50 protein-coding genes, 3 tRNA genes and 1 other RNA gene are annotated in these 55,942 nt (G+C 67.5%); 17 read left to right on the plus strand and 37 right to left on the minus strand.

Going from position 1 to position 55,942, the window contains the following annotated elements; all coding sequences use genetic code 11:
- The 24 genes from LAO51_05520 to LAO51_05635 all read right to left on the minus strand — a co-directional run.
- On the minus strand, positions 1 to 305 hold a 305-nt coding region (locus LAO51_05520; GenBank protein ID MBZ5638205.1), incomplete at its 3' end, for a hypothetical protein.
- 130 nt (positions 306 to 435) lie between these two features.
- Positions 436 to 3,075: a fused MFS/spermidine synthase gene (locus LAO51_05525; protein ID MBZ5638206.1), complete on the minus strand. Its 2,640-nt coding sequence runs from the start codon at positions 3,073 to 3,075 to the stop codon at positions 436 to 438.
- A gap of 118 nt (positions 3,076 to 3,193) precedes the next feature.
- Positions 3,194 to 3,631 (minus strand): hypothetical protein, encoded by a 438-nt coding sequence (locus LAO51_05530; protein MBZ5638207.1) that lies wholly within the window; start codon positions 3,629 to 3,631, stop codon positions 3,194 to 3,196.
- 224 nt (positions 3,632 to 3,855) lie between these two features.
- Positions 3,856 to 4,299, minus strand: coding sequence for a hypothetical protein (locus LAO51_05535; GenBank protein ID MBZ5638208.1), 444 nt, complete (start codon positions 4,297 to 4,299; stop codon positions 3,856 to 3,858).
- A gap of 274 nt (positions 4,300 to 4,573) precedes the next feature.
- Positions 4,574 to 5,536 carry a peptidylprolyl isomerase gene (locus LAO51_05540; GenBank protein MBZ5638209.1) on the minus strand — a complete coding sequence of 321 codons (963 nt, stop codon included), beginning with the start codon at positions 5,534 to 5,536 and terminating at the stop codon, positions 4,574 to 4,576.
- Positions 5,537 to 5,601: 65 nt separating this feature from the next.
- The gene (locus LAO51_05545; GenBank protein ID MBZ5638210.1) at positions 5,602 to 6,432 is read right to left on the minus strand and encodes a double zinc ribbon domain-containing protein; all 831 of its coding nucleotides are present in this window, start codon (positions 6,430 to 6,432) and stop codon (positions 5,602 to 5,604) included.
- A gap of 55 nt (positions 6,433 to 6,487) precedes the next feature.
- Entirely contained in the window at positions 6,488 to 7,858 is a 1,371-nt protein-coding gene (locus LAO51_05550; protein MBZ5638211.1) for a tetratricopeptide repeat protein, read from the minus strand.
- Between the two features lie 136 nt (positions 7,859 to 7,994).
- A complete protein-coding gene (locus tag LAO51_05555) occupies positions 7,995 to 8,459 on the minus strand; it encodes a 23S rRNA (pseudouridine(1915)-N(3))-methyltransferase RlmH (protein ID MBZ5638212.1) in 465 nt (154 codons plus the stop codon).
- Positions 8,456 to 9,436: a sigma-54 dependent transcriptional regulator gene (locus LAO51_05560; GenBank protein ID MBZ5638213.1), complete on the minus strand. Its 981-nt coding sequence runs from the start codon at positions 9,434 to 9,436 to the stop codon at positions 8,456 to 8,458. Before LAO51_05560 ends, LAO51_05555 begins: the two co-directional genes overlap by 4 nt.
- A 21-nt stretch (positions 9,437 to 9,457) precedes the next feature.
- Complete coding sequence (locus LAO51_05565; GenBank protein MBZ5638214.1) at positions 9,458 to 9,667, minus strand: RsfS/YbeB/iojap family protein; 210 nt, start codon at positions 9,665 to 9,667, stop codon at positions 9,458 to 9,460.
- 197 nt (positions 9,668 to 9,864) lie between these two features.
- Positions 9,865 to 10,578 carry a nicotinate-nucleotide adenylyltransferase gene (gene nadD, locus LAO51_05570; GenBank protein MBZ5638215.1) on the minus strand — a complete coding sequence of 238 codons (714 nt, stop codon included), beginning with the start codon at positions 10,576 to 10,578 and terminating at the stop codon, positions 9,865 to 9,867.
- Positions 10,575 to 11,642, minus strand: a complete 1,068-nt coding sequence (obgE, locus tag LAO51_05575; protein MBZ5638216.1) for a GTPase ObgE — start codon at positions 11,640 to 11,642, stop codon at positions 10,575 to 10,577. The genes nadD and obgE overlap by 4 nt, the downstream gene beginning before the upstream one ends.
- 113 nt (positions 11,643 to 11,755) lie before the next feature.
- On the minus strand, positions 11,756 to 12,013 hold the full coding sequence (gene rpmA, locus LAO51_05580) for a 50S ribosomal protein L27 (protein ID MBZ5638217.1): 258 nt from the start codon (positions 12,011 to 12,013) through the stop codon (positions 11,756 to 11,758).
- 15 nt (positions 12,014 to 12,028) lie between these two features.
- Positions 12,029 to 12,343 carry a 50S ribosomal protein L21 gene (gene rplU / locus LAO51_05585; GenBank protein MBZ5638218.1) on the minus strand — a complete coding sequence of 105 codons (315 nt, stop codon included), beginning with the start codon at positions 12,341 to 12,343 and terminating at the stop codon, positions 12,029 to 12,031.
- Positions 12,344 to 12,428: 85 nt separating this feature from the next.
- Positions 12,429 to 13,013, minus strand: coding sequence for a gliding-motility protein MglA (locus tag LAO51_05590; protein MBZ5638219.1), 585 nt, complete (start codon positions 13,011 to 13,013; stop codon positions 12,429 to 12,431).
- Positions 13,014 to 13,044: 31 nt separating this feature from the next.
- Positions 13,045 to 13,539 (minus strand): roadblock/LC7 domain-containing protein, encoded by a 495-nt coding sequence (locus tag LAO51_05595; protein ID MBZ5638220.1) that lies wholly within the window; start codon positions 13,537 to 13,539, stop codon positions 13,045 to 13,047.
- A 121-nt stretch (positions 13,540 to 13,660) separates the two neighbouring features.
- A complete protein-coding gene (gene recR, locus LAO51_05600) occupies positions 13,661 to 14,260 on the minus strand; it encodes a recombination mediator RecR (protein MBZ5638221.1) in 600 nt (199 codons plus the stop codon).
- Between the two features lie 7 nt (positions 14,261 to 14,267).
- Positions 14,268 to 14,567, minus strand: coding sequence for a YbaB/EbfC family nucleoid-associated protein (locus LAO51_05605; GenBank protein ID MBZ5638222.1), 300 nt, complete (start codon positions 14,565 to 14,567; stop codon positions 14,268 to 14,270).
- Complete coding sequence (gene dnaX / locus LAO51_05610; protein ID MBZ5638223.1) at positions 14,564 to 16,396, minus strand: DNA polymerase III subunit gamma/tau; 1,833 nt, start codon at positions 16,394 to 16,396, stop codon at positions 14,564 to 14,566. The genes LAO51_05605 and dnaX overlap by 4 nt, the downstream gene beginning before the upstream one ends.
- 131 nt (positions 16,397 to 16,527) lie before the next feature.
- An RNA gene (ffs, locus tag LAO51_05615) (signal recognition particle sRNA small type) lies at positions 16,528 to 16,627 on the minus strand.
- A gap of 54 nt (positions 16,628 to 16,681) precedes the next feature.
- Positions 16,682 to 16,771 (minus strand) — tRNA-Ser (locus tag LAO51_05620).
- A gap of 80 nt (positions 16,772 to 16,851) precedes the next feature.
- Positions 16,852 to 16,944: transfer RNA gene (locus LAO51_05625), tRNA-Ser, on the minus strand.
- Positions 16,921 to 17,433 (minus strand): tRNA adenosine(34) deaminase TadA, encoded by a 513-nt coding sequence (tadA, locus tag LAO51_05630; protein MBZ5638224.1) that lies wholly within the window; start codon positions 17,431 to 17,433, stop codon positions 16,921 to 16,923. Before tadA ends, LAO51_05625 begins: the two co-directional genes overlap by 24 nt.
- Before the next feature lie 53 nt (positions 17,434 to 17,486).
- A tRNA-Arg gene (locus LAO51_05635) sits at positions 17,487 to 17,563 on the minus strand.
- A 206-nt stretch (positions 17,564 to 17,769) separates the two neighbouring features.
- Between LAO51_05635 and LAO51_05640 the strand changes: the two genes are divergently transcribed.
- Positions 17,770 to 18,393, plus strand: a complete 624-nt coding sequence (locus LAO51_05640) for a response regulator (protein MBZ5638225.1) — start codon at positions 17,770 to 17,772, stop codon at positions 18,391 to 18,393.
- Here the strand turns inward: LAO51_05640 and LAO51_05645 are convergent.
- The 3 genes from LAO51_05645 to LAO51_05655 all read right to left on the minus strand — a co-directional run bounded on the left by LAO51_05645 (position 18,390) and on the right by LAO51_05655 (position 21,277).
- Positions 18,390 to 18,662 (minus strand): PqqD family protein, encoded by a 273-nt coding sequence (locus LAO51_05645; protein MBZ5638226.1) that lies wholly within the window; start codon positions 18,660 to 18,662, stop codon positions 18,390 to 18,392. The genes LAO51_05640 and LAO51_05645 overlap by 4 nt on opposite strands.
- 23 nt (positions 18,663 to 18,685) lie before the next feature.
- On the minus strand, positions 18,686 to 19,780 hold the full coding sequence (locus LAO51_05650; protein ID MBZ5638227.1) for a hypothetical protein: 1,095 nt from the start codon (positions 19,778 to 19,780) through the stop codon (positions 18,686 to 18,688).
- Positions 19,781 to 19,888: 108 nt separating this feature from the next.
- Positions 19,889 to 21,277, minus strand: coding sequence for a TIGR03013 family PEP-CTERM/XrtA system glycosyltransferase (locus LAO51_05655; protein ID MBZ5638228.1), 1,389 nt, complete (start codon positions 21,275 to 21,277; stop codon positions 19,889 to 19,891).
- Between the two features lie 464 nt (positions 21,278 to 21,741).
- Here LAO51_05655 and LAO51_05660 point away from each other — a divergent pair, with 464 nt between their 5' ends.
- The 14 genes from LAO51_05660 to LAO51_05725 all read left to right on the plus strand — a co-directional run bounded on the left by LAO51_05660 (position 21,742) and on the right by LAO51_05725 (position 37,600).
- On the plus strand, positions 21,742 to 22,314 hold the full coding sequence (locus LAO51_05660) for a polysaccharide biosynthesis/export family protein (protein MBZ5638229.1): 573 nt from the start codon (positions 21,742 to 21,744) through the stop codon (positions 22,312 to 22,314).
- A 46-nt stretch (positions 22,315 to 22,360) separates the two neighbouring features.
- Positions 22,361 to 23,593, plus strand: a complete 1,233-nt coding sequence (locus LAO51_05665; GenBank protein MBZ5638230.1) for a hypothetical protein — start codon at positions 22,361 to 22,363, stop codon at positions 23,591 to 23,593.
- Positions 23,593 to 25,131, plus strand: coding sequence for a hypothetical protein (locus LAO51_05670; protein MBZ5638231.1), 1,539 nt, complete (start codon positions 23,593 to 23,595; stop codon positions 25,129 to 25,131). The genes LAO51_05665 and LAO51_05670 overlap by 1 nt, the downstream gene beginning before the upstream one ends.
- An 84-nt stretch (positions 25,132 to 25,215) precedes the next feature.
- Entirely contained in the window at positions 25,216 to 25,971 is a 756-nt protein-coding gene (locus tag LAO51_05675) for a CpsD/CapB family tyrosine-protein kinase (protein ID MBZ5638232.1), read from the plus strand.
- Complete coding sequence (gene yvcK, locus LAO51_05680; GenBank protein MBZ5638233.1) at positions 25,968 to 27,044, plus strand: uridine diphosphate-N-acetylglucosamine-binding protein YvcK; 1,077 nt, start codon at positions 25,968 to 25,970, stop codon at positions 27,042 to 27,044. Before LAO51_05675 ends, yvcK begins: the two co-directional genes overlap by 4 nt.
- Before the next feature lie 30 nt (positions 27,045 to 27,074).
- Entirely contained in the window at positions 27,075 to 27,320 is a 246-nt protein-coding gene (locus LAO51_05685) for a helix-turn-helix domain-containing protein (GenBank protein MBZ5638234.1), read from the plus strand.
- A gap of 15 nt (positions 27,321 to 27,335) precedes the next feature.
- On the plus strand, positions 27,336 to 28,499 hold the full coding sequence (locus tag LAO51_05690; GenBank protein ID MBZ5638235.1) for a glycosyltransferase: 1,164 nt from the start codon (positions 27,336 to 27,338) through the stop codon (positions 28,497 to 28,499).
- Positions 28,500 to 28,568: 69 nt separating this feature from the next.
- Complete coding sequence (locus LAO51_05695) at positions 28,569 to 29,459, plus strand: DUF3473 domain-containing protein (GenBank protein ID MBZ5638236.1); 891 nt, start codon at positions 28,569 to 28,571, stop codon at positions 29,457 to 29,459.
- Positions 29,460 to 29,521: 62 nt separating this feature from the next.
- A complete protein-coding gene (locus LAO51_05700) occupies positions 29,522 to 30,286 on the plus strand; it encodes a hypothetical protein (GenBank protein MBZ5638237.1) in 765 nt (254 codons plus the stop codon).
- Positions 30,287 to 30,331: 45 nt separating this feature from the next.
- Entirely contained in the window at positions 30,332 to 32,098 is a 1,767-nt protein-coding gene (locus tag LAO51_05705) for an alpha/beta fold hydrolase (GenBank protein ID MBZ5638238.1), read from the plus strand.
- A 21-nt stretch (positions 32,099 to 32,119) separates the two neighbouring features.
- Positions 32,120 to 33,313 (plus strand): glycosyltransferase, encoded by a 1,194-nt coding sequence (locus tag LAO51_05710; GenBank protein ID MBZ5638239.1) that lies wholly within the window; start codon positions 32,120 to 32,122, stop codon positions 33,311 to 33,313.
- Positions 33,314 to 33,328: 15 nt separating this feature from the next.
- On the plus strand, positions 33,329 to 34,807 hold the full coding sequence (locus tag LAO51_05715) for an oligosaccharide flippase family protein (GenBank protein ID MBZ5638240.1): 1,479 nt from the start codon (positions 33,329 to 33,331) through the stop codon (positions 34,805 to 34,807).
- Positions 34,804 to 36,156 carry an O-antigen ligase family protein gene (locus LAO51_05720; protein ID MBZ5638241.1) on the plus strand — a complete coding sequence of 451 codons (1,353 nt, stop codon included), beginning with the start codon at positions 34,804 to 34,806 and terminating at the stop codon, positions 36,154 to 36,156. The genes LAO51_05715 and LAO51_05720 overlap by 4 nt, the downstream gene beginning before the upstream one ends.
- Positions 36,157 to 36,415: 259 nt before the next feature.
- Entirely contained in the window at positions 36,416 to 37,600 is a 1,185-nt protein-coding gene (locus LAO51_05725; protein ID MBZ5638242.1) for a hypothetical protein, read from the plus strand.
- A 65-nt stretch (positions 37,601 to 37,665) separates the two neighbouring features.
- Here the strand turns inward: LAO51_05725 and rffA are convergent, their stop codons facing one another.
- From rffA to LAO51_05755, 6 genes are all read right to left on the minus strand, one after another.
- Positions 37,666 to 38,811, minus strand: coding sequence for a dTDP-4-amino-4,6-dideoxygalactose transaminase (gene rffA / locus LAO51_05730; GenBank protein ID MBZ5638243.1), 1,146 nt, complete (start codon positions 38,809 to 38,811; stop codon positions 37,666 to 37,668).
- Positions 38,804 to 39,562, minus strand: coding sequence for a GNAT family N-acetyltransferase (locus tag LAO51_05735; protein ID MBZ5638244.1), 759 nt, complete (start codon positions 39,560 to 39,562; stop codon positions 38,804 to 38,806). The genes rffA and LAO51_05735 overlap by 8 nt, the downstream gene beginning before the upstream one ends.
- A 5-nt stretch (positions 39,563 to 39,567) precedes the next feature.
- On the minus strand, positions 39,568 to 40,560 hold the full coding sequence (locus LAO51_05740; GenBank protein MBZ5638245.1) for a glycosyltransferase family 2 protein: 993 nt from the start codon (positions 40,558 to 40,560) through the stop codon (positions 39,568 to 39,570).
- Between the two features lie 297 nt (positions 40,561 to 40,857).
- The gene (locus tag LAO51_05745) at positions 40,858 to 42,438 is read right to left on the minus strand and encodes a hypothetical protein (GenBank protein ID MBZ5638246.1); all 1,581 of its coding nucleotides are present in this window, start codon (positions 42,436 to 42,438) and stop codon (positions 40,858 to 40,860) included.
- A gap of 57 nt (positions 42,439 to 42,495) precedes the next feature.
- The gene (locus tag LAO51_05750) at positions 42,496 to 43,755 is read right to left on the minus strand and encodes a glycosyltransferase family 4 protein (GenBank protein ID MBZ5638247.1); all 1,260 of its coding nucleotides are present in this window, start codon (positions 43,753 to 43,755) and stop codon (positions 42,496 to 42,498) included.
- Positions 43,756 to 44,089: 334 nt separating this feature from the next.
- Positions 44,090 to 46,774 carry a right-handed parallel beta-helix repeat-containing protein gene (locus tag LAO51_05755; protein ID MBZ5638248.1) on the minus strand — a complete coding sequence of 895 codons (2,685 nt, stop codon included), beginning with the start codon at positions 46,772 to 46,774 and terminating at the stop codon, positions 44,090 to 44,092.
- Positions 46,775 to 47,615: 841 nt separating this feature from the next.
- Here LAO51_05755 and wecB point away from each other — a divergent pair.
- On the plus strand, positions 47,616 to 48,731 hold the full coding sequence (gene wecB, locus LAO51_05760) for a UDP-N-acetylglucosamine 2-epimerase (non-hydrolyzing) (GenBank protein ID MBZ5638249.1): 1,116 nt from the start codon (positions 47,616 to 47,618) through the stop codon (positions 48,729 to 48,731).
- Positions 48,732 to 48,780: 49 nt separating this feature from the next.
- On the opposite strand, the gene LAO51_05765 is transcribed toward wecB, so the two are convergent.
- The 4 genes from LAO51_05765 to LAO51_05780 all read right to left on the minus strand — a co-directional run bounded on the left by LAO51_05765 (position 48,781) and on the right by LAO51_05780 (position 53,628).
- Positions 48,781 to 49,998: a glycosyltransferase family 4 protein gene (locus LAO51_05765; protein MBZ5638250.1), complete on the minus strand. Its 1,218-nt coding sequence runs from the start codon at positions 49,996 to 49,998 to the stop codon at positions 48,781 to 48,783.
- Positions 49,999 to 50,088: 90 nt separating this feature from the next.
- Complete coding sequence (locus LAO51_05770) at positions 50,089 to 51,297, minus strand: glycosyltransferase family 4 protein (GenBank protein MBZ5638251.1); 1,209 nt, start codon at positions 51,295 to 51,297, stop codon at positions 50,089 to 50,091.
- A gap of 97 nt (positions 51,298 to 51,394) precedes the next feature.
- Positions 51,395 to 52,558 carry a DegT/DnrJ/EryC1/StrS family aminotransferase gene (locus tag LAO51_05775; protein MBZ5638252.1) on the minus strand — a complete coding sequence of 388 codons (1,164 nt, stop codon included), beginning with the start codon at positions 52,556 to 52,558 and terminating at the stop codon, positions 51,395 to 51,397.
- On the minus strand, positions 52,558 to 53,628 hold the full coding sequence (locus tag LAO51_05780; GenBank protein ID MBZ5638253.1) for a GNAT family N-acetyltransferase: 1,071 nt from the start codon (positions 53,626 to 53,628) through the stop codon (positions 52,558 to 52,560). The genes LAO51_05775 and LAO51_05780 overlap by 1 nt, the downstream gene beginning before the upstream one ends.
- A gap of 341 nt (positions 53,629 to 53,969) precedes the next feature.
- Between LAO51_05780 and LAO51_05785 the strand changes: the two genes are divergently transcribed.
- A partial coding sequence (locus LAO51_05785) for a hypothetical protein (protein MBZ5638254.1) occupies positions 53,970 to 55,942 on the plus strand: 1,973 nt, incomplete at its 3' end.

Here is a 55,942-nt window from a genome sequence, read left to right on the forward strand (position 1 = left end):
CCCGTGGCGTTGATCGTCGTGACCGACGGGCCGTCGGTCGAGACCACGCTGATCCCCTGGAAGATCCGGATGGCTTCGGCATAGGTCCCCGGCAGAACCAGAACCGTGCCGCCCGCGGGGACGTTGTTCTTCAGGTAGCAGATCGCGTCCTGGATCTTGCAGTAAGGGTTGCCCGACGTGCCGTTCCCGGGACCGGGGCAGTTCGCGGCGCTTACGTAGAGGGTCTGCTGCGCCCACGCGGTCGAGAACGACGCGAGGCCCAAGAAGAGCGCGGCCGTCCCGCGGCGAATGGAAGTCAACCCCATCCCCCCACCACCTGGCCGCAGCCAACCCCCCGAGTCGACGAAGAACCAAGGCGCCGTCCTTATACGGTGATGGGCGAGCGGCGGCAAGCCATCGCTCGAATCGCCCAGCCGGAGCCTGTCCCGCGGCCGGTCAAGGACTCGCCGGGACTCCACCCGGGGCTTCGTCTCGGGCGGCCATGGGTCGCGAAAGATCGGGATCCAGCGACCGGCGCGGCGACCCGGTCAAGAGTCGTTGCGCCTCCGCCCGGAAGGGGTCGGTGGAGATCTCGGCGGCGAGTTTTCGCGCCCTCCCGGCCTCCCCCCTGGCGAGCCACGCCTTGACCAGCTGGACCCGCAGGCGGTCCCGCTCCTCGGGGGTCCCCGGCGATGGGACGACCTGGTCCAGGGGGGATGCCGCGAATCGTTCGATGTAGGCCAGCGTCGAATCCGAGGTGTCCTCGTACATGGCTTTCGGGGCGGAGAACTCCACGCGGGCGTTGTCGTCGGTGTTGCGATTCGCGCCGGCGACGAGGAGGTCCACCTGGGGGGTGCCGAGCCGGAACAGCGGAAGGATGTCGGCGGGCCTGCGGACGCCGACGCGTCCGAGGTCGGTGAAGACACGAAGCTCGGACATCCGCCGTGCCATCCGGTCGAGGTCGAGTGCGATCGGCGCCTCGGAGCCGAGCAGGAGCAGATCCGTACCGTCGAAGGTCTCGAACAGCAGCGTACTCGGGAAGGCTGCGTGGAACGCGGCGACGATGGAGCGCAGGTCCTCGGTGGCGAGCCCGTAAGTCTGCACCCATTGGCAAAAGATTCCCGAGGGGTACAAGCGCTGGCGCGCGAGCCGGAAGAACTCCTCGGTGAACAGGTTCGACGCCACCGTCATCCACGGGTTCGAAGGCTCCGAGACGACGACGTCGTATCGCCGCGGGGAGAAGGTGAGCTCGTTCCGCGCGTCGTTGATCGCGAGGACGAGCCTCGGATCGTCGAGGACGTCGCCGTTGACGGACGCGAATTGCCGCGCCGCGGGGACCATCGCCGCCTCGATCTCCACGACCCGGATGCTCCGGACCGGATGCGTCGCGACCGCGCCCGCGGTGATCCCGCTCGCGAGGCCGATGACCAGCACGTCCTTCGGAGACGGGTGAAGCAGCAGCGGGAGGTGAGCGCACATCAGCTGCGTCTCCATGTCGCCGCGCGTCGAGGCCTCGACCTTGCCGTTCACCGACAGGAACCGGTTCTTCTGCGCCGGCTGGTCCGCGACCATCACCGACGCCGTCAGCCCCTCCTCGAAGAACAACAATCGATTGGGGGCTATGACGCGGCGCAGGAAATCGCTCCAGTTCGCGTCCTCCGGCAGGTCCACGACGTTCATGTACACCCCGCTGTTCATCAGGAGGGTGTCCCAGCCGGGCCGCACGGCCGGGATCGTCACCGCCGCGGCGGCGAGCAGGAGTGCCAGGGCCCACCGCGTGCGGCCGGTGGTCGGGCGGAGGCCCAACGCGGCGACGAGGCCGAGCGCGACCTCGAGGAAGGCCACCGCGAGGAGCGCGGACCGGACACCGAGGAGCGGGACGACCACGAAGCCGGCGGCTGCGGAGCCGGCGATCGTGCCGAACGTGTTCGCGGCGTACACCGACCCCACCGAAGCGCCGACGCTGTCGAGCCCCCGGGTGCGGAGCTGGAGCACCGCCGGGAAGATCCCGCCCAAAGCGAAAGTGGCCGGGAACATCACCGCGAATCCGATCAGGAACTGGACCGCGAGCCACTCGTTCGGGCCGAGGCCACCGCGGAAGTAGACCTCGGCGAAGAACCTGGGCATCCACTGGAACAGGAACGTGGTGCCGTACGCGAGAATCCCGGCGCCGCCGAGCAGACCGGCCAGGAGCGCGCCCGGGTCGAGCCGCGGGTGCCATTTGAGCCAGGCCGAGAACGCGGCGCTCCCGGCTGCGAGCCCGGTCAGGAACGCGAGAAGCATCAGCGAGAATGCATAGACGGAGCTGCCGACGATCAGCGCGAGGCCGCGGGTCCACGCCACCTCGAGGACCATCGCCGCGAATCCCGACGCGGCGAACAGCCACAGGGCCAGACGCGCCCCGCGAGAACTCGAACCGGCCTCCCGCGCCTGAGCGGCCATCGCGGCGGGCGGCATTCCGACTCGTCGCGCGAGGAGGAGGGCTCCGATCCCGACGAGGAAGTTCACGACCGCCGTGGACCACAGCGTATGGCGGACGCCGAACGCCGGGATCGCGATCACACCCGCGAGGAACGTGCCCACCATGGCCCCGAACGTATTGACGGCATAGAGGGAGCCCACCTCGCCGCCGATCCGGTCGGGATCATCGGCCACCTGGCGGGCGAGCACCGGGAGGCTCGCGCCCATCAGGAACGTGGGGGGAAGCAGGACCGCGAGGACGCCCACGGTCTTGGCGAGGCTGAAGAGCACGTAGGAGCTGTCTCCCCCCGCATTCCACAGCGCGGAGTAGATCGGGGTGAGGGCGCGGAAGAGGACCGGAACGAGGAGCGCGTACGCGCCGATGCCGACCTCGAGAAGTCCGTAGTACCGCAGGGGCGGAGCGGAGCTGCGATCGACGAGGCGGCCGGCAGCGAACGAACCCAGCGCGAGACCTCCCATGAACGCCGTAAGGACCGCGCTGGTCGCGAAGAGAGTCGAGCCGAGGACGAGAATCAACTGACGGAGCCAGATGACCTCGTAAACGAGGCCCGTCGCTCCCGAGACGAAAAACAGTACGTAGATCCCGACGCCGCGGTGCCGAACGGGCGGGATCAATCAAAGGTCTCCGAGAAAAGAAAACCGCCAACGCAATACGCGATGGCGGTTCTCCGAGGTTTCCGCCGGAACGGGCCCGCTGAAACGGCGGGGATCCGCGAACCGGCGCAGCGGCGCCTTACATCGGCTCGGTCTGAGACTTCGTGTGCCCCTTGTGCTTGCCCTTCGACTGGGGCGGCGGCGTCCACAGCGGGTTCTGCGTCGCACCCGGCAGCGGACGGCCGAGCTCGGACGCGAACGTCGAGACGAACGCGTCCACCTGGGTCTGGCTGAACGGGGCCTGCGGATTGCTCGTGCTGACGTTCAGCCCGAGTGCGCCGGCGATCTGCGCCACGGCCCCCTCGTTCAGGGCGGCCTTCACGTCGAGCGCCGGGAGATTGACCCCGGCAGCTCTCAGCGAAGCCGCTGCCGTGGCGCCGTCGGTGGCCGACAGGCTCTTGACCTGCGCGATCTGGGTCAGTAAGTCGCCCACGGTCACCTTGCCCGCGGCGTGCGCCGGAATCATCACAGCAAGCGCGACCAGAGCCATCAACGCGATCCGAATCACTCTCTTCATAAACATGACCTCCCCGCTCCGGGAACCTCCAGTTTTAGAAACCTCATGAAAGCAAAGAGACCTACATATACGGCCAATCGCTCCATCGTCAAGCCGTTTTTCGAGGGGCCTGGCCTCCAATCCGCAGACCCCGGGTCACGTCCGATAACGCATTTGACCCAACGCTGCTTCCGCTTCGAGGAGTCCGCCGATCCGAAAACCCCTCGGATCGGCTTCGCGCTCGTTTACATGGGCTCGGTCTGGGACTTGGTGTGTCCCTTGTGCTTTCCCTTGGATTGCGGTGGGGGCGTCCACATCGGATTTTGCGTCGCGCTCGGCAGGGGCCGGCCAAGCTCGGACGCAAACGCCGTAACGAACGTGTCCACTTGGGCTTGGCTGAACGGGGCCTGTGGATTGCTCGTGCTCACCTTGAGCCCGAGGGCGGCGGCGATCTGAGCCACAGCCCCCTCGTTCAGGGCGGCCTTCACGTCGAGCGCCGGGAGATCGACGCCGGCAGCTTTCAGGGACGCGGCTGCAGCGGCACCGTCGGTGGCCGGCAGGTTCTTTACCTGGGCGATCTGGGTCAAGAAGTCACCGACCGTCACCTTGCCGGCGGCCTGTGCCGGAGCGATCAACGCCAGCCCCATCAGAGCCATCGTAGCGATCCGAATCACCCTCTTCATCGACATGACCTCCCCCTCCGGGAACCACCAGTTCTGGAAACCGCACTGAGTACGAACTAAGCCGGATATACGGCCATCCGCCACGTCGTCAAGCCGATTCTGCTCAGCGCGCGCGAGAACAGTGGCCCACGTCATCCTGCTTTCGCCGTTTTTTCGTGCGTGCCGTGCCCCACCGCTTCTCGAACGCGCGTGTTGTATACGGTCAACTCTGCCAATGGTCAAGGAAAGCCGCGCGATGCCGCCATCGAAAGCCATCTCCCCGGCCCCCCCGCAGGAGAGGTCAATGGGGTGCGGGCTTCTCGCCCACCGTCATCTTCCGTATCCGAACCTCCTTCAGAGGTTTGAAGAACGGCCGCGCCGTTTGCTGAGTGCTCGGGAGCCTCGATATCCTCTGGAGCACGTCGATTCCGTCGACCACCTGGCCGAGGACCGTGGCCTGTCCGGTCCACGTCGGCTCGGGCCTAAGCATGACGATGAACTGCGAGCCGTTGGTTGGCGGCGAGGGGCTGAGAGGCTTCATCAGGATCGTGCCCGTCACCACGGGAACGTTCGAGGGGTCGGCCGGGTAACGGAGCGGGGGGTTGCCCATGCCGTCACCCTGCGGGTCGCCTCCAACCACGAACTGATCCGAGTGGATCTCGTGGAACGTCAGCCCATCGTAGAAGCCCGCGTTGGCCATGTCGATGAACGCCTTCGTGGCGAGCGGCGCGGACTTCGGGAAGAACTCGATCGAGAACGATCCCTCGTCCGTCTCGACGCGGACTCGGTACTCCTTCGCCGGGTCGTACTTCGGGATCAGGCGGACCGAGAGCGTCGGCGACGTGACCCCGTCGGCGGTCCACCTGATCTCGTACTGGCCCGGCTTCCCCAACTCGGGAAACACCTTGACCAGGTCGATCACCGCGCTGTAGGCGTACTTCGGCGCGAGCCGCCCGGGCCGGGAGGGCTCGCTCGCATCCGGCTTGGCCGCGCGCGCCAAGAGCGCGCCGCCCGCCACCCGCGCCTCGAGACCGGCAGGGAGCGGAGTCTTCACCGGGTTCTGAACCTCGGCGTCCCCCTCGTTCCCGACGCTGACCCGCAGCTCGAGGGGGTCGCCGGCGTAGTAGAGCTGGTGAGCGAGCTCGAGCACCGCCCTGACCGGGCCCTCCTTAGGGGAGGCCTTCGCCGCGCCGGCGTCCCCCGGCGCGGCGGCGGCGTGGACACCGAGGAACGCCGCACACAGGAACAGCGCTACACGACGCATGAGCACCTCTCGCCCCGGGCCGGCGCTCGGTGCCGTCCGGTGCCTCGACAGGGATGAACCGAGGATTATAGGTTGTCTGCGGCGGACGGTCCAAACCCGTCCCTGCCTCGAAGCGTGCGGGCCCATGACGCGACCCGCACCTCCACGGCGCCGGCGGCCTTGAGCGCGGTCGCGCAAGCCTCCGCCGTTGCCCCGGTGGTCATCACGTCGTCCACGAGCAGCACCCTGAGCCCGCGGGCGCGCCGCGAGGCGCGAAACGCGGCCGCTGCCGCCGCGCGCCTTCGTCGCGCACCGAGTCGTTTGGCGGCGGCGGGGCGGGTGAGCCTTCGACGGAGGAGACCCGCAGCCACGGGAATTCCCAGCGCGGCCCCCACGGGTAGCGCGATCTCGAGGGCGGGATTGCATCCCCTCCTGAGCTTCGCCCACGCGTGGGCCGGAACGGGGGCAACCCGCTGACAGCCACGAGCGAACTCGGAGGTCGCGAGCACCTGCGCCAGCTGGACGCCGAGGGCGCGGAGGACCTCCCGCCGGCCGCCGAACTTGGCGGCGAGGAGAAATTGGCGAGCGACCCCGTGGTAGGCCACGGCGGGCCGCGCTCCGTCGAACGCCGGGGGAAAGAGCACGCAGGCGGCGCAGCGTCCGCCCCCGGGCCCGAGGAGGTCGGACGAGACCGGCACCGGGAGCCCGCATGAAGGGCAGAGAGGCGGACGCAGCGAGCGGAGGCCCGCCCAGCAATCCGGGCAGGCGCCGAGACGGTGCCGCGGACCGAGCGGCACGCCGCACGCGAAACACCCGCCCGGCAGCAGGGTCGAGAGGAGCGGATGGCCGACAGCGCGGTGGAGCCGACGCGCCGCGCGCAGCCATGCGGGGACGGATCTCGCGCCTTCCTGGCTCAAGTGTGCTTCTCCGGAGGAGGCGATGGGGGGACCGGCGATCCGGCGGGACGGGAGGCTACTTCCGAGCGGTATAGACCGGGGCCGGCGGCAGGCCCAGTTCCTCGAGGGACATCTCCTCGCGGAAGTTGAGCTCGATGCTGTTCCATTCCCCGCAGTCCGGGCAGCGGTCCACCCACTCCATCGAGGTCTCGCCGCAGGCACGGCAGCGGTACTCGAGCTGGACCAGCTCGGTGTCCTTGATCACCTTGCGGTACTCCGCGGCGGCATCCCGGTGGTTCTTCCGGCGCTCGTGGATCCGGCCCAGCAGGTAGTGAAGCGTCGGCGCGTACGAAGCGCGGCTCTCGAGCGACGACAGCACCGCGAGGGCGTCGTCGAGCATCTCGAGGCGGAAGTAGAGCTTTCCCAGGAAGAAGCGCGCCAACGTATCCCGACCGGCCCGCGCCGCGCAACGCTTGAGCGACTCGATGGCGGCCAGCGGCTGCTCCCTCTCTAGGAAGTGGTCCTCGATCATCGTCAGGAAAACCGGGTCGTTCGTGGACTCGAAGGCGTGCTCCCACGCCTCGATCGCTTCCCGGTCCTTGCCCTCGTGCCGCACCGCCTCGCCGAGCAGCACGTGCGCCGGAATGAAACGGGGATCGTCCTTCAGGATCTTCCGCAGCGCGACCATGGCCTCGCGGGCACGACCGGCGCGCAGCTGCTCGGCCGCCATCTCGTAGCGGATGCCGAGCCCGACGCGGGCATCGGCGTTGTCCCTGGGGTCGCTGGCTTCCGAGTACTTCTCGACGCGCTCGTGCGCTTCGAGCGCCTTGGCGAACCCGCGCTCCTTGATGTGCAGCGACCGGAGCTTGCGCCAAGCGAGCACCGAGTGCTTCTTGAGGGCGATGATCTTCCCCAGCACCGCGCGGGCACGGTCCAGGTCGCCCTTGGCCTCGTGATCCTCCACGAGGTCGTAGAGGGGGCGAGGGTCGTCCTCTTTGAGGTGGTGTGCCTTCCGATGGAACTCGATGGCCTCCGCGTACTTCTCCTCGTGCCGGAGGACCTCCCCGATCTTGAGCAGGGTGTTGAAATGGCGGCTGTCACGCTCCAGGACGGCGCGGAAGTGGCGCAGGGCCTCCTCCTCGCGCCCCTCGAGCACCGCGGCGAGCCCGCGGGTGTACTCCTCCTCGATCTCCTCCGCCCGCTTGGTGGCCTTCCGCCGACGTGAGCGGTCCACCAGCATGCCCGCCTCGCGGGTGAGGCCGGCCAGCACCGTGATCCCCACGCCGACGACGAAGAAGATCAGGAGCGCGAGGCCGACCGGGAGGTTCACGTCGCCCCAGAAGTGGAACGGGCGCTCGAGCACCTCGCGGTTCGACACGAACAGCGAGGAGGCGGCGTAGACCACCAACATCGCGAGCAGGATGAACAGAAACGTCCGTACTCTCATGAGTTCGGTTCCCGGGCCGGTGTCGCGGCCCCGGTCGAAGCTCCGCTCGAAGCCGCGGCCAGATTAGTGTACCGTCCGGGGCGCGTCAAGAACGCCGCGGCGATTCTCCATTGCGGAAAGAGCGGGGCGGTCCGCATTACTTGTGGTAGGGAACGCGGCGCAAGATCGTGACGGCGCGGTAGAGCTGCTCGGCCACGAGAGCGCGCGCGATCTCGTGGGGAAACGTGAGAGGAGAGAGCGACCAGACTCGGTCCGCGGCGTCGATCGCCGACCGATGGAGGCCGAGCGGCCCTCCGATCACGAAGGTCGCGGAAGGGCTGCACCACCGCTCGAACGCCCGGGCGAGCTCGTCGCTGTCGAAGAGCCTTCCGCTCCGGTCCAGGGCCACCACCGTCCCGGCGGAAGGCCATGCATTCCGGAGCGCCTCCCCCTCGCGCTCGCGCACGTGATCGTCGGAGTAGCGGCCGGACGCGCGCACCTCCGGCACGAAGCGCGCGTCGTACCCGATTCCGAACCCCCGGACGCGGTCGGCGTACAGGTCGTGCAGCGCCGCGGCGGCCCGGTCCCGCGGCTTGCCGACCGAGAGCAGGAGGAGCCTCACTCCCGCGCCCCGCCCGGCGGGCTCTCGTCGCCGTCGACCGGCGGAGCCGGGCGCCGCCGGACGCGGAGCTTCTCGTGCAACGTCTTGCGGTGGATTCCGAGCACCCGCGCCGCGGCCGACTTGTTCCCGCGCGTGCGCCGCAGGACTTCGTCGATATAGGCGCTCTCCAGCTCCTCGAGGGACATCGAGACCTTCGCGGCGGAACGCAGCCCGAGCGGACTCGCCAGCGACAGGCCCGGCGGGAGATCCGCCTCGGCGATCGTCTCGCCTTCGGCGAGCACCGCGGCGGACTCCATCGCGTGGCCCAGCTCGCGGACGTTTCCCGGCCAAGCGTGCCGGATCAGCGCGTCGACCGCGCCGGACGCCAGCCGCCGGGGGGGGAGACGATGGCGGGACACCGCCTCGTCGAGGAGGGCCTGAGCGAGCAGCGGGATGTCCGTCGGCCGATCCCGGAGCGGCGGAAGCGCGAGCCGCACCACGTTGAGCCGGTAGTAGAGGTCCTCCCGGAGCTTCCCCTCCGCCACGAGGCGTCCGGGGTCCTCGCGGGTCGACGCGAGTATCCGGACGTCCACGTCGACGGTCCGGATCCCGCCGAGGCGCTCGAATCGCTTCTCGTCGATCGCCCGGAGTACCTTTGCCTGAAGCCCCGGCTCGAGCTCGTGAATCTCGTCGAGAAAGAGGGTTCCGCCGGCGGCTCGCTCGAACCTTCCGGCCCTCGCCTCGTGGGCGTCCGTGAAGGCGCCCTTCTCGTGCCCGAACAGATCGCTCTCGAGTAGCTCCGCCGGCACGTTCGCGCACGGGACGTCCACGAAGGGACCTGCAGCGCGCGCGCTCCTCTCGTGGAGGTAGGCCGCGAGCCGGTTCTTCCCCGTGCCGGACTCGCCGGTCAGAAGAACGTTCGCTTGGGACCGCGCGGCGCGCTCGGCCATCTGCAGCAGGTGCCGGAAAGCCGGATCGCGCGTATCGAAGCCCGGCACCGATCTTCTCCGAGGCGCCGGTCAGCCGGACTTCCGGGTGCGGCGCCGGGGCGCGGTCGGGGGTGGAAGCGCCGCCGCCCGGCGGGCATCCTCCCCGGGGAGCGTGAGGCGGGGGGCGTCTCCCCAAAGCCGCTCGAGACCGTAGTACGCTCGCTTTTCCTCGGTGAACACGTGCACGACGAAATCGATGTAGTCCAGGAGGATCCACTCGGCGACGCGGCGTCCCTCCACGTGGCCGGGCTCGCGCTCGAGGCTCTTCCTGAGCCGCTCCTCGACCGCGTCCGCGATGGTCAGGGCATGGCGGCCGGACGTGCCGTGGCAGATGACGAAGTAATCGGTGAAGACCTTGAGTTGCCTGAGATCGAGGACCAGGAGACCTTCGGCCTTCTTGTCCTCGGCGGCCTCGATGCAGAGGGCGAGTTCCGGTGTCAGCGACGTGCCTCCTTTCGATACAGTCCTTGATCCTGAATATAACGGGCCACCGCGGCGGGTACAAGCCCGGCCAAGTTCTCGCCCGCCGCAGCCAGCGTGCGGACCCGGCTGGACGACACCGGGAGAGGCGGGATCGCGACACGGTAGATGCGTCCGCCCGTCGCCGCTCGGCCCCCGTCGGCCGCGGCCCCGGCTCCGGCCTCGCAAGGGACCGCCACGGCGTGCGCCATAAGCTCGGGCGGGAGCTCCCCGGCAGCGCGCTCTTCCGCGGCGGCCCGGCCGGGAGGACGATCCACGGCGATCAGGTCGAACTCCCGAAGAAGGTCGCCGTGACGATACCAGGTCCCGAGCTCGCGCAGTGCGTCCATCCCGAGAATCAGGATCGGGCGCACGGGCGCGGGGCCCGAGGCGAGGGATCGAAGGGTGTCCAGGGTGAACGAGACGCCGCCCCGCACGATCTCGATGGTGCTGACCTCCAGTCCCTCGCGTCCCTCGACGGCGCGGCGCAACATGGCGAGGCGGTGTTCCGCTGGGGTGACGTCGGGACGGCTCTTGTGAGGGGGCGTCGCGCACGGTATCAGAAGTACGCGCGGCAGGGCGAAGACCCTAAGAGCCTCCTCGGCGGCGTGCAGGTGCCCCGCGTGGACCGGATCGAACGTCCCGCCGAGCACGCCGACGCTCGGGAGTCGCCCCTCGGCCGGCGAAGTCACCGGCCGTCCCGCTGCGGCCGGCGACGAACGCGGGCCGACGGCCGAGGAGCGGCGGCGATCTCCCCCGCGTCGAGGCGGTCGAGGGCCGCGCCGGTCTCCGCGACGAGCTGGTCGAGGCCCGTGCCGGCCACCGCGGAGACGACGACCAAACGCTGCCGTCGCCGCGCCGCGTATGCCGAAAGACGGCGCAGCGGCGCCGGATCCTGCGCGGCGTCCGCTTTCGTGACGACCAGGATCTGCTCCTTCTCGCCCAGCTCGGTCCTGTAACGGCGCAGCTCGCCGTTGACGGTCCTGACGTCGGCCACCGGGTCCCTTCCAGGCACGGTGGGATCGACCAGGTGGAGGAGCAGTCGGCATCGCTCGACGTGGCGCAGGAATCGGTCCCCCAGTCCCGCGCCCCGGTGGGCTCCCTCGATGAGCCCTGGGATGTCGGCGACGACGAACGAGCGGAAATCGCCGCGGTCCACCACGCCGAGGTTGGGGGACAGCGTCGTGAACGGGTAATCGGCGATCTTCGGCCGAGCCGCGGAGATCCTGGAGATGAGCGTGGACTTCCCCGCGTTCGGCAGTCCGACGAGGGCCACGTCCGCGAGCAGCTTCAGCTCGAGGCGCAGGACCCGCTCCTCGCCGGGAATCCCGGGCTCGTGCCGGCGGGGAGCACGGTTCGTCGAGGTGGCGAACCGCGTGTTCCCGCGGCCGCCCCTCCCGCCGGCCGCCGCGACGAATCGCTCCCCGGGATGCGAGAGGTCGGCGAGGAGAGACGTGTGATGCTCGTCGGCCACCACGGTTCCCACCGGGACGGTCACAATGAGGTCCGCCCCAGAGCGGCCCGACCTCGAGGCCCCCTCCCCGTGGCGTCCACGCTCCGCCCGGAAGATCGTGCGGTAGCGAAAGGCGAGGAGCGTGGTCACATCGGGGTCCGCCACGAGCATCACGGAGCCGCCGTTCCCGCCGTCGCCGCCGTCGGGGCCACCTTTCGGGACGAACTTCTCCCTGCGGAACGAAAGGCAGCCGTTGCCCCCGTCGCCGCCGGCCACGGTGATCCGGGCTTCGTCCACGAACACGGGGCGGGGCCTCCGGGCCCAGTCTAGCCTGCTCCACCGAGATTCAGCGTCGAAGCGGAAATACGAAGGCCGGCTCGGGCGAACCGGGCCGGCCTCTGACCTCTTGCGAGGCGCTACTCGGCGGAGACGACGCTGACGAAGCGCCCCAGGCGGCCACGGTCCTCGAACTTCACGAGACCGGCCGTCAGCGCGAACAGGGTGTCGTCCTTGCCCCGGCCCACGTTCTTGCCCGCCTGGATCGGGGTCCCTCGCTGTCTCACCAGGATCATGCCGCCCAGGACCCGCTCGCCGCCGAATCGCTTCACCCCGAGCCTTTGAGCGTTCGAATCGCGGCCGTTCCGAGAACTTCCGCCCGCCTTCTTGTGCGCCACGACGACCTCCGGGGATCAGGCCTCGATCGCGTCGATCTTGACGGCCGTGAAATTCTGACGGTGGCCCCATCGCTTCCGGTTGGAATTCTTACGGTGCTTGAACAGGTAGCCGATCACCTTCGCGCCGCGCCCCTGCATCACCACCGTCCCGGTGACCCGCGCCCCTTCCACCGTCGGCGTTCCGATCCGGGCGTCGCCGCCTTCGCCGACCATCAGGACGCGATCGAACGCGACGGTGGCGCCCGCCTCCGCGGGGAGCGACTCGACGCGCACGACATCTCCCACCCGGACACGGTGCTGCTTGCCGCCCGTTTCGATGACCGCCATCATGGATGGGACCTCCACGAATCCGCAAAACGGACACTATAGATAGCCGTTTGGGAGGTGTCAAGGCGCCGGGGAGCAGGCCCGGCGCCTACCGGCTGCGGAGGTGGATCAGCACCGCCTTGACGATCGCCTTGAGGGTGTCGAAGACGCCCAATCCGCGTGTCGCCACGGCCTCGAAGACCGGCTCGTTCTTGAACCTCAGCGCGGCGACGAGCTGTGGCACGGCTACGGCGGTCGGCAGGTCGCGCTTGTTGAGCTGGAGCACGTACGGGACCTTCATCAGGTCGTAGCCGTGCTCCTTCAGGTTGTCGTGGAGGTTGCGGATCGACTCGACGTTGGCGTCCATCCGGATCTCCTGCGAGTCCGCGACGAACACGACGCCGTCGACCCCTTTCAGGATCAGCTTCCGCGACGCGTCGTAGAACACCTGCCCCGGAACCGTGTACAGGTGGAATCGCGTCCTGAACCCCCGGATCGCACCGAACTCGATCGGGAGGAAGTCGAAGAACAGGGTGCGGTCGGTTTCGGTGGCCAGCGAGATCAGCTTCCCCTTGGTGGCGTTTCCGGTCCGCTCGTAGACGAACTGGATGTTGGTCGTCTTCCCGCCCAGTCCCGGGCCGTAGTACACGATCTTGCAGTTGATCTCGCGGGCCGCGTAGTTGATGAACGTCATCGGGAACGGATCATACTATGACCGCCCGCGGTCAGCTGAACAGGGCGTCGATGTCCTCGTCGGTGATCTCGGCAAAGGGAGATCGCGCGCCGAACGCCCCCGTTGGGTGCGCGTCGGAGCGCGCCGCGACCTCCTCGAGGATCGCGCCGAGGTCGGCGGTCGCCTTCTTCACCCGGAGCCTCACGAGACCGAGCGACGACCTGAGATCGAAGAGCACCAGGAGGATCGCCGTCCCCGCCACCACGTTGATGTGCAGGTTGTCGTGTTCCCCTTCGTGGAACAGGATGGAGAACTCGCGCTCGCCGACGAGCTTCGCGAGACCATCGGTGGCCGCGACGTTGCCCGCGGTGAGCGAGGCCAACGAGGTCGGGTCGATCGCGTCCAGGTCCCCCGAAAGCGCGATCTGCTGGCCGTTCTTGTCCAGCAGGAAGACGAGCTTCGCGTTGGCGTCCTGGCGCAGGCGCTCGAGGACGGCGACGAGCCGAGCATGATCGGCCTCGAGCAGGATGAGATCTGCAGCGGCCATGGATCCCGCCAGGACCTCCCCCCGGCGGAACCCGCCGGGCGACGGCGCTAATCTAACGCCCCCGTTCCAGCGGAGGCAAGTCGGGACCGGCAAGCCCCTTCCCGCCGGGGCGGCCGAGCGGTCAGTACTCCCGCCGGCCCTCGAAAGCGCGGGTCAGGGTGAGGTCGTCGGTGAATTCGAGATCGGCGCCGGCGGGGAGTCCCTGGGCGAGCCGGGTGACCGGGACGCCGAGGGGCTTCAGAATCCTCGAGAGGTGCACGGCGGTCGCCTCCCCCTCGACGTTCGGGTTCGTCGCGAGAACCACCTCCCGGAAACCCTCCTTTCGGGTCCTCTCGACGAGCTCGTTGACCCGCAAATCGTCCGGGCCGACGTCCTTGAGGGGCGATAGCGCGCCGCCGAGGACGTGATAGACGCCTCGGAAGGCGTGGGTCCTCTCGAGAGCGGTGACGTTGGCGGGCTCCTCGACCACGCAGACGACCGTGCGGTCCCGGCGGGGATCGGCGCAGATCGGGCAGAGCTCGCCCTCGGCGATGTTGAAGCAGATGGAGCAGAGGCGCAGACGCTCCCGGAGTTCCGACAACGCCTCCGCGAGCGCCGTGACCTCTTCCCGAGGTGCGCGCAGGAGATGGAACGCGAGGCGCTGGGCGGTCTTCCTGCCGATGCCCGGGAGCTTCCCGAGCTCCGCGATCAGACGCTCGAGCGGAGGAGGCAGCGCTCCCATGGGACGCTCAACGCATCCCGGGCATCTTGAGGCCCGCGGTCATTCCCTGCGTGAGACGCTCGACTTCCGCGTCGACCTTCCGCCCCGCCTCGTTGACCGCCGCCAGGACCAGATCCTCGACCATGCCGGGATCGTCGGGCGTGATGGCCTCGGGGACGAGTCGCAGGGACACGAGCTGCTTCTTGCCGTTCATCCTGGCGGTCACCACGCCGCCACCGGCGGTCGCCTCGATCTCGATCGCCTCCACCTCCGCCTGGAGCTTGTCCTGCATCTTCTGAAGGTCTTTCATCATCTTTCCGAGGTTCATGGGGACTCCTCCGGCCCTACGGACTCGGCGCCCGCGGGCTCGGCCTGTCGGGCGGTCTCGAGCGGGCGGATCTCGATCACCTGCGCACCGAACTCGGCGAGGAGCCGCCGGATTCCCGGCTCCGATCGGGCGCGATCCCAAAGGGACTTTCCCACACCCTCGGCGTCCGGGGGGGCGGCGGCGACGACGTGTCCCTCCAAGGGCGGCGCCGCGGCGGTCCGAGGCGAGGGCGGAGCCCCTTCCGGTGCGGGAGTTCCGTGCACCGCCGCGATCGACTCGATCCGCACGTCCACGTGCTCGCCCAGGGTGGCGAGCGCGCACTGCTTCAGCGTCGCGAGATTGTCCGAGCGTTCCACCACCTTCCGGACCGAGTCCAGAGCCGGGGCGTACGCGATCCGCAACAGCCGCTCCTCAACGGCGACGGACGCCGCCTGGGCGATCGCCGCGCCGAGCATGCCACCGGAATCCCACACGGCGGCACGGAAGCGCTCGACGGGACCGTCGGCCTTCCGGTCACCACCGCCGGCCGGGGCGGGGGCCTGCGGGGCAATGGGCGGGGCCTCGGCTCCGGGAGTCCCCGGCGCGCCGCTCAGCGCGGGTTCAAGGGCCTTTTTTTTTTGAGGCGTCGATGGGGCTGCTGCCCGGGATGGCGCCGGAACGGGGGACGTGGCAGTCGGCGAGCGACGTTCCGCGGCGCCTGCGGGTCCCAGGGCGGCCAGAAAATCCTCGATCGGCTTAACAGCGCCGAGGGACGCGAGGCGCACCAGCGCGGCCTCGAACAGGAATCGGGGCTGGCTCGACCCCTTGAGGCCGGGCTCGAGATCGGCGAGGATCTGGAACGCCCGCGAGAGGTCCTCCCTCGACAGCCCCTCGGCTGCCTCGGCCAGAGCCGCGGCCTCGTCGCTCCCGCGCGTCAGGAGATCGTCCCTGCCCGGAACGGTCCGCAGGAGGATCAGGTCGCGCAGCACCGCGATCATCTCCCCCCAGAAATGGAGGAGGTCGTGTCCCTCCTCCACCAGCGCGTCCAGGAGTCGGAGCATCGCCGCGGCGTCGCGGGACGCGAGACCTCGGACCATCCCCGCCAGCGTCTCCGTCCGGACTGCGCCGAGCACCTGAAGGGCCTGCTCGTCCTCGACTTCGTCCCCGCAGAAGGCGAGGATCCGCTCGAGAACCGACAGGGAATCGCGTACCGATCCTTCCCCGGCCCGGGCGATCCGGTCGAGCGTCCTGTCGGAGATCCGGAATCCGCCCTGGTCGCAGACCTTCCGGAGATGCGCCGCGACCTCCCTCGGCGCGACTCGCCGGAACTCGAAGACCTGGCACCGGGACAGAATGGTGGGAAGGAGCTTCTGGATCTCCGTGGTTGCAAGCACGAACACGACGCGCGGCGGGGGCTCCTCCAGCGTCTTGAGCAGCGCGTTCACCGCCGACTTCGAGAGCATGTGCGCCTCGTCCAGGATCAGGATCTTGTAACGATCCCGCACCGGCGCGTAGGACACGACTTCCTGGAGCTCGCGAATGTCGTCCACGCCCGTCCTGGACGCCGCGTCCATTTCGAGCACGTCCATGGAGCGGCCTTCGGCGATCTCGCGGCACGGGGCGCACTCGCCGCACGGGGTCGGCGTGGGCCCGCTCTCGCAGTTCAGGCACTTCGCGAGGATCCGTGCCACGGTGGTCTTGCCGGTTCCGCGAATCCCGGCGAAGACGTAAGCGTGCGCGAGGCGGTTAGCCTGGACCGCGTTGCCGAGGGTCCGCGCGACGTGCTGCTGTCCGACCAGCTCCTCGAGTCGCTGCGGCCGCCATTTTCGCGCCAGAACCTGATACGTCACCGCGTCCCCGCCCCGCCCGACCCCATCGGCGGCCGAGCGCCGAAAGCCGAGGGCCGGAAGTCCCGGGCCGGGCGCGACCGCGTCCGCACCCGCCCACGAACTCCCGCCCTCGGGCCCCCGACTCCTCTGATGGGGCCCAAGTAGACCTGCGGCACCTGCGGCGGACCGCTTACCGTTGCTCCCTTCCGGGCCTGGCGGGGTTCACGGAACCGCAGTGCACAGGGCTCGGGCCCCGCAAATTCGGGTCCGGCGCCGCACGATGCGGGGGACCGGACGCCTTGGTCTTGGCGGAGAGAGTGGGATTCGAACCCACGGTACGGTTACCCGTACACACGCTTTCCAAGCGTGCACCTTCAGCCACTCGGTCATCTCTCCGCGGCCGTTCCGAACGTCGAGAGTCGCCTAATGTGGTCTGTGCGGCCATGCCGGCCGCGCACCCCCGATTCGTGCCGCGCTGGCGGAGAGGGTGGGATTCGAACCCACGTGCCTCCTCACGGAGACAAAGCGCTTTCGAGGCGCCCCCGTTACGACCACTTCGGTACCTCTCCGGATCCTCCCAATGCGGTCATCACTCCCTGCATCTTCGTCGCGGCGCGCTTCTCGTGAAAGAAGTCGAGGAGAAGCTCCGCCGCGCGGTCGGCCAACACACCGCCGATCGACTCGAAGCGGTGGTTGAAATCGGCTCCGGCGGCCCTGAGCGCCGCCAAGCGGCCGATGCCTCCCACCTTGAGATCGGGCGCGCCGTAGACCACTCGGGCGATCCTCGCGTGCATCGCCGTGCCGAGACACATCAGACAGGGCTCGACGGTGCAGTACAGCGTTGCCCCGATAAGGCGGTAGTTCTCGAGGTGCGAGGCCGCGACTCGCATCGCCAGGACCTCGGCGTGCGCCGAGGGGTCGGTGAGGGCCGCCACCGCGTTGTGGCCGGTCCCGATCACCGCGTCGGACAGGACCACGACCGCCCCGACGGGTACCTCGCCGTCACGACGCGCTCGAGCGGCTTCCTCGAGCGCGATCTCCATGAACCGCTCGTGCATCCCGTCCCCCGGGCCCCGCCCCCGGAACGGCCGACACAACCCCCCTACCGACCTGGTCGGACCGGAGGGATTCGAACCCCCGACCTACTGGTTCGTAGCCAGTCGCTCTATCCAGCTGAGCTACGGTCCGTTCCGGTCGATCCGGCGGGCAGAGAGCCGCTCCGCGAAACAACCGCGGATACTACCATCCGCCTTGGCCTCCGTCAACGGATTTCACCGATGCAAGAACACGCATATGCACACTAATATTGCTCAAGTTGCATATTCAATACGGCATCTTTATATTCTGTCACGAAAGAGCCGATAAGGCGGAAACACGCAAGCGAGGAACGCGCCATGGGCAGCGAAACCGAAAACGGCCGACGCTTCTTCACGACCTCCGAGGTCGCCCGTTACTGCGCCGTGACCAACGACGGCGTGCTGAAGTGGATAAAGTCCGGGAAGCTTCGTGCCTTCTCCACTCCTGGGGGACATTACCGGGTCGCGATGGACGATTTCCGGGCCTTTCTCCAGAAGTTCGACATCCCGATCGACGAGGCGTTCTTCAAGGGGGCCCAGAAGAGTCGCACGGTCCTCGTGGTCGACGACGAAGCGGACATCCGCGAGATCGTGCGCCGTGTCCTGGGAGAACTTGAGCCGGGGCTTAGAATCGAAGAGGCCGTGGACGGGTACGACGCGGGAATCAAGATCGGGAGCCTTCGCCCGGACCTGATCGTGATGGACGTCAGAATGCCGCGTGTCGACGGCTTGTCGCTTTGCCGCTCGATCCGCCAGAATCCCGAGACGAAGACCATCAAGATCCTCGCGATCACCGCGTTCCCCGAGCAGGACGTCATCCGGCGCATGTACGACGCGGGAGCGGACCTCTGCCTGATCAAGCCGCTTCAACTGGAACATTTCCGGCTGGAGGTCCTCCGCCTGCTGAACGAGGCGGGCCGGAACGAGTCGATCAGCGCCTAGACTGTCAGAAGCCCCTCTTCCACCAGCTCGCCGACCGCGGCCGCGACATCGCGACGGGCAGCCGCCTCGTCCACGTCGAACCGCTCCGGGAGAAGCCGCGCGATCGCGCCCGTCGTTCGAGTTCCGTCGCAGAGCAGGTAGATCTCCCGGGCCAACCCGTTCAGGACGTTTGCCTGGTCGCCGGCGTGGTCGTAAGAGAGGCACTCGCCCGAGAGGTCCTTTTCATGGTGGGTTCCGATGGGTCGGGGTGGGGCGTCTTCGGGCACCATGGTTCCTTCCCTCCGCGTCGGTTTCAGGCGCCGGGTCCGTCCAGGACGCCGCACAGGAACTCGAGGGCCTCCTCGGGGCGACCGGGCCAGAGCGCGAGGCACCGCGCCTCCTCGAGGAGTCCGGCGATCTCCGCGACCAGGTGGGTTTCGCGGCCCCGGAACTCTCTCTCGAGGGCACTTCCGTCCTGCCGATTGAGCATCTCCTGCGCGAGTTCGAGCGCGGCCTGGAACGGTCCGACCGGAACCACCTTCGAGCGTCCGGAAAAGTCGGGCGGCCGCTCCGGCAGCTTGATCGCGGCGACGACGTCGTCCCGACGCTCGCGGAGCCAGAGCGCGAGGTGCGCGGAGTCCTCCGTGTCGACCCGCAACACCTCCGGCGAACTGGTCTCGACGAGGACCCGCCTCACGCCGGGAAGCCCCCGTATCTCGTCGACCGCGTGCTCGTGTCCCTCCAGGAGCCAGATCTCGTGGGAGCGAAACCTCCGTATCGAGATTCCCTCCCCCTCCGAGCGGAGAAGGATCACGCCTGCGACGCGAGCGGGGGCGCCCCCCGGCGGGCGGAGTGTGCCGGGGGCCACGGCCCACCTGTCGCCGTCGGCGGCGCGCGCGGTCCTCGTGACCGTCTCGAGCTGCGCGGGGTTGAGCGGGGTCCGGGATCCCGGTCGGAGATTCATCGACCGCGGCAGCGGGATCAGGCGTCCCGTCTCGCGCTCCACCACCGTGAGATCGTCTGCGAGCAGGGAGTATCCCTTCAGCGCGAGGTGGACCGCGAGCGTCGTCTTCCCGAAGTTCGACGGCCCGGCGATGAGGAGCGCCCGTCCGCCGCTTCCGAGCGCGGACGCGTGGAACACGAAGTGGCCGCCCACCGAGCCCAGGAGGTCCCGCATGAGCAGGTTGTAGGCGTGGAAGACGGGATGGCGCCGGTCGAGCGGCCGCGAGCCGCCGGGACCCCTGAACGTAGCGGCGTGTGGCGAGTCGAGCGCCACTTCGTACTCCCGGAGCGGACCGCCGGGAGCCGGCACCGCGTCCCAGAGTCGCCTGACGAGGGTGGCGAAGGCCGCGTCGTCGGACCGCACGCGGGCATTGCCCTCGAGCCAGCCGAACTCGACCTCGTGCAAGGGATCGACCTCCCCCGCGTTGCGACGCGCCCCCCCCCGCGGTCGCCAGGGCAGTCTACAGCGCTCCGAAGGGACCGATCAGGGCGGAGTGAGGAGCGCCGAAGCGCGTCAGCGCGCGCCGACGCCCAGGAGCACGACTTTGACGGTCTTTAGGGCGATCCACAGGTCGAACAGCGCGTTGCAGTTCTTGATGTAGTACAGGTCGTACTTCAGCTTTTCCAGAGCATCTTCCTCGGACGCGGCGTACTGGTACTGAACCTGCGCCCAACCGGTGATCCCGGGCCGCACCGCCATCCGCAGGCGATAGTAGGGTATCCGGCGCTCGAGCTGCTCGACGAAGTGTTTCCGCTCCGGACGCGGCCCCACGAAGCTCATCTCGCCCCGGAGGACGTTGAGCAGTTGCGGGGTCTCGTCGATCCTGAGCTTCCGGAGGATCCGTCCCACCCGGGTGACCCGGGGGTCGTGGGCGCGAGCCCAGGTCGGCCCGCTTCGCCCCTCGGCATCCTGGACCATCGACCGGAACTTGAGGAGCACGAACTCCCGTCCGCCACTCCCCATCCGGCGCTGCCGGTAGAGCACCGGACCGCGGCTGTCCAGCCGGATCAGGATCGCCATCAGGAGGGCGACGGGCAGGCTCACGACGAGCAGGAACAGCGAGAAAACCACGTCGAGAAGACGCTTGCCGGCGAGGCGCAACGGGGAGATCTTGAACCCGTCGGAGAAGATCAGCCACGACGGGAGCATCGTCTCGACGGCCAGCTTACCGCTGGTCCGCTCGATGAACGACGTGACGTCCTCGATCTCGAGCCCGGCGAGGCGCAGCTCCATCAGCGGCTCGAGGGGAAGCTTTCCCCGCTTCTCGTCGAGGGCGACGAGGATCCGGTCGGCGTGATGCGGGCAGTAGCGGGTCAGCGCGTCGTAGTTCGTCTGGATCCTCACGCCCATGGAGAGCACCTGGCCGACGCGCGTGTCGGTTTCGTCGGCAAACCCCACGACCACGTAGTCGGCGGCGAGGTGGTGCGAGATCCAATGGCATAGGCGCCGCGCACTGTCGCCCGTGCCGAGGACGAGGACCCGCTCGCGCCACCCGTCGAGGACGTTGAGCCTTGCCGCGGTCCATCGCCAGCAGGCCACCACCGCCGGGACCGCGATGGCTCCCTCCAGCATGAGGAACCCTGTGACGGCTTGCGGGGTCCCGCGGTACGCCCAGTCGAGCATGAACGCGACAAGCCCCAGCGACAGCGAAACGATCGACGCCAACGCGACCTCGCGGCGGAGGTTGCTCTCGTCGCCGGCTCGGGTACCTCGCGTGATCGCGACGCAGGCGACGAAGAGCAGACTGAGTGCAGCGATCTGCGAGGCCGGAATGGGCCAGTTCAGCCCGCGCACCACCGCCGTCGTCGCGGCGGCGAGCGCGTACAGAACGACGAAGGTCAGCCCCCCTTCGAGGGCGAAGGAGACGATCTGACGCGGCCGCGTGAGGCGAAGGAGTGTCATGTTCGCAACCACAGACCCCTTCGCGGTTGGGCCGGCTCGTCGGATGGAGAGCTGAATTCGTTGCGGGCGATCATTGTGCCTCCGAGTGCAGCCCCCCCAACGATCCCGCACCCCGAATTTGTTTTTCGTCTCATCGCTGGAGACTGTGCAAAGGGTACGGAGCACATCGGGTCCTGTCAATGAGAAGTAGCAACAATTTGGAGGCAACTCGGATAAAGAGATTCTATTTGTCTAATTTATTTAATTAAGAAATGTCGAAATACTTGGGAAGCGCCATTTTCCGCAGTCCAACAGTCGGAGGCGTAGAGGATTGTTCGCCCTTCAGACAGGTGCCCGCGCCTTGCCGGGTTTGTTCGGATTTGCTCCTTGACTCGGTTCCGTCTACTCTATAGCTTTGTATCCAGAGTACTGGGCGACTGGCGCTGTGGGCTTTCCGGAATTCGAGTAGCCCGGGGGGCGGAGAGATGAAGCTCTCGGCGATCGGCATGTATATCTGGTTCATTGCGACGATCGCCATCGCGCAGTCTCCCGCCGAGCCCCCTCCGACCGACGACAGGCTGGACTACGGGATCGGGATCGAGGACGTGCTTCGCGTATCGGTCTGGGGGGAGACCGCCCTCGACCTTCGAGCCCGCGTCCGGCCGGACGGGAAGATCACCGTGCCGCTCGTGAACGACATCAAGGTCGAGGGGCTCACCCCGGAGCAGGTCCGACAGGAGATCACCCGCCGCCTCTCGAACTACATCCGCGAGCCGAACGTCACCGTCAGCGTCGAGGAGATCAACAGTTTCCGGGTCTATGTCCTCGGCGAGGTGACCCGCCAGGGGCCGATCAACCTGTTCCGCCCGGCCCGTATCCTCCAGGTGATCGCTTCCGCGGGGGGAATTACCCAGTATTCGAAGAAGGAAATCACGATCCTCCGGGAGGAGGGGGGGGGCGAGCGCAGGATCCGGATCGACTACAAGAAACTCCTCGCCGGCGACCCTGCCCAGTCGAACGTGTTCCTGAAGCCCGGCGACACGGTCCTCGTCGACTGACCTCGACGGGGGATCCCCTGGCCGAGCCGCGACGCGAGGTCTCCCGATGAGAGTGACGGCCACGCGAAAGCTCCCGCCGACGGTGCTCCTTCTGCTCGGGCTCGCCGTCGAGCCGTGCCACGCGGCCGTCACGTCGTTCCATCCTGCCGTGATGCTCGAGGAAACGCGCTCGGACAACGTGCTCTACGTGGCGGGCACCGAGGGCCCCGTCTCCGACTGGACAAGTCGGCTCGCCGTCGATCTCCCGCTCCGAAGAGTGGGGGAGCGGGGCTCGCTGGAACTCGGCTACCGACCCTCGTACGAGAAGTACCGCGACCTCTCCGTCCTCGACCACGCGGAACACCGGCTCCGCTTGCTGGCGACGACCGAGCCGGGTCGCGGCTCCGCGCTCGGCTTCGGTCTCGGGTACGAGAGGACGCAGGTTCAGGGCGTGACCGGCGGCCTCGGATCCTCCGACTACTTCCTCGCTTCCCGAACGAACCGGGACTACTACACTGGCGAATTCTCCTGGCGAAAGCAGGCAGGGGCGCGCTGGCAGTGGGCCAGCGGCTTGCGGGGCGCCCGGATGGCGTACACTCGCATCTCCGGCCTCGGCGAGGCGGCGCCGTCGGGGGAGCTCGAGGACCGGAACGAGTACGAGTTCAGCGTCTCCCCTTCGCGAGTGATCTCCCGCGACGTCCACGCCGGACTGGAATATCGGTTCCGGCGATTCGAGCTCGCAGCGAGCGGCAACGAAAACGTCCACATGCTGGGGTTGGACGTCGATCGAACCCTGTCTCGCCGCGTCTCCCTTGCCGTGCGGCTCGGCGGGTTCCGCCGAACCCTGGAGGCTCCCGACGCCGTCGCCTCCGCCGGCGGAGGAGTTTCGGGAGGAGTGCAGGGGGGGGTGACGATGCACGGGACCTTTCGCCGTTCCTACCTGGCGCTCTCGGTGGACCGCGGTCCATCGTCCGGCGGGGCACTCCGGGGAACCTCGACGGACAACACGCTCAGCCTCTCCGCCGGAGGAGGCGAGGAACGGCGGTGGAGGTGGCAGGCCTCGACACGCTGGGCGCGGCGCGAGCCGAACGCGGCCGCCGCGCCCGCGCTCACGAGCCTCGGAGGCGGGGGGACCTTCGAGTGGCTCCCGAAAGCGATCATCGGGCTCCGCTTCGGGGGAGACTACGTGAAACAGTCCGGAGGCGATCTGGCGGAATCGAACGGCTCGTTCACCAGCATGACGGTCGGACTCACCTGGTACCCACGGGGTTCGGAGGATGTCGCGGGGAGGGCGCACTGATGCCCGTCGCCACCAACGCCGTGCTCCTGGAGCTCGCCGACCGGGTCCTCCTCTCGTGGTGGGTCGTCATCGCGGGCGTCTCGCTGGGTCTAGCGGGGGCGGTGACCGCTTTGCACTACCTCCCGAAGACTTACGAGGCGAGCACCACGATCTTCGTGGCGCCCCAGCAGATTCCTCAGGAATTCGTGAAGAGCACCGTGACCGACGACATGTCGATGCGTTTGGCCTCTCTGCGGGAGGCGGTGCTGAGCCGGCCGTACCTCACGAAGCTCGTCCAGGGGACGATGGGGACCGTCGCAGACGCCGAGGAAATGGAGCGCACGATCCGGTCCATGCGATCGCGGATCGAGGTCACGGTCATGGAGAACGAGCGGGCGGGCGGCCGGTCGGGAGGGGTATTCCGGCTGACCTACCGGGACAGGACGCCCGACAGGGCGGCGCGGGTGGTCAACACCCTCGCGGATTTCTATATCGAGCGCAATGTGACCTTCCGCGCGGCGCAGGCGGAGGGGACCACGCGAACGCTTGAATCGCTGGCCAACGACGTTCTCGACCAGTTGAAGATTCAGGAACTCGCGGTCGCGAAGTTCAAAGAGCAGCACCCCTACGACACGCAGGCTCACTTCGAGGCCAACGTTCAGCTCCTCCAGGGGCGACAGCAGGACCTGTCGGCGCTGATCCGGGACCTCGGACTGGCCAGGGATCGGCTGCAGACGCTGAAGTCCCAGGAGGCGCAATCCGCGATCGCCGCGACCTCGGATGTCGGCGGCGGAGCGATCCTGGATCCGTACACCGCCCGTTTGTCCCAGCTCAAGCGGGAATACGAAGCGCTCCGCGCTCGATACCGCGACGACCATCCGGACGTCAAGGCCAAGAAGCGCGAGCTGGAGGACTTCATCGCGGGAGGCGCGGGAGCGGCCCGCTCCCCCGCCGCCGGGTCTGGGGACGGGACGGGCACGAGATTCGCGACGCCGATCGGGCTCCAGATCCAGGCGGCGGAGCGAGAAGTGGCGAGGCTCGAGGCCGATCAGGGTCGCCTTCGGGATGAGATCGAGACGTACAAGCGCAGGATCGAAGCCACGCCGCGCGTCGAGCAGCAACTGGCGGACCTTTCCAAGGGTCTCGACGTCTTGCGGGAACGCTACAAGGACTACCAGACGAAGCTCGAGGAGGCCAAGGGCTCGCAGAAGATCGAGTCGACGCAGAAGGGAGAGCGATTCGAGGTGATCGAGCGGGCGGCGCCCCCTGCGCTCCCGGTACGTCCATTGCCCTTCCTGGTGTACGCTGCCGGTCTCCTCGCGGGGCTCGCCTTGTTCGTCGGGCCGATCGTCCTCCACGCCTTTCTGGCTCCGGTGGTCTCTTCCGAGGCGGGCCTGCGGAGCGTCGCGGATGTTCCGGTGCTGGTGGCCATTCCCAGGCTGGTCACCCGGGATGTCCTGCGCGCGGCCTGGAACCGGAGGATCCGGAACGTCGTCACCTCCGTCGCCGCGGTGGCGGTGCTGGCGCTCACGATGGGCCTTTTCGGCCCGGGCTGGTGACGGGTCGCGATGAAGTTCTCTTTCAGGACGCCCCCCCCGAGGCCGGCCCCCGCCGGTGAAGGCGCGGAGTCTCCGAGCCGCCCGATGAAGGTCGCCGAGGGCGTGCCGCTCTCGCGGATCATCGCGAGGCAACTGATCGAAAGCCCCGAGATCGTCGTCCGCGGCGCCTCCCGTTCGATCGCCGCGGAGAAGTTCCGCCGGCTCAAGACCCTTCTCGAGAACGATCCGGACGGCGCCGCGCAGGTCATCGTGGTGACCAGCTCGACGCCGCAGGAGGGAAAGTCGCTGGTGGCGCTCAACCTCGCGCTGGCATTCGCCTCGGACAGGAATACCGAGACCCTCATCGTGGACGCCGACCTGAGGCGTCCGACCCAGGAGAAATGGGTGAGCCCTCCGCCGAGCTTGGGCCTCTCGGACCTCCTGTCGGGCCGCGCGGACTTGGAACATACCGTGATGCGCTTCAAGGACACGACACTCGAGATGCTGCCCGCGGGCCACCCTCCGGAGGACCCCGTCGAACTGCTGGCGTCGGACGCTTGCCGCACGATCGTCGCGGCGCTGCGGAAGCGCTACCGGCGGGTCATCATCGACACGCCGCCGATCGTCCCGTTCACCGACGCGGACGTCGTGGCCCGATACGCCGACGGGGTCCTGCTCGTCGTTCGTTCCGGGCGGACGCCGAAACTGGTGTTCGCCCAGGCGGCCTCGACCGTCACGTCCACCCGAATCCTCGGCGTGGTTCTCAATGACGTGACGGCCAATCTGGCGGATCGCGGCCATCATTACGGCCGGTACTACCACACCTACTACAACCGGGATGGCGAAGGGAAGAAGCCATGAGCGGGCAGCGACGCCGGGAACGGGGGGCCCGCGAGGAGGGGCCTCGGAGAGTGGTCGCCCTCGGCGGCGGCACCGGGTTGCCGGCGGTGCTACGGGGCCTCCGCCCGTTCGTGCAGAGCGGCCTGATGTCGGACCTGACCGCCGTGGTGGCCATGACCGACGACGGCGGCAGCTCGGGTCGGCTGCGACGGAGCCGCGGCCTTCCCCCGCCGGGCGATCTCCGCAACTGCCTCGTCGCCCTCTCGTGCGACGAGGACCTTCTGGCCGGGCTGTTCCAACACCGGTACGACGGGACCGAGGACATCGGGGGGCACACCGTCGGGAACCTGATCCTCGCGGCGCTCGCCGAGATGACTGGCAGCTTCCTGAACGCGGTCGAGGTGTCCAGCCGCGTGCTGCGCACCGCCGGACGGATCCTCCCCGTCACCCTCCAGGACGTCGTCCTGGAGGCGGAGTTCGCGGACGGCTCCAGGGCGATCGGCGAGTCGGCGATCGGATCCAGCGGCAAGAGAGTACGGGCCATCCGGCTCCGGCCGCACGACGCCCTGCCGACGCCGGGTGTCGTCGAGGCCCTCCTCGGCGCGGACCTGGTGGTTCTGGGTCCGGGCAGCCTCTACACCAGCCTCCTTCCCAACCTCCTGCTCGCGCGCGTGGCGGCGGCGGCGCGGGCGACGAAGGCGGTCACCGTGCTGGTTGCGAACCTGGTCAGCGAGCGCGGCGAAGGATCCGGCCTCGACCTCACGAACCAGGCGGCGATCATCGAGGACGTCGCGGGGGGGCGGTTGATCGACGCGGTCCTCGTTCACGAGGGCGTCATCGACGAGGCGACGCGGCTCCGCTACCTGACCGAGGGAGCGTTCCCGCTCTCGTGGCCAGAGCGCTCGGAACCGGACAGGACCGTCGTGCGCGGGAATCTCCTCGCGTCGGGTCCCAAGCTTCGCCACGATCCGTCGGCGACTGCCGTCGGGCTCTTGCGGGCCTGGACGGCGGCACGCGGGAAGGCGGGCGCGAAGGCGCGCGGCCCGGACCCTTCGGAGTCGCCCGGCGACACCGCGCGCGACCGCGCCTCCTGATCCCGCGTTGGGATGGAATCGAGGATACCGATGAAGGACCTCAGGCACTGGGACGAGGAGATCCTGACAAGTCGGGAGGCTCGAGGCCTCTTGAAGATAGGGAGAACCAAGTTGTGGGAGCTGACGGCGACGGAGAGCATCCCGGCGTACCGCCTGGGCGAGGGGAAGACCGCCGCGCTGCGTTACAAGAGGTCCGACCTGATGAACTGGCTCGAGAGGCATCGGTACGCCTCCGAACGCGACGGGATGAAGGAGAAGCGGGAGGAAACCGTCTAGCCCGTACCCGTCGCGATGAGGGCGGGATGGGGGGCCCGAGCCGTGAGGTGGTTGTTCTGGATCTCCGTGGGCTGGATCGCGTACGCGTACGTCGGCTACGCGGCCCTGCTGCGCGTTCTCGCCGCGAGCTGGCCACGCCCCGTCGCGCGCTCCGACGTTCGCCCCCGGGTTTCGGTCATCGTGACGGCCCATGACGCCGTGGGCCAGATCGGCGCGAAGCTGGAGAACCTGCTGTCCCAGGAGTATCCGCCGGACCGCCTCGAGATCGTGGTGGCCGACGACGGCTCCGGCGATGGGACCGGGCGCCTCGTGGAAGACCAGTTCGCCGCGCGGGGCGTTCGCCTCGTGCGCCAGGAGATTCGCGGCGGGAAGGAGCGGGCTCAGAAGGCGGCGATCGCCGCGTCCCGCGGAGAGGTTCTCGTGTTCACGGACGTCGGCACGCTCCTGGACCGGGGTGGGATCGCCGCGATCGTTCGGAGCTTCGCCGATCCGTCGGTGGGCTGCGTCAGCTCGGAGGACCGTCTGCTGGATCCCGCGCGGGGACCTGTGGGAGGCGAGAGAGGGTACGTGGGATACGAGATGTCGCTCCGGCGGCTCGAGTCGCGGGTGGGGTCGATCGTCGGCCTCAGCGGCTCGTTCTTCGCCGCGCGTCGGGAGGTTTGCGCCGGCTTCTCCGACCGTCTCGCAAGCGATTTCCGTATCGCCCTCGTCGCCGCGCGCCTCGGCTACCGCGCGGTGGTGGACGAGGCGGCCGTCGGTTACTACCGGGACGTGGGGGCGAGGACGTCCGAGTTCGGACGCAAGGTACGGACGGTCGTGAGGGGGCTCACCGTGCTCTTCGCGGAGCGTGGGCTCCTCAACCCGTTCCGATTCGGGTTGTTTTCGTGGCAGCTTGTCTCGCACAAGCTCGTGCGCTGGGTCGTGCCGTTCGCGATGCTGGCAACGCTGGCCGCGAGCGGCGTCCTTGGCCCCCGCTCGGCGTTCTTCGCCGTGGCCTTCGCGCTCCAGGCGGCGGGCTACCTGGCCGCCGGGCTCGTAGCGTCGTTTCCGAGACTCGCGTGGCTCCCCTTCGCGCGCGCGCTGCGTTACTTCGTCGAGGTCAATCTGGCCATTCTCGTCGCGTGGGCTCGCTACGTGCGCGGGGACCGGATCGTCACGTGGACTCCGTCGGCGCGCTGATTCGCCGGCGCCCCGACCCCGGGGGGCCGATCGCGACCTCGCGTCTCGCGGGCGCCCGGGAGTAGTTGCGTGGCCGGCGAGATGCTCAACGCCTTCAGCGTCGACGTGGAGGACTACTTTCAGGTCTCCGCGTTCGACAGCGTGTTCCCTCGCGAAGCCTGGGGGAAGGCTCCGCTGCGCCTGGAAGCGGGGCTTCGGACGCTTCTCCGTCTCGCCGCCGTCGCCGAGGTCCACGGGACGTTCTACGTTCTCGGTTGGCTGGCCCGCGAGCGGCCGGACCTGGTCCGCACCATCTCGGACGCGGGCCACGAGATCGGCTGCCACAGCGACGAGCACCGTCTCGTCTACGACATGTCGCCCGACGCGTTCCGCAGGGACCTGAAGCGGGCCCGCCAGGCGATCCAGGACGCGACGGGCAAGGCCTGCGTGCTCTATCGCGCGCCCAGCTTCTCGGTGACTCGGCGCAGCCTCTGGGCTCTCGACGTCATGGCCGAGGAGGGGATCACGATCGACAGCAGCGTCTACCCGATCCGCCACGATCGCTACGGGATCGCGGGTGCCCCACCCGGTCCGTACCGGCCTCTCCGTGGCCGCCCGGACTTCGTGGAACTCCCGCCGTCCACCGTGCGGATCTTCGGCGTGACCCTGCCCTGCGCGGGCGGGGGGTACCTGCGCCTCTACCCGCTGTCCTGGACCCGGGCAGCCATCCGACGGATCAACCTGCGGAAGAAGAGGCCCGCGGTGGTTTACGTGCATCCCTGGGAGTTGGACCCGGACCAGCCGACCGTGGCGGCCGGCCTCATCAGGAACCTCCGGCATCGGGTGAACCTGGCGCGGACCGCGGAACGGGTGGGGGGGCTTCTCCGCGAGTTCCCGTTCGGCCCCGTGTCGCGAGTGATCGAGAGTCTCGGAGGGCCACGGGCCCTTCCGTTCGCGGACCTGGGACGACCGGCCGACTGAGCCGGGTGCTCCGGCACCGCAGAAGAAGAAGAAGAAGAAGAAGAAGAAGAAGAGGTGAGACCATGCAACGGCTCGTCGTGATTCTCACCGCGCTGCTCGTCGCGGGCGCGTGCGGGGGCGCGCTGCTCGCTTGGAAGGCGTTGGGGTGGCGCCAGGGATTCAAGAGCTACAAAGCTCTCTATCAGGACTTCGGGGGCATCGCCGAGCACTCGGCGGCAGACGCGGAGCTGGCGGTGTCCGGGCATCGCCTCGACGCGGTGTTCCTCGGCGCCTCCCACACTCAGGACTGGGGGGACCTGAAGCGGTGGTTCCCGGGACTTCGGATCGCGAACCGGGGGGTCGGCGGCCAGGCCGTTCCGCAGTACCTGCTCCGGTTCCGGCAGGACGTCTTGGATCTTCACCCGAGAGCCGTCGTCATCGAGGGATGCGCCGTGAACGCCACCTACGGGATGCCCGCCCGGGCCGTGATCGACAGTTACGCGAGCATGGCGGAGCTGGCGAGGATCCACGGGGTCGAGCCGATTCTCGCGACCACCACCCCCATCAGCGCCGCGCTCGAGAAGCAGCAGCCCGGGACCAACGACCAGATCCGGAAGATCAACGACGCGATGCGGCAGGTCGCGAGGAGCGGGGGTTATCGCGTCGTGGACTACTACTCGGCGGTCGCCGATCCGGACGGCGCGCTTCCCGCCGCGGGGTCGAGCGACGGGCTGCATGGCAACGAGAAGATCTACGACCGCATGGCGCAGGCGCTGAGGCCGGTGCTCGAGGACGCGCTCAAGGCTGTTGCGCCCGTGGCTCCCGTGGAGCGGAGCGTGCTGCGGTGAGCGCGGGCGTGCGTTCCTCTCACCGCCCGCGCCCGTGAGCCCATGATGCGGGCACCCGGCGTGGACGAGATCTCGGGGTACCTGGCGATGCCGGACGGCTGCTCCGTGTACGTGCGCCAGTACACTCCGGAGGGCGGGGGAAGGAAGAGGCCGGTGGTGGTCGTTCCGGCGGATGGCGAAGAGCGGACCTGGTCCCAGCGGACGATGGTCAATCTCGCGCGCTCACTTGCGCGCGTGGGGCATCCGGTCGTCCGTTTCGACTTCCGAGGGCAGGGCGAGAGCGACGGCCCCTTCGAGGCGACCGACGTCGGCTCCAGGCTGGAGGACCTCGCGGCCGTCGTGGAGCGCACCCGCTCGTGGTCGGGAGTGGCGCCGTCGCTCGTGGGTTTCCGCCTGGGCGCCACGGTGGCCGCGCACCATGCCGCCGCGACGGCCGGCGTCGTCGGGCCGATCGTGGCCGTGGAGCCCGTGGACTCCATCCCGACCTACATCGACGACATGCTCCGGAAGAACCTGGCGAATCAGTTCGCCGTCCAAAAGAAGGTGATTGTCAACCGGAAGCAGCTCCTCGAGCGGGTGCGCTCGGGCACGAACGTGAGCTGCAACGGGTTCCACCTCTCGAGGGGCTTCCTGGAATCGCTGGAACGGCTCGAGCAGGCCGGCGTCCAGCAGCGGATCGCTGCGCTGTCGGCGCTCTGGATCAGCCGGCCGGCCGGGCAGGAGGCAGGAGTCCCGCGGGGAATCCCCACCTTCTGGAGCGAACGTCCGATCCTCGGCCCACACCCCTCCGAGCTGTTCCGCGCGGTCGAGGCGAGATTGGACGATGTCCAGGCGGTGAAATGGTCGGGACCGTTCCCGCTGGACGACGCGAGCGGCGGAGGGTCGAGGGTCGCCTCCATAGCGACCGGCAGCGGCCGACTGGTCGCGACCTGGCATTCGTTGCGTGGCGACGGGACGGCCTTCCTGTTCCTGAACCCGGGGCCGAATGATCGATCGGGTCCCCACGGTCTTTACGCGAGGCTTGCCGCCGCCTTGGCGGCGGAGGGGCACCACGTCCTGCGGCTCGACGCCCGGAGCATCGGAGAGAGCGAGGGCGACGACCAAGGCAACCAGGGGCGTCCGGTCGTCGATTACTACCGCGAGATCAACGAAGGCGCCATGGTCTCCAGCGCGGCGGCGGCGCTCAACTGGCTCGCGGGTCGCGGTCACCGGGAGACGGTGCTCTTCGGGCTCTGCGGCGGCGCGGTCAACGCGGCCCTAGCCGCTTGCGAGACGACGAGCCAGGTGCGCCACGTCGTCCTGCTCGGAACCCCCGTGCTGCATCTGGGCGTGGGCGAAGGGGTGGCCCTGTCGGACGAGGCGGTTCGTGACGAGGTGAAGATCCTGCGCCACAAGCTCGTGGACCCAGGCTCCTTGATCCGGTTCCTCACCTTTCGCTCGGACTACCGCGCCGTCGGGCGCGTCATCGCGGCGCTCGCGGGGCGGATGACCGGCTCGCGGGGTCGCACGGGATCCGGCGGCGACGAGCGGCCGCTTCACCCACAGACCATCATGCCCCTCGTGCGCGCGATTGCGGGCTTCCGCTCGGCGGGTGGCCGCCCCGTGTTCGTCTTCTCGGAGCACGACCGTCTCCTCGGTCTCTTCCGGACGCACTTCCCTTCGAGCGCTCGGGGCGCCGGCGGTCCCGAGAACCTCGATCTCAGGGTCCTGGCGGGAGCCAATCACAACGTCACGGACCGCCCGTCCGAGGCGCGGCTGCTGGAGATCCTGCGATCGGCACCCCACCCTTCCGCGGCGGAACGGCTGAGCTGATGCATCGCGCCGGCGCCCCTCGTGGACACCGAGCTCCGCGTCGCCGGCGCGAGCGGGGCCACCGGTGAGAGAGGTGTCCTGATGGACGGGAGGAGGATACGTCTCGTGCAGATCGCCTACGGCATGGGAGTCGGCGGGATGGAAAGGGTCGTGGCCGATCTGTGCCGGTGCCTCGATCCGTTGCGCTACGACGTTGCGGTCTACTGCACCCATGTCAAGGGTCTTCTCGGCGCGGAACTCGAAGCCGACGGCGTCCCCGTGTTCCATCGACCCGTCCGCCGGCGCGCGGACCACTGGCTCCGTCCCGCGAGGATCTTCCGATTCCTGAGGGAGCACCGCCCTGATATCGTACACACTCAGAACACGGCAGCGTTGCTCGACTCGGCGCTGGCGGCGCGCGCGGCCGGGGTCCCGGTGCTCGTCCACACCGATCACTCGAGACGATATCCCGACCGACGCCGTTACATGATCGCGGAGCGGTGGATGAGCGGACTGACCGACGCCTTTTGCGCCGTCTCCAACCACACACGGGGTGAGCTGGCGCGCTTCGAGGGGATTCCCGCTGCGCGCATCGAAGTGGTGTACAACGGCTGCGATCTGCCCTTCGTCCCCGGCGAGGCGGATCGGCGGGACGTGCGCGCCTCGCTCGGCTTCGACGACGAGACACCGGTGATCGGAATGGCGTCCCGCGTCGAGTGGCAGAAGGGGCACGACCTGCTCGTGGCCGCGATGCCTCGCATCCTCGCCCGCATTCCGTCCGCTCGGGCGGTGATCGTCGGGGGGGGGTCGAAGGAGCCCGAGGTCCGGTGGCAGATCGGCCGGCTCGGCCTCGAAGGTAAAATCCTCATGACCGGGGTTCGGAAGGACGTGCCGCGGCTCATGGCGGCCTTCGACCTGTTCGTGATGACCTCGAATTTCGAAGGCATGCCGATCGCGGCGCTGGAAGCCATGGCGGTGTCGCTCCCGATCGTCTCGACGGCCGTCGGAGGCGTCCCGGAAATGGTCGAGGACGGCGTGACCGGGAAGCTCATCGAAGGGCGGGATCCGGCCACGGTCGCGGAGGAGGTCGTCCGGCTCCTGGTAGACCGGGACGCGATGCGCAGGATGGGGAAGGCCGGGCGCCGCCGCTACGAGCAGCGATTCCGCGTCGCCTCCATGGTGAACGCGTACGACGCGATCTATCGTCGCTGTCTCGAGGCGCGCTCCGGCCGATAGAGGGCGAGTACACCCGTGTGGCACCACCTCAAGTCGCTCTCCAAGCAGACCATCGTCTACGGGGGTGGCCTGCTCCTCAAGCGGGGCATCGGGTTCTTCATGATCCCGGTGTACACCCGCTACATGAATCCCGAGGAATACGGCCTACTCGAGATCCTCGAGCTGACGGGGTTCATCGCCGCGTTCTTCATCGGATTCGGGATGCTCCAGGCGGTGTACCGCTTCCACTCTGACGTGGAAGGCGCCGACGCGCAGCGGCGCGTGAAGGCCAACGCCATCATGACGGTGGTCGTGATGGGAGGCGCCGTCACGGCCGGCCTGCTGGCAGCGTCGCCGTGGATCGCCCGGATCTCGGGGGGGAAGACCGAGCTGGCTCCGCTCGTGGTGCTGCTGGTGCTGGGGGTCTTCGCCAACGAGATCGGCCAGCTCCTGCTCGGCTTCTTCAGGGTGGAGGCCCGGCCGGTGGCCTACGTGGTGTACTCGCTGTCCTCCACCGCGGTCAGCCTCACGCTGAACGTCGTCTTCCTCGTGGGCCTCGCGATGGGCGTCCGCGGGATCCTGCTGTCGACGTTGATCTCGGCCGTGCTCCTCGTCGTCGTCCTCATGGCCGGCTTCGTTCGCGCCGGGGGATTCAGGGCCGACTTCGCGCTCATCCGGCAGATGTTCGTGTATTGCCTTCCCTTCATCCCCACCGGGCTCATGGCGTTTACCGTGAACTTCTCGGATCGCTACTTCCTCAGGGTGTTCACCGACATGGGCACCGTCGGCATCTACGCTCTGGGGTACAAGCTCGGGATGATCGGAGGGTTCCTGGTCGGGACCCCGTTCGGCCTGGTGTGGAAGGCGCAGGCGTTCGAGATCGCCAAGGAACCCAACGCGCAGGCCACGTACGCCAGGGTCATGACCTACTATTCCGGCGCGCTCCTCGCGGTCTGCGCGGTGCTCTCGATCTCGGCGAGGGAGATCGTCGCGCTCATGGCCGCTCCGGAATACGCGCGCGCGGCGGCCATCGTGCCGATCGTCGCCTGGGCCACGGTCTTCCTCACGCTGGACCCCATGGTCCAGGTGGGTATCCTCCTCAAGAAGAGAACCGTGTGGCTGCCGGTCATCTACGCGGGGACGATGGCCATCAACATCGGGCTCAACTTCCTCCTCATCCCCCGAATGGGCATGATGGGGGCGGCCTGGGCGACGGTGGCGGCCCTCTTCTTCCAGGTCGCGGCGGGTTGCTTCGTCGCGTACCGGCTCTACCCGATCCGCTACGAGTGGCGGCGTTTGATGGCAATGGTGGCGGGAGTCCTCGTGGCGCAGGCGCTGGCCGGCATCGTGCCGCAGCGCGCCATCGCCGGCTCGCTGGCGCTAAAAGGGGTCCTCCTCGCGGTTCTCGCCGCGGCCCTCCTCGCGCTTCCCGGGTTCCTGCTGAAGGACGAGCGGACCCTCCTGTCGAAACTGCTCGGCAGGGTCGTGCGCCGGGGTGAGGGTGCGCCCCCTTGAGAACGCTGCCGCGGGACCCGAGAGAAGCTCCCCGACCTCGGGCGCCGAGCGTTCCGCCGCCGGCCCGAGCGCTTGGCGTCGGCACCTGGGTGGTCATCGCGTACTTGATCTTGGACTACGGGAAGCCGCAGTTCTACCTCCACTTCCTCGAGTATCTCATGCCGGGGTTGTGGATAACCATCATCGGCGCGGTCGTGATCCTCGTCCGTCCGAAGCTCAGGTTGCCGCGTGAAGCCTGGCTCGTGCTGGCGTTCCTCCTCGTCATGGCCGTGGACGTCCCTTTCGCGATCAACCCCAGGTACGCGTACAACGCGTTCCAGGCCATGCTGCAGATGATGGTGGCCGGACCGTTCGTCATGATGGTCGCGCTGCACAACGTCCAGCGCTTGCGGGCGGCGATCTGGACCTACGTCCTGGTTGGTAGCTACCAGGGGATCCAGGGCCTCTTCCGCGGCGGAGTGGGCGTCGGGGGCCTCTTCGTCGACGAAAACGATCTCTGCATGCTCGTCGCCACGGTCATCCCCCTTGCGTTCTTTCTCGGCATGACCTCGGGAGCACGGCTTCAACGCCTGTTGGGCTTCTCTCTCGTGATGGTGAACATTCTGGCGGCCGTCGTCAGCTTCTCGCGAGGCGGCTTCCTCGCCCTGTGCGCGGTCCTCCTGTGCGTCATCCTGCGAAGCCGTCGCCCGGTGTCGACCCTGCTGCTGGTCACCGTGGCCCTCGCCGTCGTCTATCCCCTTGTCCCGCCGGCCTGGTTCCACGAGATGGGGACCATCGAGTCGGCGACCCGGTACGGTGACACCGGGGAGACTCGGCTCTACATGTGGGGGATCGCGTGGAAAGTCTTTCTGGACCACCCCGTGATGGGTGTGGGTGGCGGAGATCTGGGAAGACAGCTGCCCGAGTACGAGGACCCGAGCTCCGGCCACGCGTCGCTCTGGGGAAGGGTCTGTCATTCCGTTTATTTCACGCTGCTGGCCGAGAGCGGCGTGGTCGGGAGCGCCATCTGGGTTTGGCTCGTGGTCGGCTGCCTCCTGACGACGGCGACGGTCGCGCGAAAGTTGATCGGAAAGGACGGCGAGCTTCGGGACAGGGGTGTGGAGCCGCCGTTCGAGGCGAGAGCGCTCGTGGGAGCCTGCCGAGGACTGGAAGCGGCGCTGATCGCCTTCCTGGTGGCGGGCGCGTTCCTCACGGTCAACTACTACCCCGTGATGTGGTCGCTGGTCGGGCTGATCTCCGCGACCCGGCTGACCGTACGGAACGATGCGGTCCTCGTCAACCTGATGGGAGTCCCGTCGGGTCCCGCGCCGGCAGCGAGGATGCCCAGGGACCGAAGGCGGGTCGGCTGATGGGCGTCCCCTGGATCGGTCGTTTCATCCCGTACCCGCCTCGAGAAGGGGCGCCGCAGAGGAGCTACCACCTCCTCCGCGAAGCCGCCGGACGCCATATCCACGGGCAAGCCGATCGCCGCGACGCCGCTCGTCGCGGAAGGCGTCGTGCCGTCGCGAGCCATTCATGGAGCTTGATCGGCGGACACCTCGCGGCTGCCTATCGGGAAGCTGCCCGTGAAGGACCCACTCCGCGAGAGCCGTGACGGAAGGAGCTGACATGCGCGCATGGACGGAGAGGCGGAAGAAGTGGGTTCGCATGGCGGCCGTGATCGGTGCGGTCCTGGTCTTCCTCTATGTCGTCCGGGCGGTCTACACGTTCACGTTCTACAAAGCGTCCGTCTGGTTTCCGAGCTACCTCGCTTCGCTGTTCGCGAGTCAGGAGACAGTGGCGGACGCGAGAAAACACGTCGTCTTCCTCATGGTCGATCATTATGAGCCGGGCCGCGACGAGGAGGCCGAAGCGAGGAGCGAGCGGTGGCTCGTCAGGTTCCGTGCCATCGCGGAACGGCACCACGATTCCTACGGGAACCGTTTTCGCTACAGCTGGTTCTATCCGTATGACGAGCACCGGGAACAGGTGCTGGCCGGCCTCTGCCTAGCGGCCGCCGAAGGCTACGGCGAGGTCGAGCTGCACTGGCACCATCCGCGCTCGGACTCGCAGAGATTCCCCGCCATGCTGGACGACGCGATTCGCTGGTTTCAGCACCACGACGCCCTGGTCTCGGCCGGGCCGAACCCTCGCACTCAGTTCGGCTTCATTCACGGCGTCTGGGCCTTGGACGACTCCCAGCCCAGGTGCGGAGTGAGGCGGGAGCTGGACATACTCTTTCAGCACGGCTGCTACGCGGATTTCACCTTCTCCACCATCGGCACGGTCTCACAGCCACGCAAGATCAACTCAATCTACTACGCGACGGATTCGGACGCGCCCAAGTCCTACGACACTGGCGAGGACGTGACGGTCGGCAAGCCGATCGAGGATCGCCTCATGATCTTCGAGGGACCGATCGGTCTCAACTGGATCACGTGGAGGCTGGACTACGCCGCCGTCGAAGCGTGGGCGAGACCGACCCCGGGCCGGATCCTCCGCTGGATCGGCGCGAACATCCACGTGCAGGGACGACCGGAGTGGGTCTTCGTCAAGGTCTACTCTCATGGGATTCAGAGCCAGGATGTGATCCTGGATCACGATCTGGACGGGATGCTGCGCTCGCTCGAGGAGATCTGCCGCGCCCGCGGGATCACGCTGCACTATGTGACCGCCCGAGAGGCGTACAACTTGGTGAAAGCCGCCGAGGCCGGGAAATCTGGGAACCCGGAGGACTTCCGCGACTACCGAGTTCCGAAGCCAGCGACGTCGACCCTTCTGCAACGCCGAGCCTCTGCGGCGAGCGGGCTGTGAAACCGTCGAATCGCTCCGCCGGACACGGGACGTTCAGCTCCGTCGTCCCCCGCCCGGTCTCGCCTTCACCCCTCGCAGCGGAACTCACGGATCGCCTCGATCACGGAATCCTGGTCGGCCTGACTGAGCTCGTTGTAGAACGGGAGTCGTAGCAGCCGGTCGCTGACGTCCTCTGCGACGGGACAGTCACCCGGCCGGCCGCCGAAGCGAAGACCCATTTCCGACAGGTGCAGCGGCAGAAAGTGGAATACGCTCAGGATCCCCCTCTCGCCGAGGTGGTCGATCAACCTGCACCGCGCATCCAGCGAGGGAAGAAGGATGTAATACATGTGGTAGCTCTGCTCGCATTCCGGCGGCACGACCGGCGTTCTGACGCCCCAGTTGCGCGCCCAATCGGCGAGATTCGCGTGGTAACGCTCCCACACGGCGCGACGCTTGCACTGGATCTGTTCCCACGCCTCGAGTTGTCCGTACAGGAACGCCGCCAGCACGTCGGACATCACGTAGCTCGATCCGATGTCGACCCAAGTGTACTTGTCGACCTGCTTGCGAAAGAACCGACTCCGATTCGTGCCCTTCTCGCGGATGATCTCGGCCCGATCGACGAGACTCCGGTCGTTGATCAGCAGCGCGCCGCCCTCGCCGCAGGTGAAGTTCTTCGTTTCGTGGAAGCTCAGCGTCGCGAGGCACCCCAGCGTTCCCAGTCGACGCCCCTTGTAATTGGCGAACAGGCCGTGTGCGTTGTCCTCCACCACCGGGATCGCCCTTCGATCGGCGATCGCGCGGATCACATCCATTTCGCACGCAACGCCGGCGTAGTGAACGACGACGATGGCCTTTGTCCGCGGCGTGATCAACGCTTCCAGCTTGCGCTCGTCGAGGTTCAGGGTATCCGGTCGGCTGTCGATGAACACCGGCCGAGCCCCGCGCAGCACGAAGGCGTTGACCGTCGAGACGAAGGTGAAGGAAGGAACGATCACCTCGTCCGGTGGCTGGATGTTCAGCAGCAATGCGGACATCTCCAGCGCATGCGTGCAAGAGGTGGTCAGCAGGGCTTTGGGGACGCCCAGCACCTGCTCCAGGAACGCCTGACACCGCTTGGAAAAAAGCTGGTCTCCGGCGATCTGACCGATGGTCATTGCCTGGGTGATGTACTGCTGCTCCCGGCCGACAAGGGACGAGCGGTTGAACGGTATGCGGTAGCTACTCATGTTTGGACCTCTGCAGCACATACCACTTGTGATAGTAGAGTTCCACGCTGCGCGTGACGAAGCCGCAACGCTGGTAGAGTCGCTGCGCGGCCACGTTGCGCCCCTGTGTGACCACGGAGGCGCCTCGCATCCCCTTCACCGTGAACCATCCCAAGGCGCCTTCCACGAGGCGGCGGCCGACGCTCCGGCCCCGGGCCCGCTCGACGACGCCGACCAGACCGATCGTCCCGCAGTGTTCGGCGGCGTTCAGGTGGCAGGAGACGTAGCCCGTGGCCCCCCGCTCGTCCTCGGTGACGAAAACGGCGTCGGCGTAGCCTTCGATGCTCAACTCGATCCAGCGCTGATAGAGCGCGTCGCTCTGGGCGAGCGGGATGTTCGGGTCGTAGTGGAACCGGGTGTCGCGATAGCTCACCCGCGCCGTTTCGCCCAGGACACCAGCATCATCGGGCCGAGCCTGCCGCATCCCCGCCAGTTCGAATCGGCCCTGATCGGCGTCCGTCGTCTCACGCTCCAAGGTCACTCGAACATCGACCAGCCGATAACCCGCGTCCTCGGCCGTGCGGGTTGTCACGCCGTCGTCTGCGCGCGCGAGGAAATACAGGCACGACACACCTCGGCGGCAACACCATTCGTCGACCTCCCGGGCGATCACCGGGTCCAGCACGCGAGACCGTACCCTCGCGACGGAAAAGCCGAAGAACTGGCTGTCCCAGGGGAGCGACTCGCAGGGCTCGAGCGGCGGTCCGTCCACGGACGTCACTCCGCCTGCGACGTCTCTTCAAGAACCGCGTACACCGGTCGCTCCATCATTCGAGAGTGCAGTCGCGCCAAGTACTCGCCGATCAGGCCAAGGGCGAATAGCTGGGCGCCGGAGAAAATGGCGATGATAGAGGCCAGAAATGGGAATCCGGCCACCGTTGTTCCCTGCAGTAGGTAGCGTCCCAGGACGTAGGCTAGCACGCCGACGCCGAAGAACGTGAACGCGAAGCCGATCACGCTCGCGAGGCGCAGCGGCCAGGTGCTGAACCCCGTGAACATGTTCAGCGCGTGGACCAGGAGCTTGCCGAGAGTGTAGTTGGAGATGCCACTCGCGCGGGCATCGTGGCGCACGCTCACCGAACTGAACTTCGCCGTTCCCCAAGTCAGGAGCACGTCGATCGAGACATACGGACTCTGGTAATTGGCGAAGGCCTGCCGCAGCCGTGTGCGAAAAACGCGAAAGGCGCTGATCTTGCGCGCCGTAGCAGCGCCCATCGTCTTTTGCAGCACCAGCTTGGTGATCACGGAGGCCAGATCCCGCAGCAGACCGTGCTGCTCCTTCTCCGGTGGTCCGTAAACGACGTCGAACCCCCGGTTCAGCTCGTCGAGCAGCTTGGGAATCTCCTCCGGCGGATTCTGAAGATCGTCGTCGATGGTCACGATGAACGCGTAACGCGCGGCGCGAATGCCGCACAGGAGCGCGTTGTGCTGGCCGAAGTTGCGCATCAAGTTGAAGCCGCGGACCCAGCCGTGAGTCTGAGCCAAGCGCTTGACCGCCTCCCAGCTGCCGTCGCGACTGCCGTCGTTGACGAGAATCGCCTCGTAGTGTTGCGTCAGGCCGCGCAGTACCCCCTCGAGGCGCGCGATCAGCAGTGGCAGCGTTGCTTCGCTGTTGTAGACCGGAACGACGACCGAGACGCCACCCGCCAGGTCGGCGCTCACCTCTATGGAGGCGAACTCACTCTTGCCTCCCACGCTGTATCGGGTCATGCGCACCACCTTTCGGGGCCAACGGGCGTTTGGCCTCGCTGATCGACTCATGCCCGCAAGAGCACCGGCGCATCCACCTTGTGGACCTCCTCCGCTGGCCCCTGTTCACCTCGGGAAGCTCGGTCGCCGTGTTGCCGTCCTTTCGTCCAGTTCGGCGAGATGGTACACCAATCGGCGCGTTCGTAGCGTAGGCGTATCGCGCCGGCCGTCGGTCCGGAGCGACGGCACCGGCAGCGGCGTTCGGAGTCCAGATTCCGGGGGAGCCGAATCGTCGAAGATGGGGCAGGGTCCTCCGGGTCAGGAGTGCCTGGCGGCGGGGTGCAGCAACCGGTAGACGGTGATCGCTTCGTTTGACCCCCTGAGGCTCGCGACCTGCTGCAGCGAGTAATCCGGATAGGCCGCCAGGAACTTCTCGAGCCACCGGTACTTCTCGTAGTCCGCATTGAGGACCACGAACTGAACCGAAGGCAGCACCGCACGGATGTCGGCGAATTGCCCACCATCCCTGGTATTGTCGACGATCAGGAAGCCACGCCGGACGTCCAGAAACGGGTAGATCTCGGTGGGTCCAATGATGACCGCGCGAGAGGGGGAGTCGTTTTGCATGCGTTCCAGGAGTCGACCTATCGAGACGATGTTGTATCCAGAGATCCAGCCACTCCTCGTGATTCTGGCGGCCAAGACCAGGGATGTGAGCCCCGCCAGGAGCGCCAACCCGATGGCGATAAGTCGCATTCTGCTCGTGGATTGCCCGAGCGACGGAAGGCCCGCAGCGAAAAGGAGGTAGAAGAATGGTGTGGCGGGAATGGCGTGGAAGTCGGTAGGGTGCGGATCCAGGAGCAGGAGAGATGCGAACATGACGACCACAGCGGCAAGGAGCCCGAGATGCGAGGCCCCGGCTACGGAGTCTCGGCGGATGCGCGGGATCGCGAGAGCTACGCCACCGAAAAGGACCCCCAGAGAGGCAACATTGGTCGTGAAGAAATAGCTACGCCAACGGAGAACCTCCTTGGCGAACATGACCGAGGGCCCGGCGTAGATCAGCGATCGGACCTTGTCGGCAGCGGTCACGCCAACGGATTGGGCGCCCTGCGCGGCCGGAGCAACGTGCGCGAACAGACGTCCGCCGAAGACGAACGCGATGAGGAACGCAATTGTCATCGCAGCGGGAAAGAGCAGTGCCGTGCGACGCCGACTCCTCGCGAGATAGTCTCGGGTGACCAGGTAAGCCATGACTCCAAGCCAGGGTACGACAGCGGTTACGTGAACGAGGGGCAACAGGAAACAAGTCAGTACGGCAACAGCCGTCGAGCCGACGCCTCGTCTCCGATCGACGAGGCAGAAAAGCGCCAGCGCGACAGCGGCCACCGCGATATCGGGGCGAGCGTCGGCGGAGGCGGTCAGCGACACCGTCTGATCGGTCAGGAAGAGGCCGAGGACGCACAGGCGCCAGGCGACGCTCGGGACGATCGCGGACAGCGCGAGGTACAGCATGAATCCCAGAGCGACGAGCTCGATGAGACTGAGGAGCTTGACGGCGTAGATGTTCGGCGAGAAGAGCTCGAAGCAGATCGTCGTGTAGAGGACCCGGATCGAGTTCTGCGTGAGGAACGCGAACGTGGCGCCGGACCCGCCGTGCTGCAGCTGCTCGGCGGGCGTCCTCAGGTTCCCGCCGAGAGTGCCGTGCTCGGCCAGCTCGAAAGCGGGGTAGCTGTACCACCCGCCGTCGCAGCCCAGCGCCTTGTAGTAGAAGCCGGCACCATAGAGGGAGATCGCGGCGACGATCAGGAACGCGATCATCGTACGGGAGGGGCTGTAGGCTGCGGAAATCGGCTTCGTCGTGGAGGGCGCGAGTATCGCGTGACGCGTGAGAAGCAAGGTATTCCCCTGGCGCCTCTTACGGCTCTGGACGGTGCTCGAACAAAGGTTCCGACCTTAACGGGAAGCCGCGTGAGGTGCGGTTCCCCGCTCGAAGAGGGAGCGGTAGATGCGCTCGGTGGCTGCCACGTTGGCCGTGATCAGGAATTTCTGCCGGATCGCCTCCTGTGCGCCAAGGCCGAGCCGACGGCGCTCTTCGGGATGATCCAGCAGGAAGCCGATCTTTGCCGCCATGGCCTCCGAGTCGTTGGGCGGAACGAGGATCCCTGACACGCCGTCCTGGATGGCCTCCGGTGTACCGCCAGTGCTCGTGGCGACGAGCGCCCTGCCCAACGTCATCCCTTCGAGTACCGTGCGGCTGAACGGCTCGGGGTCCACGGCGGCATGGACCATGACGTCGAGGACTTGGAGGAACTCCGCGACGTTGGGCTGGTAGTCCAGGATCTGGACCGTCGTCTCGAGCCCGTTGTCGGCGATGAAGCGCCTCAGCCCTTCCAGGTACATGCGGTCCTTGTCGTCGCGATCCGCCACCCCTCCGGCGATCACGCAGCGTAAGCCGGGGTACTCGGCGTGAAGGAGCCGGATCGCCTCCAGGAGCACGAGCTGGCCCTTCCATGCACGGATCATCCCCGCCATTCCCACGACCGGGCAATCCTCCGCGAGTCCGAGGCTCCGGCGCACCTCCGCGGGGCTGCGCCGGACTGTCGAAAGGAACTCGTCGGGATCGATCCCATTGTGGACGGTGGTGCACTTGGCTCGGGGAATGCCGGCGGCGACCAAGTTGTGCCTCGCCGAGTCGGACACGCAGATGATGTGGTCCGCCCAGCTCGCGAACCGGGCGTTCCACCGCGGGACCGGTCCGATCCCCCGTTGGTGGATGACGACCTTCCTTCCAAGGAGCTTGGCAGCCAAGAGGAGCTCGGAGCCGTCCGTGACGCCGTTGTTGAGGTGGACGAGATCGATCTTCTTCCTCGTGATGAGGTAGAGATTCCGGAGCAAGAGGAAGGTCGACATCCGGAAGAGATTCGCTACACGCTGGACGAAGGAGGCCAGCCCGCGCAAGGGTACCCCCCAGGTCGAGCCGGAGCCGCTCCAGGCACGCCGCAGATCCACCGGTGACGGGTAACGGAGCAGCAGGATCTCACAGCCCGTGGCCCGGTATCGCGGCATCAGGTCGTGGTCCCGATAGAAAGCCACCACCGGTCGGTAGAGCGATCTATCCACACGTCTCACGAGGTGCAGGAGTGAACGGTACGACCCGCCGGTCGTTCCGTCGAGGTTCTGTTCGATGAAGAGGATCGTGCGTCGCGGCTGCATCGGTTCTTTCTTGCGGACGTTGCCATCGCCTATCTTCGGCGCGAATTCTAGCACGCCGCGACGCGAAACGGAGCCGAGATCCGTGACACAGCGAACCCATCGAGAGGCCGCGCGTCACGGTCCGCCCGCCATTCGCCGATCGTCGGACGCTCGGCGTCGGGACGAGCGTCATCGCTCGTCCCAGCGGATGGGCCGTGTGCGAACTTCCGGTCGGGTCCCCTGTGTTCGGACGCACGTGGCGCGATGCGCCAGGTGCTCTAGCCGGCGGCGGCCACGGGACGGCGGGCCCCCCTCGTGACGCCCGGGGCGCCGTCGGTGCCGCGACGCGCGGTGCTCATTTCTTGTCGGTCCGGGTCACGTTCTGGACGTCGGCGGGCGGCGTCGTGTCCATGGGCGCGCTCGAGCATCCGATTCTCTGGCGACTGATGACGAAGTTGTCGTAGTACTTGTCCTCGGTGGCGGCGGCGCCCGAATTCCAGTACGCCTCGATTTGGACGGCGTTGATGCCGTAACCCGCATAGCTGCCGCGGAAGTTCAGGTCGTTTCGGCCGGCCTGAAGGGCGCCGTCGATCCAGTATTCCTGCACGCCATCCGACGCCCCCGGCGTGTTCAGCTTGGCGTGAAACTCCATGCACCGCCAGACGCCGGCATTGGCGGTGTCGTAGAAGTGGCGATCCGCCCCGTCACGCTCGCCGAGCCAGGTGAAGTTGTTGAGGTTGTTGTACCCGCTGCACGCCGGTGTCGAGCCGCTCACGCAGGACACCGGGTCCAGGGACGTTCCGTTGCCTTGCGGATTCTGGTCCTGCCAGAAGTGCGCGACGAAGGTCTGCGACCGGTCCGAGCGGTAGAAACCGGAGCCGCGCGTGATCTTCTGCGGCTGCCCCGTCCAGCCCGCCTGGAGCTTCATGTAGAAGCGCCAGTACACGTCGGTGAAGTCGGTGGCGTTGCTGTAGTTCGACCCCGCCGGGTTCCTTCCGAAGTGGCGCCAGAGATAGCCGACGTCCACTGCTCCGGTGACGTAGTGGAAGCGGAGGGACTTCGAGCCGGCGTAACGGTCGGCGGAGGAGACGCCCATGGCCGGAAGCGGGCTGCTGTACGCCACGCCCGAATCGTCGTAGCTCGACAGGAGCGCGCTGTCGTTGGCGTACTCGAAATCGTCGCACCAGATCCAGTCGGGATGCGCCGTCTGCCAGTTCGCGCATTCGAGGCTCGGCGAAGCCGAAGTGCAGGCCGACGTCACGAACGCGCAGCCCGAGGAGCAGGTCAGGGTCCCGCCCTCGAAGCCGAGCCCCTGGCAGGACTGGCCACCGAGAGCCGAGCCGTCGCAATGCTCGCCGCAGGCCGATTGGATCTGGCCGTCCCCGCAGCCGCCCGAGACGCACGACGCGGTCACGAGGCCGGTGCAGGTGCTGTTGCACTGCAGCGTGCCGCAGTAGAAGCCCTGAGAGGAGCAGGTCGCCCCGCCCAGATCGCTACCGTCGCAGACCTCGCTCCCCTCCTTGACGCCGTTGCCGCAAACCGGGGTCGGGGCGGTCGCCCCGCAGGTGTGCCCGACACAGCCCGTGTAGTTGGGACACGTGGTGCAACCGTAGGCTCCCACCTCGCCGCCGGTGCTGGAAGCGGTCTTGCAAGGTGTACCTGCCGCGATGTGATAGTCACCGGGCCATGTGTTGCTGACGAATGAACACGCAGCGGTCTGCGAACCCGCCTCCCCGCCTCCGACCTGTGCAGCCCAACTAGCGAGTGAGGTGAAACTCGTGCCGCCACCCTGGAAGTGTGCGCCTGCGGGGTAGATGTTGTGGTTGAGATTGTAAGCAGCGCGATTTCCCCAACTAGGTGACATGCAAATGGCAAACGCGACGGCACTATCCGACGTACAATCACTGACATTGGGACACGTCATGGAGCCGACGGTGATGTTGTTGTAAGCAGTTACTGACAGTTGAGGATTGCCGTTGGTGCACCTGGTGTCAAACACCTCGTTTCGTGTGCCGACGAACGTGTTGTTGTACGCAAAGCCATCGGGCATATCCCCCGACCATTGTATCGTAGGACGGATCGTGCCCCCGCCACCGCCGCTGCCACCACAGCTGAAGCCAGGCCCCTCATGCAAGACGTTGCCGTAGACTTGCGTGCCGGTGGGAGCAAGCGAGTCTCGCTGAAAGTGAACACTGATGCCACCTTCGATGTCGTTGTACCGAATGTGGCTGTTCCTGGGCGATTCTTTGAAATAGATGGCAGCATCGGGTGTGACGCCACTGCCACGCCGAAAAGTGTTGTACTCGACAATGTGGCTCGTATCGCGGTAGGTCCTGTAGAAAACTTCGAAGCTGCTGGACGGCCCCAGCACCAGATCGTGGAAGTAGTTGTGATGGATCCAAGCGTTGGTGGCCCCGAGAACGTAGAGCGTGCCGAAGTTGCCGTCGTTGATCATCCCGGTCGTGAACTCGCAATATCGAATCTCGACGTCGTGAATCGTGCCACGCCCTTCCGCGTAAACGTAGGTCACGCCATCCACCCTGAGCCCGTCCAGCACCACATACGCGGTGCTGCCGTGCATGTAGACGGCTGGCACCTCCTCGGTGCTGTAGCTGCAATCCGCGTGGTGACACAAACGGGGCTTGTTGTTGCGATCGGCACCCTCGATGATCAACGGGGCGCTCGAGGTGCAGTTCTTGCCTGCAACGTTGAAGGCGCCGTTTTCGAAGTTACTGGCATGGGATGCTGCTGGGTTCGAGTAGATTCCGTTGAAGGAACCGTGCGCGCCCTTGATCACAACGGTGTCGCCGCAGGCTGCGGAGTTGAGGATGGCATTGAGCTCCGTGCCTGCTTTCTTGGCACCGGGCTGGCCGGCAGCAGAAGCACACTGGTCCGCGAGGCCGTTGCCGCTGTACTGACAACCGCCGTCCACGTAGTAGGTGGCGGCCTGCGTCTCGCAGAGACCCCCGACGAGCCCCCCGACGAGGGTGAGCAGCGCGACCGGGAGAATCGAGCCGAGGATCCGTGCCGTGTCCTGCATGGGTCGCCTCGCACTTGGGGAGACACAGAGATCAGGGAGATCTTCGGGACGCAAGACCTGCGCCAGGAGAAGCGGAAATTGTGCGCGCTCTCTCCGTTGGGTCGTAAAACGAGCCGCAGAGACTCGTACCTCCGGCGCCTTACGATTTCGTAGTCTCGATTTCGCGACGGTTCGTCCGGCGGATTTCCGCAGGCGCTCTTCCTTGGCCTTGGCGCCACGACGGGAAGCGAGGGCCGCCGCTCCGGCCCGCCCCGAGCGTTCCCGAGGCGAGCCAGCGAAGCTCGATGCCTTCGCGAGCACTTCCCTCGGGACGGCACTGCTCCCCGCCCACACGGAGCATCCTGCATCCCGCACCCGAAATGGGCCGGTCTGCCACCGCGAAGACAATCGGCCCGGCCGCAGTACGCACCTCACCCAAGCGCCCGACTCAGACCGCGCGCCGCGGTCGAGGATCGTGGCGCGCGAAGAATGCGCGAGACGATGACTTGCGCCTGACGCACGTGGGCGGCTACCCTAGTCCCTCTTCTTGTTGGAGCCGCCGGCACATTCTTACTCCAGAACGCCTGGCCCGTCGAGCAGAAACGACCACGAGGTGGAGCGTGCCTACTTGCCGGTCTCGTTTCGCGACGCTCACCGGAGCCTGCCGGAGCCGATCGGAGGACCGCACGGTAGCGGAGGCCCGCCCCGCGCCTTCGTTCCGTGCGTACGGGATCCGACCTTGCTCCGGCGATCGAAGCCGAGGGAGCCTGAAGGCGCCCCACGGCAGCCCTTCGCCGGGTCGAGGGGCAGGTCGACGGTGAAGGTCGTTCTCGTCTTCGGAACGCGGCCCGAAGCGATCAAGATGGCTCCCGTCATCCGGGTCCTCGCGGAGCATCCCCAGATCTTCGATTGGCGAATCTGCGTGACGGCGCAACACCGCGAACTGCTGGACCAGGTGCTCGCGATCTTCGGCATCACGTCCCATCACGATCTCAACATCATGACGCCGGACCAGGACCTGTACGACATCTCGAGCCGCACCCTGAGCGGCCTCCGGGACTATCTCGCGGAGGAGAAGCCGGACTGCGTCTTGGTGCACGGGGATACCACGACGACGTTCGCTGCAGCTCTCGCAGCGTTCTACCAGAAGGTGCCGGTCGGACATGTCGAGGCGGGGCTCCGCACGAACAACCGATACAGCCCGTACCCCGAGGAGATGAACCGCAGGCTCACGAGCGCAATCGCCAGCCTTCACTTCGCTCCGACATCTCAGAGCTGCGCCAACCTGCTCAGGGAGAACGTCGAACGGAACGACATCTACGTCACGGGAAACACCGCCATCGACGCTCTTCACCTCGCGCTCTCGCAGCCGCATCTCGCCAGCCTGCCCCATCTGTTCCCGCAGGGTCGACGTGGCCTCCTCGTCACCGCGCACCGGAGGGAGAATTTCGGGCCGGGCATCCGCGGCATCTGCGGAGCCCTGCGATCCATCGCGACGAGACGATCCGACGTCCACATCGTCTATCCCGTGCACCCGAATCCGAACATCAGGGTCCCCGTGCGCGAGCTTCTGGCCGACCTGGCGAACGTCACGCTCCTGGAGCCGCTCGAGTACGACGTCTTCGTGCGGCTCATGGCGGACTCGTATCTCGTGCTCACGGATTCGGGCGGCGTGCAGGAGGAGGCGCCCAGCCTGGGGAAGCCCGTCCTCGTGCTCCGGGAGTGCACCGAACGGCCGGAAGCCGTCGCGGCGGGAACGGCCCTGCTCGCCGGGAACTCCGAGCGGGATATCGTTGCGCTCACGGAGCGGCTGCTGGACGACAGCGAGCTGTACGAGTCGATGGCCCGCGCGATCAACCCTTACGGCGACGGGCGGGCAGCCATCAGAATCGCGTCCTTCCTGGCTCGCCGGAGCGGGCTCGGCGCGACGCTCGCGAGCGACATCGGAGAATTCGGGACGTCGCCCCACGCTCGCTGATCCGACCGCCGGACGGAGACGGAATCCGGCTCCCCCCGGACGACGGGCGCTATCGGCTGGACAGCGGCGATCGCGTGAACCTCTGGACGGCTGCGAGGGCGGTCTCCATGTCACGGCCCCAGTTGTAACGGCGTTCCACCGCAGAACGGCCGTTCGCGCCGAGCCTCCGGCGCAGCTCGGGATCCAGCAGGGCTCGGATCTGGTTCGCGATTCCTGCGATGTCACCGTCCCGGAATACCCGCCCACAGTCCTCGGCGGTCACGATCCGCTCGAGCGGCGTCGCGTTCGAGACCAGAACCGGTTTGGCGCATGCCATGCAATCGAACAATTTGTTCGGGATCGTCGTGTCGGTGTGTTCCGTCTTCAGATGAGAGATGACCCCGACGTGACAGCGTGCGAAGATGGCGGGCACACGGGCGAATTCGATCCGCCCATGGAAGAAGACACGACCGGCCAGCTTCATCTTCGCGGCCAGCTCGCGCAAGCGGGGGAGGTAGTCTCCATCCCCGACGACGTGCAGCCTCGGCATCGGGTCGTCCTCCCGGAGCTCGGCCATGGCGGCCACGACCTGATGGAGACCTCGCCGGCGCGTGACGTTCCCGACGTAGAGCAGGTCCACGTGATGGGGCGAGAGGGGCGGAAACGTATCCGGAGGCATCGATCCTCCTGACGCGTCGAACGACATCAGCTCCGGGGTGTTGGAGACGACGGCCACGCGCTCGGGCGGGACGCCCAGCGCGAGGAGATGTTCCCGCATCTCCTCCACGACGACGAAGAACCCATGGGCCCGCCGCGCGACGGATCTCTCCATCCTCCGGGCCAGGTACGGGTTCTTCAGAATCCACGACCGCAAGGGGATCGGGTCGCTCGCGCAGACCTCCCGCCACAACGCGGGGTGGTTCTCGGCCATGTCCACGATCACCGCGATCCCGGCAGAGTTCGCGAGACGGATGGCGAGTGGCGCCAGCGGAAGATCCCGGACGACGACCAGTTCCGGCCGGGCGTCCCGGATGCAGCGTCGGACCGCAGCGGCCCACATCGGATTGAAAAACGCGGGGGTCGAGATGAGGCTCGCGAGTGCTCTGGGGAGAACCGGTGCCGGCACCCGTTTGCAGAGGATGTTGCCGACGCGCTCGTTCGCGGGCCGGAGCGCGCGGTTCCGGCAAACGAGGTGCGTCGTGTGACCGGCGTTCTGAAAGCCGACGAGCAGCTTTTCGACGCGGATGTCCCAAGGATAATCCTCCGCATAGACCGCGACGATGTTCATCGCGCCGGCACCTCCATCAAGCCCGATTCCGCTCGAGCGAGCGGGAACGCGTGTCGATCGGTCCTCCTGGAACCGTGCCAGCGCCGTGCGTCAGCGCGAGCCCCCCGGTACGCCTGCCACGGCGTCCTCGTAGCATCTGAGCGTACCCTCCACCATCGAATCGAGACGGAAGGCGGTCGCGATTCTCGAGCGGGCGGCGGTGCCCATGGTCTCGCGTCCTTCCGGCGATCGGAAGAACGATCGAACGGCGCGGACGAGCGCCTCCACGCTGGACGGCGCCACGAGGAGACCGGAGACCCCGTCTTCGATCACTTCCTTCAGCCCGCCGACGTTCGTGGCGATCGCCGGAAGCCCGCGCGCCATCCCCTCGAGGAGCGCGTAGGGCACGCCCTCGTGGAGGGACGTGAACAGGAGGGCGTCCGCAGCCGCGTACAACGCTTCCAGGTCGCCGAGAAACCCCGTGAGGCGCACCGTGGACGCCAGCCCCTGGTCCGCCACCGCTCTCTCGAGGCGTGCTCGCAGGCGGCCTTCGCCCGCGATCAGGATGCGCAAAGTCGGCATCTCCCGCTGGAGGCGGGATGCGACACCGACGACCAGCTCCGGGTTCTTCACGTCGGTCAGCCGGCCGATCCACGCGAGAACGCGGCTGTCCTCCGGGATCGCCAGCGAGCGACGCGCCTGCTCGCGACTCGTCGGGGAGAGCTCCGGCAGACGCACGCCGTTGCGAATCAGGACGCATCGTTCCCGCGGATAGCGAGATCCGAAGTGCTTCAGCACGTCGCCGGACACGCAGATGACCCGAGAGACAGAACGCCGCGTGACGATCTCGTCCAGAATGGCATAGAGGGCGCGTTTCCAGCCGCGAAACCCGCCGTGCATCTCGGGGAGCCCGTGTTCCGTCTTCACGACCGCAAAGCGTCTCGCCCGCAAAGGGCGCGCCGCGAGGATCGTCGCCTTGTAACCGTGCAGGTGGAAGACGTCCGCGCCGTCGCCGGACAGCCTCCGGATCCAGGACGGATACGAGTAGACGGTGGGAGAGGGGAGATGCTCCACCGTCGCGCCAGCCTCCTCGAGGGCGTCGTAGAGCCGGCCCCTGGAGAGCAGGCAGACGCGTAGCCGGACGCCCGTCGCCGGCAGCCACCGGGCGAAGTCGAAGATCTGTGTTTCGGCGCCTCCCCACAGATCCCCGCTGGCCAGCACGGTAATGGACAGCGCGCGTCGGATGGGAGCGGCTGGGGCGAGATGACCGTCGGGGAGCACGACGTTCGTCTTGTACCAGATGCACGAGGCTTCCGTCAATCGCTCGTATCGTGCTCGATGCACGACATGGTGGCGAGGGCCGACGCGGCCTGCTCCGGGCCGCGCCGGCCGCCGCGGTCGGTGGGTCGGGGCGGGTTCAGGCTCCGACGTCCCTTGACGCGCGCTCGAACGACTCGCGCACGCGGATCAGTCCTCGCGATCCGAGTCCCGGATGGCAGGGAAGGGTCAGCAGCGTGTCCGCGAGCGCGTTTGCCCCGGGGATCGGCTCGTCGGGGTTGGCGAGATGCTCGCGAAGCGCCGGGATGTCGGCCAGTGTGCCCGGATACATCGCGCTGGCCCCGACGCCCAAACGGCGCAGGCGCGCGATCACCTCGTCTCGAGCCGGTCGGGACGGGGCCAGTGCAGGAAGTCGCAAGGGTCCCGGCATTCGTGCGGCTGCGGGGAGCCGCCAGCGCCGGCTCGACTCGACGGCTTGCGCCAGAGCCGACGCGTTTCGCGTCCGGGTCTCGGTCAGCGCCTCGAGCTCCGCGAGGACGCTGCGGCCGAGGCGATCCTGCCATGCGCGGAACGGGGCATCGGCCGGGAATTCCGGATCGTAGGCGGTGCTCCCGATTTCCAGAAACGGGAGGGGCTCGAGCAGCCCGAACAGCGCGGGGATTTGGAGGACCGACGTCGCCGCAAGCGACAGGGCTCCGCTCCAGCCGCCTCCCCGCACCGCGGATGCCGGCGCCCCGTCGCCGCCGAACCGGACGAGCGCTCCGCCACCCCCCAGCGGGAGCGGCTTGCCGCGACCGAAGGAGAGCACCACCGCGGAAACCTCACGGGAGCTCCGGTCCGGCCAGGCCTGGGCCGCGTCCTCGATCACCCGCACTCTGGGGTCGTGCTTCCTGAAGTAGTCGACGAGCCACGTCAAGTCGCTTGTCCGTGCGAAGAGATGGGCGCCGATCGCGGCGGACATGCGTCCCGTGGGCTGAGCCAGAAGCGACGAGCGTTCGTAGTCCAGGGTCATGGGGTCCACGTCGGCCAGACGAACCCGGAGGCCGCAACGCACGACTGCGGCCGGGACGGACCAGCACGTGTACGCGGGAACGACGACCTCGTCTCGACCTTCGTTCGCCAGGGACCGCAACGCGGCGGCGACGGCGGCGCGGCCGCTTCCGAAAAGGGTTGCGCCGCGAGCGCCGATCCGACTCGCGAGCATCTCCGCGAAGCCGGCCTCGCCTGCCGCGCTGCGTCGGAGCGCGGCGAGGAAGATCCGCGTCACCCCGAAGGGAACGGCGACCGGCGGGACCAACCTCATCAGTAGGGGATCCTCGCGGCGAGAAACGGTCCGAGGCGGGAGGTCAGGCTCCGCGGCAGCCTCCTCCACACCGCTGCGGCGACGGAGCGCCGCTCATCGCCCTTCTCGACGGAACGGCCGCTCCGGCCGCGCGCGAACACGTTCCAGACGAGGGCCGATTCCGACGCGCCCCACTGGAGCTTGAATCGCGCGTTGCCGGTCCCGGGAGTGGAGCGACCGAAGTCGAAGACGCGGGCTCCACGCGCGACGGCGAACTCGAGCGCGGTCCAGTACACGAGCATGTTGACGCCGAACCGGTCGTGCTCCCGCAGGGAGGCTGCCCACGGGATCTCCACGCGCTCCCCGCTTCTCAGCAGTGCCCCCGCTGCGACGGGCTGTCCGTTCTTCTCGACGATCGAGTACGACACGTCGTCGCCGAACACGGCCCCCAGACGCTCGAAGAAGGCTCGGGGCAGCACCGGCGAGCCCAGCTCGTGCCATTTCCGGACGAGGAGGGGGTAGAAGAGCCCGTACCCTCCCGGACCGTCCACCCGCGCGGCGTACCCCTCTTTGAGCGGCCTCTTGATCTGGGCACGAAGTTTCGCACCGAGGCCCCGCTGCAGCACCTCCGTGCCGCCGTCGAGCGCCAGTGCGTAGCTGCACTTGCCCCGCCAAGCGTCGATGGGAAGATCGCCTCCCTCCCTCCCGCGCAGCTCGAGACGGTCGGCTCCCAGCCTGCGCGCCTGCTCCATCGCTTCCTCCGCGAGGCCGGCACGCGCTTCGGGGTCCGACGCGAGGACCCCCGCATAGTTGAGGTAGGGGACCGATGTCACGAACCTGCCGAGGAAGCTCTTCTGGACGACGAGGGGCAGAATGCCCACCCAGCGCTCCCCGCGTTTCGCCACGAGGCGCAAGGGTCCGTGCCCGAACACGTCGCCGAGCAGGTCGAGGTATTCCCAGCGATGTCCGATCTCCGCGTCCGGGAAGCGGCTGACGAAATCCCTCCACGGCACGGCGTCCTCGCCCGCGATCACGATGTGGACCCCGCCGCGTGGCGGGAGATCTTCCCGAAATGCTCGGCCGGAGTTCATCTCACGCTCCATGATAATGGATCGCGCGGCAGGGCGGCCGATGGGCCCGCTAGACGGCTTCCGGGTCGGACGGCACCGGAGCTCGAGTACGGTCGCGGGAACCAGGCTCCGCGATTCCCGGGCGGAGGATCTCCGTTTCTTCCACCGAAGAGTTGCACCGGCTAGCCGCCGGAGTGGTTTTCTCGCCGGATCCTTACGGGTATCGAACTTGTAACCCGATTCGTACGAGCAAGATAACCCATTTGGGCGTATGATGATGCCGAATCCAAACTGGCACCCGGACGGATCACGGTAGCCGGAGGTTCGCGATGCTGAGGGGGCGTTGGGGGGGGATACTATTTTTGACCGTGCTTCTCGTCCCGCCGGCCTGGGCGGCGCGACGTGCCGACGCCGTGCTCCTGGTCAACTCCCAGAGTGCGAGCTACGCGGACGCGCAGCACTTCATTCGGCCGTACCTCGACAATTTCGGCGTGCCGTACACGGTCCTCGACGTGGCCACCACGCCCGTAGGGCCCGGGATCGGCGACTACGCCCTGATCATCATCGGCCACCGGCAGCTCGACGTCTCGCACTCGTACCTGAGCTCGGCGGAGGAGTCGTACATCTCGAGCGCCGTCGCCAACGGCACGGGCCTCGTCAACTTCGACAACGATCTCTCGCCGAACGGGCGCACGCCCCGGTACCAGTTCGTGCAGGACATCTTCGGATTCAGCTATGTCTCGCCGCCGGTGAACGCCAACATCACGTTCACTTCGGCCGCGGGGACGCACTACATCACCGCGCGGCACAGCGTGGGCGAAGTGATCTCCACCGAGGGGATGACCCTCGCGGGGATCGCGCTGCCGCAGACGGCGACCTCTCTCGCCAACGTCACGGCGGCGAATCAGCCGTTTCTGACGGTCTGCGCCTACGGATTGGGTCACGCGGTGCAGTGGGGCAGCTACGGCTGGATATCGACTTCGGTGAAGGGGCCCGTGTTCGGGCTGGACGACCTGGTATGGCGCTCGATGGTGTGGGCGGCGCGCAGGCCGTTCGTGATGCAGGGGCTGCCGCACTTCGTGACCATGCGGGTCGACGACGTGGCGGACCCGCCGTGGTGGGTCTCGACCGCCAATCAGTTCGGCCTGAAGCCCTGGCTCGGTCTCTTCTACCTCGAGATGTCCAGCAGCAGCGCGGCGACGGTTTCGACGCTGGTGAACGCGGGCCAGGCGACGGCCGGGGTTCACGCCCGCCGCTCGTACGGCTCGGACCTGATGTTCTACTACGACCACACCAACCACACGAACCTGCCCGATGCGACCGTCTCGCAGTATTTCAACGAGGCCACGACGTGGTTCCAGGCTCACCAGATCCCGGTCGCCAAGTTCGTCGTCCCGCACCTCTACGAGATGGGGACGAACGTGTTCGGAGGATTGCACGGCTGGGGCGTGGAGTTCATCGGCATGCACGTGGTGCCCGGCCAACCCTACGGCTCGGCCTGGACCCAGCTGGGCCCCTATCGGTTGTACGAGACCGGAGCGTCCGACTCCGGGCTCCCGGTCTGGTACGCAGACTATCTGAGCGTTCCCGGCCATCCCGAGTTCGCCAACCAGTTCTTCGATTGCGTCACCGAGATCCGGGACGAATCGGGATACCAGTGGCTTCCGAGCGACAACGTCGCGGACAGCATCCTGCATGGGACGCGCCAGCTCAAGCGGGCGTTCGACAGCATGGCACTGGCCACGCTGTTCACCCACGACTACTACATCCAGACGACCTCCCCGGGCAACTGGCAGAGCATTCTGAGCGGAATCACGAGCAACGTCGCGGGCGACAACCCACGCTACGTGACGATGGACTACGCCTGCCAGTATGTCCGGGCCACGCGGACTTCGAACATCTCGACGAGCGTCTACGATACGGTGACGGGGAATCTGTCGACGACCCTGACGGGGAAGGCGGACATCCCGACCCAGTTCTACGAGTTCACCGACAGCGGGAGCGCGATCGCGGAGACCCTGGTCGACGCACCGGCGTTCAACGGGTCGACGCAGGTCGTCATCTGCGGGTCGGGTGGGTCCGGGGGGAGCGACACGACGTGCAACGGGATCGACGACAACTGCAACGGACAGATTGACGAGGGATACGTTCCCGTGCCGACGAGCTGCGGCGTGGGAGCCTGCGCTTCGACCGGCATGAGCTCGTGCGTGGGCGGCGTGGTCCAGAGCAACTGCGTCCCGGGCACGCCGGCGGCCTCCGACACCACCTGCAACGGGATCGACGACAACTGCAACGGAACGGCGGACGAGGGATACGTCTCCGTGCCGACGAGCTG

Source organism: Terriglobia bacterium (assembly GCA_020073205.1).
GTDB lineage: Bacteria > Acidobacteriota > Polarisedimenticolia > Polarisedimenticolales > JAIQFR01 > JAIQFR01.

What these genes read in the sequence shown, in the direction of transcription:
- LAO51_05700 (MBZ5638237.1), top strand. Translation starts at nt 29,522, where the DNA reads ATGCAACGGCTCGTCGTGATTCTCACCGCGCTGCTCGTCGCGGGCGCG.
- wecB (MBZ5638249.1), top strand. Translation starts at nt 47,616, where the DNA reads ATGGCTCCCGTCATCCGGGTCCTCGCGGAGCATCCCCAGATCTTCGAT.
- LAO51_05640 (MBZ5638225.1), top strand. Translation starts at nt 17,770, where the DNA reads ATGGGCAGCGAAACCGAAAACGGCCGACGCTTCTTCACGACCTCCGAG.
- LAO51_05775 (MBZ5638252.1), bottom strand. Translation starts at nt 52,558, where the DNA reads ATGAGGTTGGTCCCGCCGGTCGCCGTTCCCTTCGGGGTGACGCGGATC.
- LAO51_05685 (MBZ5638234.1), top strand. Translation starts at nt 27,075, where the DNA reads ATGAAGGACCTCAGGCACTGGGACGAGGAGATCCTGACAAGTCGGGAG.
- tadA (MBZ5638224.1), bottom strand. Translation starts at nt 17,433, where the DNA reads ATGCACGAGCGGTTCATGGAGATCGCGCTCGAGGAAGCCGCTCGAGCG.
- recR (MBZ5638221.1), bottom strand. Translation starts at nt 14,260, where the DNA reads ATGGGAGCGCTGCCTCCTCCGCTCGAGCGTCTGATCGCGGAGCTCGGG.
- LAO51_05740 (MBZ5638245.1), bottom strand. Translation starts at nt 40,560, where the DNA reads ATGACCCGATACAGCGTGGGAGGCAAGAGTGAGTTCGCCTCCATAGAG.
- LAO51_05595 (MBZ5638220.1), bottom strand. Translation starts at nt 13,539, where the DNA reads ATGGCCGCTGCAGATCTCATCCTGCTCGAGGCCGATCATGCTCGGCTC.
- LAO51_05535 (MBZ5638208.1), bottom strand. Translation starts at nt 4,299, where the DNA reads ATGTCGATGAAGAGGGTGATTCGGATCGCTACGATGGCTCTGATGGGG.
- yvcK (MBZ5638233.1), top strand. Translation starts at nt 25,968, where the DNA reads ATGAGCGGGCAGCGACGCCGGGAACGGGGGGCCCGCGAGGAGGGGCCT.
- LAO51_05755 (MBZ5638248.1), bottom strand. Translation starts at nt 46,774, where the DNA reads ATGCAGGACACGGCACGGATCCTCGGCTCGATTCTCCCGGTCGCGCTG.
- LAO51_05605 (MBZ5638222.1), bottom strand. Translation starts at nt 14,567, where the DNA reads ATGAACCTCGGAAAGATGATGAAAGACCTTCAGAAGATGCAGGACAAG.
- LAO51_05645 (MBZ5638226.1), bottom strand. Translation starts at nt 18,662, where the DNA reads ATGGTGCCCGAAGACGCCCCACCCCGACCCATCGGAACCCACCATGAA.
- rffA (MBZ5638243.1), bottom strand. Translation starts at nt 38,811, where the DNA reads ATGAGTAGCTACCGCATACCGTTCAACCGCTCGTCCCTTGTCGGCCGG.
- LAO51_05665 (MBZ5638230.1), top strand. Translation starts at nt 22,361, where the DNA reads ATGAGAGTGACGGCCACGCGAAAGCTCCCGCCGACGGTGCTCCTTCTG.
- LAO51_05705 (MBZ5638238.1), top strand. Translation starts at nt 30,332, where the DNA reads ATGCGGGCACCCGGCGTGGACGAGATCTCGGGGTACCTGGCGATGCCG.
- LAO51_05780 (MBZ5638253.1), bottom strand. Translation starts at nt 53,628, where the DNA reads ATGAACTCCGGCCGAGCATTTCGGGAAGATCTCCCGCCACGCGGCGGG.
- LAO51_05750 (MBZ5638247.1), bottom strand. Translation starts at nt 43,755, where the DNA reads ATGCAGCCGCGACGCACGATCCTCTTCATCGAACAGAACCTCGACGGA.
- LAO51_05655 (MBZ5638228.1), bottom strand. Translation starts at nt 21,277, where the DNA reads ATGACACTCCTTCGCCTCACGCGGCCGCGTCAGATCGTCTCCTTCGCC.
- LAO51_05675 (MBZ5638232.1), top strand. Translation starts at nt 25,216, where the DNA reads ATGAAGGTCGCCGAGGGCGTGCCGCTCTCGCGGATCATCGCGAGGCAA.
- LAO51_05690 (MBZ5638235.1), top strand. Translation starts at nt 27,336, where the DNA reads ATGAGGGCGGGATGGGGGGCCCGAGCCGTGAGGTGGTTGTTCTGGATC.
- LAO51_05550 (MBZ5638211.1), bottom strand. Translation starts at nt 7,858, where the DNA reads ATGAGAGTACGGACGTTTCTGTTCATCCTGCTCGCGATGTTGGTGGTC.
- LAO51_05725 (MBZ5638242.1), top strand. Translation starts at nt 36,416, where the DNA reads ATGCGCGCATGGACGGAGAGGCGGAAGAAGTGGGTTCGCATGGCGGCC.
- LAO51_05765 (MBZ5638250.1), bottom strand. Translation starts at nt 49,998, where the DNA reads ATGAACATCGTCGCGGTCTATGCGGAGGATTATCCTTGGGACATCCGC.
- LAO51_05660 (MBZ5638229.1), top strand. Translation starts at nt 21,742, where the DNA reads ATGAAGCTCTCGGCGATCGGCATGTATATCTGGTTCATTGCGACGATC.
- LAO51_05590 (MBZ5638219.1), bottom strand. Translation starts at nt 13,013, where the DNA reads ATGACGTTCATCAACTACGCGGCCCGCGAGATCAACTGCAAGATCGTG.
- LAO51_05530 (MBZ5638207.1), bottom strand. Translation starts at nt 3,631, where the DNA reads ATGAAGAGAGTGATTCGGATCGCGTTGATGGCTCTGGTCGCGCTTGCT.
- LAO51_05540 (MBZ5638209.1), bottom strand. Translation starts at nt 5,536, where the DNA reads ATGCGTCGTGTAGCGCTGTTCCTGTGTGCGGCGTTCCTCGGTGTCCAC.
- rplU (MBZ5638218.1), bottom strand. Translation starts at nt 12,343, where the DNA reads ATGATGGCGGTCATCGAAACGGGCGGCAAGCAGCACCGTGTCCGGGTG.
- LAO51_05670 (MBZ5638231.1), top strand. Translation starts at nt 23,593, where the DNA reads ATGCCCGTCGCCACCAACGCCGTGCTCCTGGAGCTCGCCGACCGGGTC.